The organism is Pleomorphochaeta sp. DL1XJH-081, assembly GCF_049310885.1.
Taxonomy (GTDB): domain Bacteria; phylum Spirochaetota; class Spirochaetia; order Sphaerochaetales; family Sphaerochaetaceae; genus CAYZJV01.
This window is the reverse complement of record NZ_JBMDYO010000001.1, coordinates 574,362-632,032: the sequence shown is the minus strand read 5'-3', so window position 1 is coordinate 632,032 and position 57,671 is coordinate 574,362. Positions and strand designations below refer to the sequence as shown.

Below are 57,671 nucleotides of genomic sequence, written 5' to 3'. Positions count from 1 at the left end.
CGGATCGAAGATCGATACCGAAGGAGCGTTGTTGGGGAATATGATTGTCTTACTCTTGGAGGACGCTTCATTTTCTGTTGTGGATAAGACGCAGACCGGAACGACACCGATTGTCAGATCTGCCATTATAGCTGGAGAGATCGATATCTATCCCGAGTACACCGGTAATGCCTATTATTTCTTCTCTGGTGAGACCGAAGCCGATATTTGGAAGAATTTCCAAGCTGGATATGAGAAGGCCGCTGAGTTGGACCTGCAGGCGAATAATATCGTATGGTTGACTCCATCGCCAGCAAACAATACATGGGCAATCGCTGTAAGGAGGGATCTGGCGCAATCGGAATCGCTGCAAACTTTGGATGATCTGGCGAGGTATATCAATTCTGGTGGCGAATTCAAGCTTGCAGCGAGTGAGGAATTTGTCTCCAGCGAGGCAGCTCTTCCCAGTTTCGAAGCCGGTTATGGTTTCTCTCTGACCGATGACCAGTTGTTGGTTTTTGCTGGTGGGAACACCACTTTGACCGAGCAAGCTGCTGCTTCCGGTCAGGAGGGCGTAAATGCCGCTATGGCCTATGGTACCGATGGGCAATTAGCTGCCTTGGGTCTTGCTGTCCTTACCGATACGAAGAATATCCAGCCGGTATATGCTCCTGCTCCTATCATTCGTGCCGGACTACTGGAGCGCAATCCACAAATCGCTGAGATCCTCAAGCCAGTGTTCGAGAGTTTGGATCTTGAGACTCTTCAGATGCTCAATAGTAGGATAGCTGTAGAAGGACAGTCTCCCAGACAAGTTGCTCAATCGTATCTTCAAGAGAAAGGTTTCATACAAAAATAGAATAGGTTCTTGTCTATGATGGTATAGTTACATTTCAAAATGTTGTGGGCAATCCATGCGACCGTTTCTCTGTGATAGAAGAAGACATGGGTAATCTCATTTTTGTAGTGCCATCTTGAGAATTCTATATCGTCGGGAATCAATGTTGTCCTACAATATAGTCGCCCTCCTTTAGCTAAAAGTGCTTCAAGTTGGCTGAACGTTTTCGCCGGTTCATAGAAATGCTCAATGACCTCACAGCTTACGATGAAGTCATATGATCTTTCCAATACTACCGTGTCTGGATGAAAATAGGGATCGTAGAGAGTCATGTGGAAGCCCTGAAGCTCCAGCATCTTTGAGACTACCGGTCCAGGCCCTGCGCCGAAATCGAGTCCACGATCCTCTCTCTTTTGACGTGATGTGATCAACTCTACCAAGGGTTGAACGAATTTACGGTAGTTGGGATCTTCAACATCATTGTTATGCATTTCATATTCTGCTCTTTCTTTGGACGGATCGGGATGATTCTCCTTCGAAACAAAGATTCCTTTACATGTCGGACAAAAACCGTAGGGAGCAGGTCGCTTGGCAATTGGTTGCAGCTTTATTGATGGATGACCGCAAAGCGGACAGTCTTGCATGTCTTGCATGAAGAGACCCTACCATACGAATAAAAAACAGGCCAGTAGCTTGAACTACCGACCTGTTTGCCTTTGGTGATGAAACAGCTTGTTTAGGCACCCATAAAGAGCTGGATATCTTCATCTACGCTTCCGATACCAGCAATGCCGAACTTGTCTACGAGGACATTGGCGACATTCGGTGAGAGGAAGCCTGGCAATGTGGGTCCGAGATGGATATTCTTCACTCCGAGATAGAGAAGAGCTAGCAGGACGATGACCGCCTTCTGCTCATACCATGCAATATTATAGGCAATCGGAAGCTTGTTGATGTCATCGAGTCCGAAGACCTCCTTCAACTTGAGTGCGATCACTGCAAGTGAATAGGAGTCATTGCACTGTCCTGCATCCAAGACTCTTGGGATTCCACCGATATCTCCAAGGTTAAGCTTGTTATAGCGGTACTTTGCACACCCGGCGGTAAGGATGACTGTATCCTTGGGGAGTTTCTCAGCAAACTCGGAATAGTAAGAACGGGATTTCATGCGCCCGTCACAACCACCCATGACGAAAAACTTCTTGATGGCTCCCGATTTCACCGCATCGACAACCTTGTCCGCGAGTGCCAAGACCTGGTTGTGGGCGAATCCTCCAACAATGGTACCCGTCTCGATTTCTTCTGGAGCTCCAAGTTTCTTGGCGTGTTCAATGATCTTGGAGAAATCCTTATGACCGTTCTCATCTGCAACAATATGTTCGCAACCGGGATATCCTGAAGCACCGGTAGTATAGATACGGCTTCTCACCTCCTCCGATTTGGGAGGAACGATACAGTTCGTAGTAAAGAGGATCGGTCCCTTGAAGGAGACAAATTCTGTGGTCTGCATCCACCATGAGTTTCCATAGTTACCTACGAAGTTGTCGTATTTCTTGAATGCTGGGTAGTAATTGGCGGGGAGCATCTCTCCATGGGTGTACACATCGACTCCGGTACCTTTTGTCTGTTCGAGGAGCATTTCCATATCGACCAGATCGTGGCCTGATATGAGGATGGCTGGGTTGTTGCGGACTCCGATATTCACTTCTGTAATCTCCGGATTACCGTATTTCGATGTATTTGCCTCATCAAGTAAGGCCATTGCGTTGACACCATATTCACCGGTTTTGAGAGTCAATGCTACTAGATCATCAGCCGAAAGGGTATCATCGAGCAGTGCAGCGAGTGCCTCATAAATGAAGGCGTAGATCTTGGTATCTTCTTTGCCGATATTGAGGGCATGCTCACCATAAGCGGCCATTCCCTTGAGCCCGTAGGTAACCAATTCCCGCAATGAACGGACATCCTCGTTCTCAGTAGCGAGTATTCCGACCTCGCTGCTCTCGCTCTTCTTAACCATGGCATCATGACCTTCAACAGAGAAGGTAGCGGCATCGTGCAGTCCTTTCAGGTCCTTGCCTTCAGCCAACCCGTCGCGCAACTTGATCATTTTCACAATCTGTTTTTCAATCGCGGCATCATCGAAGTTTGCATTGGTGATAGTCATGAACAGGCTGGTGAACATTTGGTGGTTAACTTCACTCAGTTTAGAGATATCCAAACCATGTTTCACGACGATCTGGGAGATTCCTTTGGTCACATAGATCAAAAGATCCTGAAGATTCGAAACCTCGGCATTCTTGCCACATACACCTTTAACGGTACATCCGCTATTGCGTGCTGTTTCTTGGCATTGGTAACAGAACATGCTCATATGAACTCCTTTGCGATTTAAAATATTCAAATCCTTTTCCTATTATATCATAGTCTCGGATAAGTCAAAAAGTTTTTATCGATTGCGTTCTTTTGCCATGGTAGCGCGATGGACGAGTATGGTCAGTTGCATTTGCAACAAAAATCAGGTTCCTCCCATTATGTTTGATTTGAAAACTCCGTTTTGTCCCTATATTCATGCATGTCAACGTGATACAATTTTCTCATGGAGGAGATATGTCGGGTTTGGGAAATGATGATACGAGAACAACCCTACTTACCTGGTTACTGAGAAGTCTTCTCGGTATATTACCTATCGTACTGATTATAATATTCATCGATAATCCAATCGGCGATCCTGCGCGAAAACTGTATGGCTGGATGGTAGGGATACTTTTCTTTATGCTTATTATTGCCTATATCCTTCTGGTTAAAGGATGGTATGTGCCTTCGGCAATAATGACTGTCCTAGTTCCCATGCTTGGAGCTTGGAGTTCGCTCTTGTTCGACTCCTCAGTGAGCCATGGAGACATATTCCCGCTTCTCTATGTAATTTTTTCCATTATGCTCTCCAGTCTTCTCTTGCCCGAATTGGTTACCATACTATTGGCGTCCATCCAGTTCCTTCTTTTGGCAGGTGTTGTGTTATGGATTCCTGCTTACCGGCCACTTAATTGTGTCAGCTTCCTTATTTTCATTTTTATTGCATCACTGTTGAGTATCATAACTAATCATATGCTCGGAAACCGTTTGAAGGAATTGCATGCATTCGCCATTACCGATGAACTAACCGGTTTGTTGAATAGACGTTATCTGGAAATCGCATTGAATCAGCAATTGCAAACCGATAGACGATTCTCTGAAAGTGATGCGACGACCTCCTTTGGTGTCATTCTTTTGGACATTGATAGGTTCAAGAGTCTCAATGATCAATACGGTCACCCTGCAGGAGATCTCGTACTGTTGGAATTCTCAAGATTGCTCCATCGGATACTTCCCATTGATGCTATTCCCTGTCGGTATGGAGGCGATGAGTTTGCCATAATCGTGCATACACATAAAGTCGGGGATACTATCAGGATTGCGGAAACCCTAAGAGAGGAAGTTAAGCATATGCACTTGTATTATCGTGGGAAAAATATTGGACCTATCTCCATCACTCTTGGTGTTGCCCAGTATCCACTGCATGGAAATAATAAGGTCTCTTTGATATTCCACGCTGATGAGAGTCTGCTGAAGGCAAAACAAGATGGTCGGGATAGAGTCGGGTGTACAGTGTTATGAAAGGATGTTTATTCTGTTGTGTTGAAGATGAGGTCAAGGTAGTTCAAAATAGTTTGGCATTCGCCATGTATGATAGTTATCCAGTTACGCCATTACACTGTCTTGTTATTCCCAAACGGCATGTGGAAGATTTTTTCCAATTGACGCAGGACGAGTTGCTTGCATGCAATGAATTATTATCAGTCATGAGGCGAAATAGCTTATCTCAAGATACGACGATCGAAGGATTCAATGTAGGAGTCAATATCGGCGATGTGGCTGGTCAGACCATTTTCCACTGCCACATCCACCTCATCCCACGGAGGAGAGGTGATGTGGAAAACCCGAAAGGTGGCATTCGCCACCTTATGCCGGGCAAGGGATATTACTAGTGGCTATTACCCACCTCATCTAAAAGTGTACAGATCACTAAAATCTTCGTGCAGCAAGAACACTATTGCCAGGGAAATCTTTGTTCGCACTACTCGTATCGCCGTTGTATACACTGAGGTAGTATGCGAATGCTCCTGACCCACTGGAATTGTCTTCCGTGCTGGACCAGTAGGAATCCGCTAGTTTGGAATCTTCACCGAAATCACCCAAAGCAGGGACCATAAGGTTTCTATAGACCAATTTAAGCTCTTCCAGTGATGGAAGGAACCAATCATCGTGGTCACCAAATACCAATCGATCACAGAGGAGAGCAGGATACGGTTTCCCCGATTTCGGATCCTTGTCACCTAAAACCGAGACGACCTGTTTGGTATTTTCCAATCCTGAACCGATTTCTGCCGATGTCTGGGCGATGACGATTCCGCCGGCGCCCCACGGCATATAACCGAATTCGGTCTCTATCGGTGCGATCTCCATATATCGCCATCCGTCGGAATATGAACCTTTATCATAGAAAACAAATCCCCCAGCAGGTCCTCGTTCTCCAAGAATATATGTTCTGGATTCTTCAACTTGTTTTGTCTCGACGTTATCTACTTCTGGAGTCTCTTGCTCCATGGACACCGATTTTTCGACCTCCGTTTGTTCAACAGGTTCTACTTTTTGTTCCTGCCGTGAGGCCACTACTTCTTCGGTACTGGTTCCCACTACAGAAAGTGGAAGACATCCCAGTAATACACCGACAACAACCATGAGTCCCAGAGTCGTAACCAGTTTTCCCATTACCTGCTCCTTCTAAGCTAATTTTACTCTCAATTCTATCAAAGAAAAGACCTGCTGAGTAAATAAATTTGTTTCTATTGACAAGAACAGTTTCCTTTTTTTATACTTCCGTTACTATTTGTAGAAACATAGTGCATGGAAAGGATGGTTTTAGATGGAAGTAAAGAGAACAGACTTGGTGATGAAGAGTCTCTCCGGGGAGCGATTCACACCGTTTTCCCTTGCCAACAAATTAGGAGCGAGCGCAATTTTGGAATCAGCGTCATTTACCCATGGAAAAGATCGGTACTCTATACTTCTTGTTAAAGAGGCGTTCCGCATTGTACAAGAACCCGATCGTGTAGTACTTCATATCGAGAAAGAGCGGATTCCAACCAACGAAACCGATATCCTTGCCACACTGGAGAAAATTGCGCTTCAGAATCCACTGCCTCCAGATGGAATTCCCTTACCAGGTGCCGGAATCGGTTATCTCGGTTATGAGTTCTGCCAACGATGTGATACGATCTCCATGAAATCCCAAGAGGATCCTCTCGGAATTCCAGAAGCTATGTTCATAGTCGGACATATCTACGTTGTCTTTGACCACTTTACGGACACTATACATTTGTTTGGGCTAAATTATGATGAACATGTCATTGATTTGGAGAGCTCAATGGAGAAAATTATCCATCGATTAGAGGATCTGGATTTCTCCTACCTCTCCCCACCAAAGACAGCAGAACAATTTTCCATAGTCACTGATATCGAATCAACCAAAAGACAATTCCTCGAGGGAGTGAAGAAAATCCAAGAAGACATCGTTGCAGGTAACCTCTTGCAAGCAGTACTTTCCAGGAGAATGGAAATAGAATCGGAAGAATCTGCTATAGCTGTATATCGGAGATTGAGATCCAGCAATCCATCACCTTATCTCTTTCTTATCGATTTCGGCGATTTCCAACTTGTTGGCGCATCACCGGAAAGCATAGTCCGTGTTCGTGATGGAGTAGCTTCCATCCGTCCCATCGCGGGAACCCGAAGGAGAGGCTCAGATAAGGAAGAGGACGAAGTTCTAAAAAAAGAGTTGCTCTCCGACCCGAAGGAACTCGCTGAACATCTTATGCTCGTGGATTTGGCCAGAAACGATCTGGGAAGAGTATGTGTACCAGGATCAGTACGCGTCTCACGTTCAATGGAAATTGAGAATTTTAGCCATGTCATGCATATCGTGAGTGATGTGGTGGGTCAGATCGATCCTCACACGGTAAAAGCTATAGATGTGCTCAAGGCTTCATTTCCTGCAGGTACAGTCAGTGGTGCACCAAAGATCGAGGCAATCAATCGATTATCCTTCCTTGAGACAGAAAGAAGAAGTTTCTATGGAGGAGCTGTCGGATATCTAGAACCAGATGGAGATCTCGATTTTTGTATTTCGATACGTTGTGCACTGAAAAAAGGTTCTCACTGGATCCTCCAGGCTGGAGCAGGTATTGTCCATGCTTCTGACGCACAGAGGGAGTGGATAGAGACGGAAGATAAATTGAAAGCACTCAGGAGTGTGCTAGGGGAGAGCTTATCATGATCGTGATTATCGACAACTACGATTCTTTTACTTACAACATCCAGCAAGCAATTGCTCGACTCTCACAGGATATGGTCAGGGTTATCCGCAACGATGTTATTGATATTGATGGTCTTAAGATTTTGCATCCTTCCCACATCATCATCTCTCCCGGACCTGGTCGTCCTGAGAATGCAGGTATAAGCGAACAAGTTATCAAAGAATTCGCAGGAGTGATTCCAATTCTCGGTGTCTGTCTCGGCATGCAGGCTATAGCGCATGTCTTTGGTGCCAAGATTGTAGGGGCGAAATACATCAAGCATGGTGTTGCCGAACCTATAGAGCTAGATGGTAGAGGGTTGTTTAGAACCATGGGTAGCCCTTCAACGTTTACCCGTTACCATAGTCTGGTAGTCGATGAAAAATCCTTGCCGGAATTATTCGAGGTTACGGCAAGGGCACCTGATGGAGAGGTCATGGGGATACGACATAGGGAGTTGATGCTCGAAGGAGTCCAATTTCATCCAGAATCGATTGCATCCATTGAGGGAGAGAAGGTATTCAAAGCTTTTCTTTCCTATCGAAGGGAACCTTTTCCCTTCAAACGAGTATTGAAAGACCTTCTCTCTGGTGTCGACATGTCCAGACAGACAGCTGAATTGTTTATGCATGATTTGACCGATGGAGTACTGGATGAGCGCCAGACCTCTGCCATGCTAACTGCTCTATCGGTAAAGGGCCCCGCTGCCGCAGAGATCGCCGGATGTGCTTCAGTCCTTGGCAAGAAAAAGATTCCAGTTCCAATATCGGGAAAACTCGTCGATATCGTTGGGACTGGAGGAGATGGTAAGGGAAGCTTCAATATTAGTTCAATGGCAGCTATCGTGATAGCAGCTTGTGGAGTTCCGGTAGCGAAACATGGAAATAGAGCTGTGTCGAGTCTCTCGGGTTCAGCCGACTTTTATGAGGCGATGGGATTGAACATCGACTTGTCGCCCGAACAGACTGCAAAGATAATCAAAGAAACCAATTTCGGGTTTCTCTACGCACCTGTTTATCATAGTGCCATGCGGTATGCTGCACCCGTACGACGATTACTGGGAGTCAAGACTATAATGAATCTTGTTGGCCCCCTTTCCAATCCGGCAGGAGCTTCGCATCTGGTCTTGGGGGTCTATGGAAAGGCGCTTATGGTACCGGTAGCCAATGCCGCTCATATGTTGGGAGCCGAGCGTGTTTTGGTTGTGTGTAGTACCGATGGATATGATGAATTCTCTCCCAATGCCCCGAACGATGTAGTGGAGATAGATGAAAATGGCCACATATCAACATATGTGGTCGATCCTCAGGAACTGGGAATTCCAGTAGCAGGTGACGACTCACTGTCGGGTGGTTCGGCGAAAGAGAATGTTCAACTGGCATATACGCTATTGGAGGGAGGCGGAAATCCAGCACTACGATATGCTGTTGCATTGAACGCTGGAGCAGCCCTCTATATATCAGGTCATGTAAAATCAATCTCTGAGGGTTACCAACGCGCATTGGTAGCGTTGACAGATGGTTCAGTTCAGCAAAAGATCTTCCAACTACGTGAGGTTACCCATGCATGATATCCTCTCCGAGATCTTGAGACAAAGGGAGGTGGATTACCGTGAAAAGGGTCCATCTTTCGGTACAGGAATCCCCTCCGAACGACAACGACCAATCAATCCTTTTCTTTTGAATCCTGGTCTGGTTCTGGAGATTAAACGCGCCAGTCCATCCAAAGGAGATATTGCCATCGATTTGGACCCCATTGGACTAGCTGGGCATTACAGGGCCTCAAAAGCGATTGGGATATCAGTTTTGACTGAACAGCGGTACTTCAAGGGATCTCTCGACGATCTAGTCTCGATAGGATCGGTTATCCAAGATGTTGCACTATTGAGAAAAGACTTCCTTTTGCATGAGGATGAGATTGGGATTTCGTATCTAGTGGGTGCCGATGCAGTGCTTCTCATAGCTAGGATTCTCCCAGAGGAGAAGCTTCGCTCGATGGCGTCCTTATGCAGAGAGTTTGGCATGACTCCTTTTGTCGAAGTCCACAATGATGCCGACTTGAAGAAGTTGGCAAAGGTATTGCGCGATGGTGATGCGATCGCTGGAGTAAATGCAAGGAATCTTAAAACATTTTTGATTGATCCATTGGTTCCTGCACAGAAGAGAGAGCTTATACCCTGCAAGGCAATCTATGAGTCGGGAGCTGTATCTCCAGGGGCTTGTAGATATGCAAGGAGCTTGGGCTATGAGGGAATGCTCATTGGTGAGGTAGTTGCTCGGAATCCGCAAAAGGCTCCCATATTTGTGGATGCATTCGCCTCTATGAAACCCAATCGAAGGGGTAGTTTTTGGAAGCAAATTGCCAAAAGGCGAGAAGATTCGAACCGACCTCTCGTGAAGATATGTGGTATCACCAATAGGGAAGATTTTCAGATGGTAGCATCATTTGGTGCCGATCTGATCGGATTTGTGTTTGCAAAGAGCCCTAGAAAGGCTAATGGTGAGGTTGTGCGGGAAGTTGTTGCCGAAAAGCGAATGATGCAAAATCCACCTCTTATGGTAGGCGTGATTACCGATTTGGATAGTAATCTTGCTTTAGAGGCTATCGATCTCGCTATGAAAGGTGAGCTGGACGCCTTGCAGTGTCATGGAAAATCTGCTCCATGTATGCTCCAGGAATTGGCTAGAAAATATGGTGACCAGGTTCCGGCTTGTTATGCCGCTATTGGGATTGGAGAGATCGGAGATGTCAAGATTGTAGAAGATTTACTAGTGGAAGGTGAACCGAGGGTTCTTTGTGATGCACAGGTTGGAAACCAGAGTGGAGGAACGGGAGTTCTGATCTCCGATCCTCTGTTGCGATCACTGGAGAAAACTGGTCCTCTGTGGATTGCTGGAGGGTTAGGCGTAGACACCATCTCAGAGGTGGTTCGAATCTACCGGCCGGAATTGGTAGATGTCTCAAGTCGGTTGGAGTCTGCTCCCGGGAAAAAGGACCCACGATTGATCAAGCGATTTTTCGAGGAGGTCAACAATGGTTATAGATGATTTTTTCAATGGTTTCGGTGGATCCTATGTAGCCGAGATTCTCCGTCGTCCAATTGAAGAGTTGAAAATAGCGTTCGAGGCCTTGGTTGATGATGCTGAATTCGATAAGGATCTTCTCCAATTGCAACAGGATTTTGTGGGTAGGCCTACTCCACTGTTATTCGCAGAACATGCTACACGTGAGCTCTCTGGACCTCCTATCTATATCAAGTTGGAAGGGTATGCCCATACCGGTGCTCATAAGATCAATAATGCTTTGGGACAAGTACTTCTGGCAAAGCGGATGGGTAAAAGAAGGATCATCGCAGAGACAGGGGCTGGACAACATGGTATTGCCACTGCCGCGGCTTGTGCCCGGTTGGGCATGGAATGTGTAGTGTACATGGGGGCTGTGGATGTCATGCGGCAGCAACCCAATGTAGCAGGAATGGAGTTGTATGGCGCGAAAGTCGTTCCGGTATATTCAGGGGCTCAAACCCTCAAGGATGCAATTAATGAAGCGATGCGTGATTGGGCTGCAAATTTTCAGGATACGCATTATCTGATTGGCTCGGCTTTGGGTCCGGCTCCCTTTCCCCATATCGTAAGGACGTTCCAATCGGTGATCGGAAGGGAATTGCGGGAACAACTCACCCGTAGATCCATTGAAGCTGGAACTCTGGTTGCGTGTGTGGGTGGAGGTTCAAATGCTATTGGTTTCTTTTCAAGTTTTCTTGATGATACATCAGTTCGATTGATCGGAGCTGAAGCAGGTGGTATGGGACCCTCCATTGGGCAACATGCTGTGAGAATGTCTTCAGAGGATGCTTCTGAAGGAATCATCCATGGATATAAGAGTAGGTTCTTGGTAGACTCCGATGGTCAGGTCTCTGCGACCCACTCAATCAGTGCAGGATTGGACTATCCCGGAATTGGGCCTCAACTCGCGGCGCTTGGAGTATCGGGAAGAATCGAATATACAAGCGCCTCCGATATCGAGGCGTTGGAGGCTGTCAGGTTCTTCGCTCGTAACGAGGGAGTTCTGTTTGCTTTGGAAAGTGCCCATGCTGGAGCTGTAGCAATGCGTTTGGCTCGAGAGTCTTCGCCTGACGAAAGACCCATAGTGATAAATATGTCGGGAAGAGGGGAGAAAGATCTCTTCATAACTTCTCCCTATTTCAGAAGAGAAGAGTGGGAACGGTTCCTCGCTTCCGAACTACATATGGTACAGAAAAGGGAGGAGTTCAAATGAATGTTCCTGTTCGTGTGATGGCCCACTTGATCGCTGGATATCCCGACGATCCATTGGCATTCGCAATTGCCGATTCACTAGTTGGAAGTGGAGTTTCCTACCTTGAGGTCCAAATACCTTTCAGTGATCCGAGTGCCGATGGGGTAGCGATCCAGAAGGCTTCGTCCGAAGTCCTCTCCCGAGGTTATACGATGAGTGACAATTTGCGATTTGTCGAAAAACTTGCTTCTTCCTTTCCGGACATACCTATTTTTGTAATGACCTATGCGAATTTGGCCTATCGACGAGGTGTCGATTCTTTTGTCACTACTATGGCTGGGGTAGGTGTAAAAGGTCTGATCATTCCCGATCTTCCATTCGACTATGACGAAGGTCTAAATGAAGCGTGTAAGAACCATGGTATGTATGCCGTTCCGGTGGCAGCGCCTTCCATGGATAGTGCTAGACGCGATAAACTTACAAGATTACAAAGGAAATTCGTATATGCTGCATTGAGAGCCGGCATTACTGGAAGTGAGACAGTCATAGATCCGTCCATGATCGAATTCTTGGATGATATTCGGGGAAATTCCCTGTTACTTGGAGGATTTGGTATACGAAGTGGTCAACAAAGTAAGTTGTTGGCACCCCATGTACATGCGGTGGTAGCGGGTTCTGTTTTTGTCAATATCATCGCACGATATGCCCCAGAGGGCGAAAAAGTATTGAAAACAATGATCAATGAGAAGGCAAGGGAGCTCACCGGTTTGGCTTGAACGGCCACTTTCCATGCTTCTTGACATTGTGGGTATGATGTGTTTAATTGATTGCGATACGTATAAGGTTCTTCAGGGTCAGGTGTAATTCCTTACCGGCGGTAGGCGACTAGTTCGTAAGCCCGCGAGCTCGTAAGAGCAGATTCGGTCAAAATCCGAAGCCGACAGTTAAAGTCTGGATGGAAGAAGAACGAGGTTATGACAATCATGGATACGACAGGATTTTCCTGTCGAGTATCATATTGTTGGCATATTCCTGATCAAACCCCTGAAGATACCTCTTTGGGGGTATTTTTTTGGAAAATCGAAAATTTATGCAAAGGGCATTGGACCTTGCACGATTGGGAATAGGGAGAACTCGTCCAAATCCATTGGTTGGTGCTGTCTTGGTAAAGGACAACAAAATCGTAGGCGAGGGGTATCATCGTCAATTCGGTGGACCGCATGCTGAGATCAATGCTTTGGACATGGCAAAAGATGCTGCGAAAGATAGCACACTCTATGTTACCTTGGAACCATGTAGCCACCATGGAAAGACTCCACCCTGTTGTGATGCGATCGTGGAATCTGGGGTAAAACGGGTTGTTTGCGCAATCCGAGATCCTAACCCATTGGTAGCAGGTAAAGGAATTGCGTACCTAAAATCCAAAGGTGTGGATGTTTCAGTTGGTATATTGGCTAATGAGGCATCTGAGCTGAATGAAATATTCCTACATTACATAAAAACCAAAAAACCTTTCGTTATCCTTAAGACTGCAATGAGTCTCGATGGCAAGATTGCCACGAGAACCGGTGAGAGCAGATGGATTTCATCACCACAATCTCGCCAACAGGTACATCAATTGCGCAATCAGGTAGCTGCTGTTGTCGTTGGAGTCAATACAGTCTTGAAAGACGATCCGGTTCTTACTACGAGGTTGGCCGAGGGCAAGGGAATCAATCCTCTTCGCATCGTATTGGATACCACAGGGCGGACTCCGCTTGATGCAAGATTGTTCAAGTCCATCGATGAGGCTCCCCTCCTGATTGTAAGCACAAACCGAATTTCTCCATCACGAGTCCAGGCATACGAACGGGCAGGAGCTGAAGTATGGATTATGGAAACCACTGGGCATACGGAAATGATCCATCGTTTTCTGACGGACCTTGGGGAACGGCAGGTCGACAGTCTGTTGGTCGAGGGAGGAGGAACTGTTGCCGAGTCTTTTGTGACAGCCAATGCAGTCGATAAATATATCGGTTACATCGCTCCTATGATTATTGGGGGAGAGCAAGCACCAACACCTGTGGAGGGTTCTGGCTTCTCCCGATTGTCGCAAGTCCTCAGGTTTTCGCATGTTGCCACCTCTGATTCCGGTGGTGATATCCGAATAGTTGCTTACCCGAATAGGGAAATAGGGGAGGCTTTGTGATGTTCACAGGATTGATAGAAGAGGTAGGGACGGTCCTTTCAGTTAAACGAAATTCGTTGGAGATCGCATGCAAAGAAATCCAAGATGATCTGAGTATAGGAGATAGTGTGGCGGTCAACGGTGTATGTCTGACGGTAACTGCATTCTCAACCAGATTTTTCAAGGCTGAGGTGATGCCGGTCACCCTCGGAGCCACGAATCTCGGTTTGTTGAAACCAGGTAGTTCTGTAAACCTAGAGCGCGCGATGATGCTTGGCAGTCGCCTCGGAGGCCATCTGGTAGCAGGTCATATCGATTCCACTGCAGTAATTTTGGGAAAGGAAGATATTGGGGAAGCTCTTTTGGTCTCTATAGGTATTCCTAAGGGGTGTGACCCACTCATCATTCGCAAAGGATCGGTTGCAATCGATGGAATCAGTTTGACTGTTGCTGAAATCGAGATGGAAAGGTTTACCGTTTCACTAGTAGGTCATAGCAGGAGATCGACGACTTTGGCACGTAGGAACGTTGGAGATCTGGTGAATATCGAATGTGACCAGATGGGAAAATATGTACAGAACATATTACTTAAAACCAATGGAGACAACACTGTTTTACAAGACAAACAAAACCATGGAGTTATGAGTTTCGGTTATTTGATGGAACAGGGTTTTACAACCTGAGTAGAAGGAGAAAAGAATGGAATTTAGTACAATAGAAGAGGCTTTGGCTGCCATACGATCAAAAAAAATTGTAGTAGTTGTCGATGACAAGGATCGGGAACATGAGGGAGATCTTATCGCCGCAGCAGAATTTGCGACACCTGAGATTATCAATTTCATGGTCACCCACGGAAAAGGATTGGTATGTGTTCCTTTGGACGAAACCATTATCGATAGACTTGAATTATCGCCTATGACTACGGTAAATAGAGACGTTATGGGGACAGCGTTCACCATTTCTGTAGACCATACCGATACGACAACCGGGATATCCGCTTTTGAGCGTTCTTTATCGATCCAAAGATTGGCAGCAGAAGATGCTACCGCTAAAGAGTTCAGAGCTCCTGGACATGTTTTTCCTTTGAAAGCTAAACATGGAGGAGTTTTGGAACGACCAGGACATACCGAGTCTGCAGTCGATCTGGCGAGATACGCAGGACTACGTCCCGCTGCGGTGATTTGTGAAATCCTTAAGGAAGATGGATCAATGGCCCGAACCGATGATTTGTTCATGTTCGCACGAAAACATGGATTACCGATAATTTCAGTCAATCAGTTAGTTGCCTGGAGATTGGAAAATGATCAATTCGTCATGTGTGATTCAGTTGTTGATCTACCAACAGAATATGGAGAATTCAAATCTTATACCTATATGGAGTATCCATCGGGAAATCATCATGTAGCCCTAGTGATGGGTGATCCAAACAGCTTTTCAAAAAAGAACGTGCCCTTGGTCCGTATGCATTCGGAGTGTTTGACCGGTGACGTATTCCATTCGCTCCGTTGTGATTGTGGTGAACAACTGAAAAAGGCGATGGATATGATCTCACAAGAGGGCGAGGGTATTTTAATCTACTTGCGTCAGGAGGGGCGTGGAATCGGATTGCCGAATAAAATGAGAGCTTACCGATTGCAGGAGGAGGGACACGATACCGTACAAGCTAATATTGCTCTGGGATTTGCCCCAGATGAGAGAAAGTATGATGTTGGTGCGAAAATCCTACATGATTTGGGAGCCACGGCTGTTCGATTGCTTACCAACAATCCTGCAAAGATCGAAGGATTGGAAAGAAGGGGTGTCGTGGTTTCCGACAGAGTCCCGGTTGTGAGTTTGCCCAATGTGAAAAACATAAGATATCTGAAAGTCAAATCTGAGAAGATGGGGCATTTATACGAAATAAAATCTAGCTAAGGAGCATAATGATGAAAACAATGAAGACGTATTCGGGAAATTTGGTAGGAAAAGGGAAGAAATTTGGTATCGTGGCGGCACGATTCAATGAATTTATTACATCGCGGCTCATCGATGGAGCCATGGATTCACTGCAGAGACACGGGGTGGATGCCCAAGATGTCGATTTAGCTTGGTGTCCTGGAGCATTTGAAATTCCACTGGTAGCAAAAAGGATGTTGATGACTGAAAAGTATGATGCGGTCATCTGTTTGGGATGCGTAATCAGAGGAAGCACGTCACACTTCGATTATGTTGCTAATGAAGTGGCAAAAGGTATTGGTAAGGTCTCCTTGGATTTTGCAAAACCGGTCATTTTTGGAGTTCTCACTACTGAAAGCATTGAACAGGCTATAGAACGTGCAGGAACTAAAGCTGGCAATAAAGGGTTCGATGCAGGAACTTCGGCGATAGAGATGGTGAACCTATTCGAAAGCCTGTAATATAGGAATCTCCCAAGGTCGTTGCATGCAATTTTTTACTACCCATTTACGAATTCATAGAGTATGATGCTAAAAAGGAATACTACATGATCTATCTAGTACAAATCTTATAAGATGGTTGGGAATACCTCTTTGAATAAAGATTTTGATAGCTCTAACGTTACAATGGAGGATTTCGTAATGGGAATAAAAATGGGGAGAAAAATTGCGATTGCTGTAGTTGTCTTCATGATAGTGGTGGCTTTTGCAGGGTGTGATTTGGCAATGGTAAGTCTTGGTACTGATGTAGATACCGATACAAGAAGCCTTGAAACCCGTACGGTGGATACTGCAAAAGTTAAAATGAATAGTTCTCCCCGGTCATTTTCGGCATCGGTCAACCTTTATCAGGATTATACAAGTGTCGTTACTCGCGATATGGGTAACAGTAACCATCATAAGACAGTACAGGAGACCCTCTATAGCTTGCCTTTGGAGATCGCGGAAGGGGTGTTCCTAGGAGGAGCGATCGAATCGGATTGGGATCTGTTGGATGGAAAGTATGTAATCATGGACAATGTCACCAACTACAACCTGGATGAACAGACTACGGCACTCAATGGTTCGAACCATAGTACCATCACCGTAGTCGACGGGGCAATGAATCCGATTCTCATTTTGGATGCCAATGGTGTGATCAAGGGTTCCTTATTTGGTGCCGAAATCTCCATGAACTGGGTTGCGAAGGAGTCTTTCGGCGCAGATGTACAGGCTAGAGGCAAAGTAGAAGGTACTTTCGTATGGTTGGAAGTTAATCCTTCCAGCGGTACTATCCAACAGATCCTACCTAATGGCACATTTTCCCTGACCGGGACCTACAATTGACTAGTGGAATCCGAATATCAGGGGAAACAGAACCACTACAACGGTAGCCCAGATTGCATAGACTGGAAGAATACGCATCTGCATTTCAACTATTGTTTGGAATGCAGATTTCCGTATGAGGTACCTAGCATAGCCGATCGAGAGCAGCAAGAGGTTTACCAGTAGGATAATGTTCTCGCCAAGTGCGGCACTCTTGTTCGGGGAGAATCCATATACCGAGAGTCGTGTTAAGATACCGGCAAGAGCGATTATATCTACGATGACGGCTGCAGCAAGGAGAGCGAAACTGAAAACATCCCAAATAGTTGGATTTGCACTACTGCGATAATCCTTTGAGCTCATACTATATAACGTGAGAGCGAGAACGAGGGCAAGGACTACATCGAACCAGATCAACAATGCCCGGTTTTCAAAAGCATCGTGTGGCTTGATGGTGAATACAACGATAAGGGCTACCATGATAATCAAAAATAATGGCGTGAATATCCGAGCGAGAACCGGTGCGATACTCTCGATGAGACTCTTTTTTTGCTGGACAAGATAGGCTGCGATTGGAAAGATGCCGAAAAACCCCAAAGGAGCCATCCAAAATTGCACAAATCGTGATGCATCGATTCCCACGAGTTCGAATGTTCCCAACGTTAGGACAATGAGAACCACTCCTCCCAAGCCTATCAGTACCGTGAATATGAACCCCTCTCCCAAAAAGCGGATGTAGTTCAACCGTGTGTTGGTGTTTTTCCAATCTCCATAGAAATAGAGAAGGAGAAGAACGGAGATGATTGGTACGTGTATTGCCGATAATATTCCGGTATGATGTGGCTCGAATGAAGGATATCCGTTGACTACCAGCGCTGCCAAACCGAAAAGGCATAGCATAGCTATACTTTGTAAGAATGGAAGACTCCTACGCCAAACATAATAGATAGCCACGGGAAAAAGAGCGAATAGCGACGCATTACGTGCATAGATTAGCCCAAAGGCATCAAAATCGCCATATCCGAATAGGGCTGGAAGCTTTCCCAGTAAACCTCCTAAAAGAGCCAATCCAATCACGACTAGGACTTCTACTCGGCCTTTCGATGCACTCGTCCTATTGGATGAAGGAATAAACAACTGTTTCCAAAAATCTTCTGTAGATACTTTGGAGAACTCTTCATTGATCATGTCCACATCCCCTAAACGACGTACTGCTATAAGGAATGCCTCTTCAGTGACAAGACCTTTTCCAACCAATTCATCGATACTATCACGAAGATGTGATTCCAACTCATCCACATCATCTTTTTGAATTGAGTCGGCCTTTTCTAAATGACGTTTCCAAAGGTCTATTTGTAATTCCAGATCAAACATCATGTGATTCTCCCTCTCTTTGGCTATCTAGTGTCAGTAGGGCATGGTTCACCACTTTCCACTGGGATAGAAGTACCGAAAGTTCTTCTCGTCCGGCTCTTGTGATTTTATAGTATTTGCGTCGTCTCCCATTGCTAGCCTTTTCCCAGTAGGATTCGATGAGTCCAGTGGAATTAAGGCGATGGAGGACCGGATAAAGCATGCCGTCAGTCCATGCGATTTCATTGTGTGAGATATCTTGTACCTTTCTAATAATCGCATACCCATATGAGTCGTTAGATTGCAGGATTGCAAGAATAATGGGAGTGGCGGAGGCTGCCACTAGTTCTTTCGATAAGTTCATGGTATGAATTGGCCTCCTCTTTTACATAGTACTGCTATGCATAATACCACTAGGTATTAAAGCGGTCAAGAGTTTGCTCTATCCATACGTATCCATTTGCCAAGTAACATCTCCACTACTCGACAGTCAGAGGAATTGCCTTGCGTATAGCTATAGTGTGTGCAAGATGGTCTGATATGCGCTGATGATATCATTTTCCGGTAGAGGGGAGTCACTATCATTCACAGTTACCGAAACGCTATAACGGTTTCCTTCTGTATCGATAAGGAATGTGGTGAGATTGAGAACTCCCGGCTCCGAGCCCCCTTTGTAGGCTACTCTTTGCCACCGTTCTACATTCGCCAAACCGGGGTTTACCGTCAACAAATCCAGATGCTCCAATCTCTCAATCAGATTGGCCAATTGCGTGGTGCTCATATACCATTCGATATCTATAGCGATTGGATTTCCTGAAAAAATGTTTGAATCCGGAAGATCAAATTTCCCAATGGTATCTAAAATGTTCTTACGCTTTATGGTAGATGCATTCCGATATGTTTCGAGAATATGTTTATTGTCTGGATTTTTCAGACGAAACAGTTCACCAGTAGAGAGCGTTACGAGGGTACTTGGGATGTAGGTTCCAATTTCTTCCCGTCCTACGAGATCGATAAGAGCATCGGTAGCGGTATTATCACTCATAGATATCATCAAAGTCGCGAGGGTCTCTATAGTAACGCGACTTCCATTCGGCCAATCTTGGAGGATCCCCGTCGGTAGACTTTTCCACTTCGGATCGAGAACTACTATTTGCTCCCAATCTAGTCTTCCCTGTTCAATTGCATCGTCCAATGCTGCGAGTATCGCCAGTTTGAAGGCTGATCCGACTGCCAGAGGAAGGTGTGGATTATGTTCATACAAGGTTTTCCCATTCTTTCTTACCAATACAGAAGTAGTCCCTTTCATGTCTATGATTTGTGCGACCGCATCCTCCAAAGTCGTTCCCTCTGGTATGATTTCGGTAATTTGGAGACCAGCGATTTTACCTTCCGGGTCAAGAGCAATGTAAAAAGTTGCATGGCCTTTCTCAAATATTATCGTATAGGGATTGGCTTCACCCTCTACAGTGAGTAATGCCCCAATCTGTGCAAAAATCTGATCGGTAATTTGTGTCATGGATGAGAGAGGAACTGCCTTTTGGAATTGAGTAGTATATTCAACTTCCTGTGGTCCACCGGTGAACAACAGTCGTAAGACTTCACGTTCATTCTGAGATGCAAAGAGATTGGTTGCGCTGGATACTAGTAGGAGTAGTAAAATGATTATAATAAGAATTTTTTTCTGTTTCATGCTAAAAATGTACAACAAGAGCATACGTATGTAAAGATTATCGAATCGATACCCTCCAAAGGGAATCCAAACGATACATAGTAGTTGGTAGAACCTAAAAGAATGCAACGGATAAAGCAATATTTTGCCATCGAATTTATAAGATTTTCATTCCAAAACGAGGGGGAGGGCTACTGTTTAAAAATTCATAGAGTGATATAATCCCCAGTAGAAGTGAGCGCTTGGAGACCAACTTGTCAGTGCCGTAAGAAAACTGCCAATTTGGCTACACAAGAGCGTAAGGAGCATATCGTGGAGCAAGTCTCTGCGCAACAGGTTTCGTCTTTCGATGACGAGCCTCCGCTTAACCATATGGGTGTGGATTCCGTTGACACCACACCCCGGGAATCAAGATCCGGATACCCTGGATCCTCCCTGTTCAGAAAGCAATTTTTTCCGAACACGAATTCTACCCAATGGAACGATTGGCATTGGCAACTGTTTCACAGGATTACCACTGCAGATCAATTGTTTCGCTACATTGAACCGACAGATTCTGAACGTCGGGCACTCGAACAGTCTGCCAAGATGTTTCCCTTTTCTGTAACTCCCTATTATCTCAGTCTGATAGACCTTTCGGATCCTGATGATCCTCTACGCAAGACATGTATTCCGCGTATGGAGGAGAGTCATATATCAACAGGCGAGGCAATCGATCCTTTGGGTGAAGATCATACAAGCCCTGTACCATCGATCGTACATCGTTATCCTGATCGGGTTCTATTTCTTGTTACCAACTTCTGTAGTGTCTACTGTCGTTACTGTACCCGTTCTAGGATTGTGGGTGGACATGAAGGAGCACAAGATTCTCATTGGGAACAAGCTTTCGCCTATCTGGAGCAGCATCCCGAGGTTCGTGATGTAGTAGTATCGGGAGGAGATCCTCTTACCCTTTCCGATGAGAGGCTGGCATATCTGTTGGGAAGACTCAAAGCGATACGTCATATTGAGATTATCCGAATCGGAACCAAAGTTCCCTTTGTTCTTCCACAACGTATCACACCGGCTCTTGTGAAGGTGTTGAAAAAATTCCAGCCGATATACCTGAATATCCATGCTACCCATCCACGGGAGATTACTCCAGCCTCAAAGATTGCCTGTAATCGATTGGCCGATGCGGGTATCGTACTCAGTAGCCAGACCGTACTGCTATCTGGAGTGAACGATTCTATCGCTACTATGATGGCGCTTTTCCATAGATTGCTTACCGTACGAATCCGCCCTTATTATCTTTTTCAATGTGATCCAATAGTAGGTTCAGCCCATTTCAGGACCTCGATTGCCCATGGCAAAGCTCTCATGGATGGCTTGCGAGGACACACCAGCGGACTTGCAATACCTCACTATGTGGTGGATACCCCGGGAGGTGGTGGCAAGGTTCCCCTACTACCCGATTATGAGGTCTCCCATAATATGGAGGGCTTATGTCTTCGCAACTATGAAGGGAAACATTTCATATATCCGGATCTACCGCAGGAGGCTTCGCTATGATTTCCCAACGAAGCGAGCGGAACGCTGCCGTAATCATGGAAGCACTCCCGAGCGAGTGCAGGGAACGAAAGCTTGCTTGCATACCTTTCATTGTCGGATTGACCTACGATCTTAAAGAACGATACTTGGCCGATGGTTATAGCATGGAAGAGGTAGCGGAACTCGATTCACCAGAAACGATCGATGCTATCGATTCTGCGCTACGTTCATGTGGGTATGAAACAGTTAGGATCGGAAACGTGAAGGACCTTGTGCATGCGCTCTCCATGGGAAAACGTTGGGATATTGTGTTCAATATTGCCGAAGGAATGCATGGGTTATGCAGGGAGGCTCAAATCCCAGCTCTTCTTGATGCTTATCGTATTCCCTACGTGTTCTCCGACTCGATCACATTGGTGGTTACCCTTCATAAAGGATTGGCAAAACAGGTAGTCCATAGCCATGGCGTACCGACAGCTGACTATGTAGTTATAACCCATATAGAGCAATTGGCAGAGGTTGAGCTTCAATTTCCCTTGTTCATTAAACCTGTAGGAGGTGGAACAGGAATCGGAATCGACGGAGATTCCATGGTCACCACTGCAGAAGCTCTGCATGATGGGGTTCTTCGACTTCTTAAGAATCATGATCAACCGGTATTGGTAGAGACGTACTTGTCAGGTAGGGAATTTACAGTGGGAGTACTTGGTACGGGGAAAGGTTCCCGCTCCATAGGTGTAATGGAAATCGTGGTCGATAACACAAGTGATCGGGGAATCTATTCATACCACACGAAAAAGCACTATCTGGAGAGTACGACTTATCGCCAGGTTGAGGGCGAACTAGCCGCCGCGTGCGAAAAAGTTGCTTTGGGGGCTTGGAGAGCCTTGGATTGTCGGGATGGAGGGAGAGTGGATGTTCGTATGGATGAGCTTGGGAATGTGAATTTCTTGGAGGTAAACCCATTGGCTGGATTGCATCCGATCGATTCCGATCTTCCTATACTCGCATCCATGCACGGACTAGACTATCGTGATTTGATACGTATGATCATGGAATTCGCTTGTGATCGTCTCGGATTGGAATATGGGAAAATACATTCTGCTATTGCATGATGCCGTTGATGTGGATGCTCCACCAGATGAGCAAGATACAATCTTACAGCTAACTCAGATTGATGAGGAATTGATTGCTGCGGGATTCCGTACCGAATGTATGGCATTTGCTGGCGATCTAGTTTCTCTTGAGATCCATTTGAAGGAACATACACCGGATGTGGTTTTTAATTTGGTTGAAACTTTCCACGGAGCCCGTTTCCTCCATATCATCCCGGCGCTTTGTGAAAAATTGGGAATCCGGATAACAGGTGCCGGTGCAACATCACTCTTCTTGACCAGCGATAAGCTGGTATCAAAACATCTCATGAAACTTGGTGGTATCCCGACTCCTGGTTGGATTGATCCACATAAGCGTGACGATTGGGAGTCATTCTTGGCTCGTCCTTTGATCTGTAAGCCTAGGATGGAAGATGCTTCAGTAGGAATTGATGACTCTTCGATCTTTACCTGTGCTTCTATTAAAGATTTGGAACTCCGAGTGGATCATGCTGAAGCGAACCAGCTGTTTATTGAAGAATATATTGAAGGGCGAGAATGCAATATATCGATAGCAACTATCGATGGAGTAGTGACAATTTTTCCCATAGCCGAGATGCTATTTCAAGATTATCCTGTCAGCAAACCGAAAATCGTGGGATACGATGCCAAATGGCTGGAGGATTCTTTCGCCTATAGGCATACCCTCCGTTCGTTTTCTATCGACCGGGAAGTTCCTTTGTCATCAAGATTGAGACAAACAGCACTCTCTTGCTGGCATGTATTTCTCTGTCATGGATATGGGCGAGTCGATATACGTATTGCAGACGATGGAACTCCCTATGTACTTGAGGTGAATATGAATCCATGCATAGCCAGAGATAGCGGATTCATTGCTGCCTGTGCCGAATCGGGACTATCCTATGTAGAGGTCATACAGGGTATTGTGAAGGAGGCTCTTTGTGGTATCTCCAACATTTCGTGAAGAACCTCAGGCCAAGGATAGTGCAAATATTGCCAGAATTGTTCGCAATACGGGGTTTTTCACATCTGATGAATTGGATATTGCGGTATCACTGGTCCGTGAGCGATTGGATAAGGGAGAAGCTTCTCTTTACTATTTTGTGTTCGCAGAGATGGGAAACCGTGTGATCGGATATACCTGTTATGGTCCCATCCCAGGAACGGTAAATGGTTTTGATCTCTACTGGATAGCTGTAGACCCGGAATTCCAAGGTTTCGGTGCAGGGCGTTCCTTGTTGGCATATACTGAAAGAAAAGTAAGGGCGAAACATGGGCTTAGGTTATATGCGGAGACTTCATCTACATTTCAATATGCATCTACGCGGTCCTTTTATGAGAATAACGGATTTCTTCTTGAGGGGAAACTGGTAGACTATTATGCTCCGGATGATGACAAGCTACTCTATGTGAAACATCTTTCTCCCTAGGCGTACGATAATCCTTGTTACCCGAAGACATAGGCATTCATGGATATACTACCCATCACGCACTCTCGATTATAGGTAGTAACTGGTTCTCCCGGTTTTACTGCCCCTAATACATACAGCAGCGGGTCGAAGTGCTCCCGTGTGGGGACTGCGAGATTGGCATCCTGATGGGTTTCAAGGCTATCTGCGACGGCGGCAAAATCACCTTTGATTATTGCGTCATGGATGAAGGCATCGAATCGGTAAGCCCACGGAAATCCATCGTATCGATCGAACGAGACCATTCCCAAATTGTGAACAATATTGCCAGAACCTACTATCAACACTCCCTGCGAACGGAGAGCAGATAAAGCCTTTCCATAAGCCATTTGTGTAGCGGGACTGGCATTGCAATCGATCGATAACTGAAAAACTGGAATACCGGCTTCTTGGGGATACATATGGCGTAGGACACTCCAAGATCCGTGGTCTAATCCCCACTGGTCATTCTCGCTAACCGTAGTTGGAAGGAGCCTAGCGGCACGTCTTGCGATTTCGGGTGCTCCGGGAACCCTGTAGGCAATCTCGTAGAGTTCTTCTGGGAACCCATAGAAGTCGTGGATGGTCCGAGGCTGTGGGGTCACAGCGACTTGTGATCCTGTGGTATACCAGTGTGCGGATACACAGAGGATAGCCTCAACCGGTCCACATTTTATGCCTATATCCTGCCAAGCTTTCGCAAATTTGTTACCTTCCAATGCGTTCATTGGCGATCCATGACCGACAAATACTACTTTTTCCATAACAGCACTCCCTTATTTCTGCCCTAGTCGTTGTGCAAGTGACCGTTGGCTCAAATTATTTACCTATCAGGCTTCCATTGCCAATCCTTAGGAAAACCTTGTGAAGCGGCTAGTGCATAAAGCGGCTCCATGGTGGTTTTCAGTCCAAGGTATAATTTTTGTCGATCGAGTAAATCTGCAGGTCTCATGTGGAGATCTGCAATGTATGGCTCTGTAATCTTATTCCATGAGATAGTACCTGGGTTATCTCGATATGTTCTCAGCCCAATATACTGGAGGTCCGCAAATCGTTTGAAATACTGGGATAATGATGGAAGGTTATTAGATTTTGCGGAATTAATACTACGACTGACTGGGATGAGATTCCACAATTGGTCATGGGCAACGAATGACCATGGGAGAAAATGATCGAGAGACATCTGCTGTTCTTGAATTGGCTCGTCCGAGAAAATACATCTGGTAGGGTGATGTTTCAGTACGGTTTTCCAAAAGATTTTCTGGTTCTCGATGGGCTTGCGGATAACTGGTGGAAATAGTTTGGTCTGCAGATTCGGTACAGAGGGGTTTCGCCTTTGCATGTAATCCAACCAGTTCCAAGCTATGAAGGCTTGTACCAGAGTATAGTTGTCGAAAAAGTAGAGCATCCAATCGGGATGCATGATGATCGAGCGTCTATCTTCCGCTATGAAGTAAAAGGGACGGGTTTCGTCAAACTCCTTACAAGCCAATCCCATAATGAGATTGTTGCTTGAGGAGTCGTTCACTCCTATCATTCTATTGGCGAAAAAAGGCCTGATTAGACGATAGGGTACAAAGCGAAGCAGATCGTTACGGAAATAATCCTTTTGTGCGATTATTGCTTTCAATCTATTCTTAGATTCCTCTCCCCATGTCATAGCATATGGAACAAGCAACTCAAGACGTTCCAATTCCTCAGCGATCCGATCGTTTGTACCGAAAGAGAGTTTGAAAAATGTGTGGGGATACCAAGCGATTGCCAACATCTCCAGGAGGATCTCATCGAGCCGTATGGAGAGCTGGTTGAAGTGGGTCTCCGCCAGGATGTTCATCAGAGCACGAAAATAGAGATATTTATAGGATGTGGCGGTATTGGAAAAGACTTGCAGAAGGATGGATATGTCGACTCGATTGGAGTAGGGTAAGCGGTTTCCTTGATCTGTAATATTCCACTTTTCAAAATAATCCATGTCCTTGTAATAGTATGGGACAGATGTCCCTCGTGCAAGGACCTTTTTTCAGATACGATTCTCCTGTGAAGAAATCGATGATATACAAAAATTTATGAAACTTGAAAAATTCCTTGTGTTCTTCCTTTTCGTGCGGTAATACTTATAAAGGCTTTGGGGAAAGAAAATAATTAATGCCTCATGCAATTTTTGCAACGACACACCTAGGATGACTCTTCTTTGTATAGTTGGCATGAGTACAAAAGAGGGTTGATATGAAGAAACTATTAATACTTATCCTTATGCTCCTACTTGCTACTTCTACAATTTTTGCAAGTAGTGCCTACTCTCCTATGGGTCAGGTTGCACAGACAACTATGATGACAGAGCAGCTCGATGCCGCGATCGGTGTCTCTACACTATTGTTCGCCGGATTCGCTGAGTTCGCATATTCGATGTATGGAGAAGTTCCTGGGATGTCTGGAACGGTAGGAGAGCCCGAACCGAATATCGATATCACTTGGAACAACTGTGACGTGGGGTTGGCTTTGGGTGATGATATGGCAGAACCTGGTGAAATAGTCATAGAAAGTGGATCTCATGTGGTATCTCTCAATGGAGAAGAACTCCATACAAAACTAGATGTGATAATTGATTTCAATACAGATGATGAGATTGATGGTACGTACCGGGTTGTGTATGAAAGCCGGACTCACCAATACGGTACCGACGAAGAGGAGGAAGAGCTCCTTGAGTTGTCCGTAGATGGTAACATGGTGAATACAGCCCTTCTATACGAATAATAGACCCTCAGGCTCCAGTTGTAGTCAGCGGTTGGAGCCTGTAAACTGATGTGATTCTGATATTCGATCCATCTATTCTTGTTCATTACCCTTCGGGATCTTCAACAGCCGAGCATTCAATGCAACGATTACCGTCGAAAGGGTCATCAGGATGGCTCCGACCTCCGGTTGTAGGATGAATCCAGTCGCATACAAGACGCCAGCAGCAAGCGGTATAGCAATTACATTGTATGCTGTTGCCCAAACCAAATTCTGAATCATCTTTCGGTAGGTTGCTTTGCCGAACTTGAGAAGAGTAACAATATCCTGTGGATTGGAATTGACCAAGACGATGTCTGCAGTAGATGCAGCGACATCGGTACCACTGCCAATGGCGATTCCAATATCGGCTTGTGCGAGGGCAGGGCTATCGTTTACTCCATCTCCCGTCATTGCTACAAAGGCTCCCTTGTTCTGCAACTCCTTGATCTTCTGTTGTTTCTCATCGGGCAATACTTCGGCGAAATAACCATCCATGCCTAATTCCTTGGAAACAGCTTTTGCCGTGGCCTCATTATCTCCAGTGAGCATCCAGCATTGGATCCCCATAGACTGAAGTGTGGAGACTGCTTGTTTGGATTCGACTCGTATCGTATCACTTAACGTGATCGACCCGACCAAGGTTTCGTCTATTAGGACGAATACACGCGTGACGGCCTTCTCATCTTCAATGGAAGGAATCTCGATACCGAGTTCTCTGACATGCGAAGGGCTGGCGATAAGGACCTTTGCAGAATCTACCGTCCCTTCGATTCCTTTCCCCTTGATTGTTTGTGCACCATCGACAGAGGCGAGTTCCAAACCCTGTTCCTTAGCGTATGCCACGATACTTTTCCCTATCGGATGCTCTGAGTGGGACTCCAATGAGGCTGCCATGGAGAGAATCTGTTCTTTCGTAAAATTCTTCCCCTCAAATGAAGTAACATCGGTTACAGAGAAAGTTCCTTCGGTCAGAGTTCCAGTTTTATCGAAAACGATGGTCTGGATATGCCGAGCTTGTTCGAATGCCGTACGATTGCGGATAAGTAGGCCATGTTGGGCCGATTTTGTCGTGGAAACCGAAACAACCAGAGGAATTGCTAATCCCAATGCATGTGGACAAGTAATGATCATGACAGTCGCCATTCGAGTAATGGCAAATTGCAGATCATACCCGACAACCAACCAAGCAACAAGCGTTACGATTCCTACCGTGATAGCGGCTAGCGTAAGATATCGTGCTGCACGGTCGCTTAATTTCTGGGTTTTTGATTTTACCTCTTGAGCCTCCCTGACCATGGATATGATTTTTGACAAATAGGCATCTTCACCGACACCATCTACTTGTAGGACGATACTCCCATCACCATTGATTGATCCTCCGATCAATTTATCTCCTTCTTCACGATGGACAGGTTTTGATTCTCCTGTAAGCATTGATTCGTCAATGTAACTCGAACCCTCTTTGATTTGACCATCGGCAGGGATTTTCTCTCCCGCTTTGATCACAAGAAGATCGCCCTTTCCAATCTGATCGATTGCGATATCTTCAATATGGTCCCCTTGCTTCCGATGGGCTTGAGATGGCATAAGACGGGCAAGTTTTTCCAAAGCAGCCGAGGCTCCTACAACACTAGCCATCTCAATCCAGTGGCCAGCGAGCATGATGGCAATCAAGGTCGCCAGCTCCCAATAGAAAGGTGTGCCTGAAAGACCGAAAGTAACGGCAGTACTATAGCCAAATGCCACGGTAATAGCCATGCCGATGAGTGTCATCATTCCAGGGTTCTTCGATTTGAGTTCGTCGTACAGCCCCTTGAGGAATGGCCATCCCCCAAAGATGTAGAGAATTGTAGCAAGAACAAATACGATATACTGCGAACCAGGGAAGATAAGGGAAAATCCGAAAAGGTCCTGGATCAGCGGGGTGAGAACCAAAATTGGTATGGTCAGTATGAGACTGAAATAGAATCGGTTTCGGAAATCTTTTATCATCATACGATGATGATCTGTATGGGAATGATGGTCGTGGTTTTGCATGGTACCTCCTTGGGTGTTCTCTTCCTAACAATAGGTCTCGATCAATCAAGAGAAGTGCATAGGAATTCTATTGCGAACTTTCGTTTCTCCGACTTGAATTTACAGAGAATTGATCTTCAGCAGCTGGCGAGTTCGTTGATTGATGTGGTCTATTCAAGTCGCAACAATCAAGTTTTTGGTCTCCAAAACTTCGTTTATTCGCTTCTGCGAGTTTTTTTAAATAATCGTTCCAGCGATTTTTGATGTTCGTCAATATAGACATGGGTGTATCCTCCTTTAATCAGCAGAATCTAGTAATGATGTCCATTACTTCTTTTATCTTAACATTCTTTTCATGGGGATCATCTTGTTGCATGGCATGGGAAACACAAGAATGCAGATGATGTTCCATCAACAACTCTTCGACTCCCTTCAAAGCCGATACCACTGCTGAAGTTTGGGTGAGTATATCGATACAGTAACGATCTGCATCTACCATTTTACTGATCCCCTTTACTTGCCCCTCAATACGGGCAAGCCGGGAGGTGATCTTCTTACGGGTTAGGTCGTCCATATGCCCTAATATACCCCACTGGGGTATAGGTGTCAAGTAACAGTCAGTTACCCCTTCTCCATACATGGTATAAAGGGTCTTCCCCAATAGAGTCGGTTCTGACTTCGTTTCTATCGAATTGGCCGTATGGGTTATTTGTGGAATAAGCCGATATCATTCCTGTGAAATATATGTTCACACCCGATTTTCGCAACATCGGCATAGCAGGATGATCGAGCATCCTCCATGGTATCTCCAGAAGAAACTACGAATACGACTCTTCCACCATTGCCTACATACGAGTTGTCCTGCCTTTCCAGAGCCATCGAATAGCATGAGATGTCGGTAGGGAGTTCGACAGAATATCCTTTTTCATAGGTTCTCGGATATCCTTTCGACGCAAGACAAACGCCAAGGGTATATCCGTCTTTCCAGCTTAGTCGATACGGTCTCTGCGCTAAGGTAGCAAGGACGGTTTCAACCAAGTCAGACTGCATAGCCTCTAACAAGACTTCGGCTTCCGGGTCTCCGAAACGGGTATTGTACTCTATCACCTTCACGCCATTCGCGGTCTTCATAAGACCAAAGTAGAGAATACCGGTAAATTCGATCCCTTCTTGTAACAATCCGGTGATTGTCGGTTTGACTATTGCTGATTCGACATAGGCCATATCCTCTGCTGTAACATAATCCACAGGGGCGTATGCTCCCATTCCTCCTGTGTTCAAGCCCTCGTCGTTATCCCCGGCACGTTTGTAGTCTCGAGCTGGAATCATCAGATTGTAATAATCCCGATTGACGAATGCGAGGAGGGAAAACTCCGGACCCTCCAGAAATTCTTCGAAAACAACAGTATCCGTTGATTCAAAGCTCTCCCGAAGAAAGACTCCTGCCTCTTCCTTATTTGCAGTCACCAGAACACCCTTGCCCAGAGCGAGACCATCTTGTTTCACTACGATCATCCCTTCACTGCTTTTAAGATACCGGTCAGCGGATGTGTAGTCTGTGAATGTTCGCCACCCTGCAGTCGGGATGTTGTGTCGATGCATGAACTGCTTCGCGAAATTCTTGCTGTATTCCAGTTTTGCCCCATCTTTTGTTGGGCCGAAGACCTTTATGCTACTGGTGGCGAAGTAATCGACGATTCCCGCTTGGAGATAAGCTTCATTACCCACGATGACCAATTCGATATCCTGTTTGCGCAGGTAGTGCTCCAAAGAGGTGAACGAACCGTCCCAGCTTGGATAGGTACAGAGATTTGCCGTCATGAGCATGCCGGAATTTCCAGGAATTACATGAGCCTGCTGTACATCGGGAGATTGTAGGCTCTTCACTGCAATCGCATGTTCTCTTCCTCCAGTTCCAATTACTGCAATTTTCATAATCTTCCTCCCCGATTGCACACCTGTGCAATGACTTTCGGGTACAATGCATATTCGGCTTGATGAACCAGTTGTTCCAGTTCTTGGAGATCTTCACCATCATAAGAAATTTTCACCTGGGCAATCACTTCGCCTTCATCCATACCTTCATTTACATAGTGAACACTCACACCATAGAGTTTTTTCCCAGCTTCAAACGCTTGTCGTATAGCCTCTTTCCCTTTATAGAGGGGAAGGAGTGAGGGATGAATATTTATGATGCGCTTGGGATACCGGTTAACGAATGGAGGACTGAGCAATCTCATATAGCCTGCAAGAACAATGAAATCGATGTGGAACTTCTCGATTTCGGTTACCATATCCTGCTCCATTTCCTCTTTGGATGCATAGTTCTTTCTCAGGAATGTTTTTGAGGGAACATCGTGAGTTCTTGCAATCTCCAACGCATTACATATCGAATCAGTTACCAGTAGTACGATCTCGATACCAGGTAATCGGCTTTCGAGAATATTCTCAAAATTGGTACCTCTTCCCGAGGCGAATACTGCTAGACGAATCATCGTATATGTACCCCTGCATTGCGGGTAATCTTGCCAATCACACACGATTCGGGGAAATACTCTTTTGCAATACGTAATGCATTGTCTTTCTCATCGGGAGGAACAACAATGACAAACCCTATTCCCATATTGAAAATATGGTACATCTCCTCGGCTGTGAGGTTGCCTTTCTCCATGAGAAATTCAAAAATTGCAGGGACATGGACATCGCGAAGATCCAATTCAATGCCAAAGGTTTGGTCTTTTACCATCCGGGGGAGATTCTCATGATACCCACCACCGGTGATGTGGGACATAGCATGGATAGTAATCTCCTTCCTCAATGCTCCGATCACATCGACATAGATACGGGTGGGTTCCATAAGGTGCTCCAAAAGAGTTGAATTGCCGAAGGGTTGTGAAACGTCGGCTTTTGCATCTTGTAAGATCTTTCGGACCAGAGAGTACCCATTCGAGTGAACCCCAGATGAGGGGATGCCGATGAGTACATCATCGACTGCCACAGCTGAACCTGTGATTTGTCTGTTCCTTTCCACGACACCTACGGCAAAGCCCGCAAGATCGAAGTGTCCATCGACATACATACCTGGCATCTCTGCTGTCTCACCTCCAATAAGTGAGAGATTGCCCATTCTACATCCAGTTGCTATTCCACTGACGATTTTCTCGATATCCTCAGGACGATTTTTTCCAACCGCAATATAGTCGAGGAAGAATAGCGGTTCGGCACCAACTGTGAGAATATCGTTCACACACATGGCAACCAGGTCTATGCCTACGGTATCGATTTTTCCGTGAGTGATCGCAAGAAGGAGTTTCGTTCCCACACCATCGGTTCCCGAGACAAGCACCGGTTCTTCGTATCCATACTTGAAGAGGTTGAAAAGACCACCGAAGCCTCCTATATCGCCATTGAACCCCAAGCTGGCCGTAGTTGCGATGTGCTTGCGGATCCTCTCTATACTCTCATAGCCGCTTTGAAGACTCACTCCGGCTGCCTTGTACGCTTCAGACATATACTCTCCTATCTTTGGGCGGAAGCCTCTTCCAATCTGGTGAAGGTCTCGGTAAGGTACTCACCGGTAAAACAACCGGTACAGAGGTGACGGTTTGGTGTGCACTGGGCTAGACTATCTAGGCTCATGAACTCCAACGATTCGACACCATAGAAATCACGTAACGCCTCTTTCGACGTGTGGGCCATCACCAGCTCCGCGAAGTTCGAGATGTCCACACCATAGAAACAGGGATGGGTAATCTGTGGAGATGCGATACGGACATGGATTTCTTTCGCCCCGGCATCTTGGAGCAGTCGGGTGATACGTTTCAGTGTCGTCCCCCGTACGATCGAATCATCTATGAGGACCAACCGTTTCCCTTTCACAACCTTGCGTATGGCTGCCAACTTGAGCAGGACAGCCCGGTCTCTCAAGTGTTTGGATGGCTCTATGAAAGTCCTACCGATGTATTTATTTTTAATCAGTCCTACCTCATAGGGTATATGTGATTCTTCGGCATATCCGATGGCTGCACTGAGTGATGAATCGGGAATACCCATAACAATGTCGGCATCTACAGGGTGCTCCTGGGCTAATTTCTTTCCACTGAGTTTTCTGAACTCATGGGCATTCACTCCTCCCATATCGCTATCGGGTCGGGCAAAATAGATGTACTCCATGGTGCAGAGCGACTCGGTACGCTCTTCGGAAAAATAATCTGAAGAGATGCCATATCGATGGATCCGTACGATCTCTCCAGGTTCTACATCGCGTATGAAAGTAGCTCCCACCGCATCCAAAGCACAAGTCTCAGAAGCGACCACATAGGAATCGTCAAGCTTTCCAATAGATAATGGCCTAAGCCCATTCTTATCACGCACCGCATATAGTTCATCGTTCACCATGATAATGAAGGCGAATGCACCTACCAATTCCACAAGCACTCGCTTCAAAGATGTGATCGGGTTGTCATAGACATCCCTACTCATCATATGGGCAATCAACTCGGAGTCAGATGAAGAGTGGAATATCGATCCATGCTCCTCCAGATCTCGTTTGAGCTCCCGATAGTTTACGATATTCCCATTATGACAAAGCCCAAAGGTCTTGTTTCGGTAGTTAAAGATGAAGGGTTGTATATTGTGTGAGTGGGTCCCTCCTGTAACCGAATAGCGAACGTGACCGATGGCAATGGAGCCTTTGAGTTTCTGTAGGATGTTATCGGTAAACACCTGGTGGACCAAGCCTGGCCCTTTGTGAATATCATATTCTCCTTGCTCTCCAGCCATGATTCCACAAGCCTCTTGACCCCGGTGTTGCAGGGCATGTAATCCATAGAAGGCCATATTGGCTGCATCATGGTGATGATGTATACCGAATACACCACATTCCTCTCTCATTCCTGTCTGTATCATATCAAACGGTTTCCTTCAGACGTTCATAGATAGTTTCGTATCCCGCAATGAGATCACCCGAATCTTCCCTAAAACGATCTTTGTCGTAACTTGTCTGGCTTTCATCCCATAGCCGGCAGTTGTCCGGACTCAATTCATCAACCAATAAGAGCGTGCCTTCTGCGTTCTTGCCGAACTCCAATTTGAAGTCGACCAATGTCATACCTATCTTGGCAAATCGGGAAATGAGCAAGTCGTTAATCCTAAGCGCTTGACCTCGGATGTACTCCAATTCCTCCCGAGTCGCCAGACCGAGTGCCACGATATGGTCATTGTTCAGCAAGGGGTCTCCCAGAGCATCATTCTTATAGCTGTACTCTACAATCGGCTGTGCGAATACCATGCCCCGTTTTGCCCCGTAACGACGAACCATGGATCCCGCTGCGATATTGCGTACGATCACCTCCAGGGGAATCACCTGGGTCTTCTGGCATCTGATGTCGCGTTCGTCGATCTGTTCCAATAGGTGTGTCTGTATCCCGTGTTTGGCAAGATAGGAGAAGAGTAGTGTCGTGATACGATTATTCAGTACACCCTTGCCCGCTATAGAGGCTTTTTTCGCACCATTTCCTGCCGTAGCGTCATCCTTGAAACGGATAATCACCTCATTCGGTGCTCCCTCATACACTATCTTGGCTTTGCCTTCATACAGTTGCTTCATTGTGGATTTCCTCCTTTTTGGAAATAGCGAATCCCGCTACTGAATATGTCTTGTCGTCGACAACCCTCTACATTGATAAAGAGTTCATCGTCTATCCGTTCATTGTGAGCCATTTTTCCCAAGATATTTCCATCCGGTGAGATTATGCCTTCGATATCAAGGGTAGAACCGTTTGGATTATCCACATAGGTGGTGGCGATCTGGTCCTGTGCAATGAGCATATCGAGCATGTGACTGTCGGCAACGAACTTACCTTCGGAATGGGATACCGGTAGGGTATAGGTTGTATCGGGGGCGAGATCCTGCAACCATGGAGATCGCTGTGAATGGATCCTTGTCCGGGTGAGTTTGGCTACATGCCGGTAAGAGTCATTGTAGAATAGGGTAGGATCATTCTCCTTCCTCTCACGGATAGACCCATAGGGTAAGAGTCCCGATTTCACCAAACCTTGGAAACCATTACAGATTCCCAATACCAGATGGTCTTCCTCAACAAAACGGTTTACGGCGATCCTGACCTTTGCATTCTTGAGAAAAGCAGCAATGAATTTTCCGCTACCGTCCGGTTCATCCGAATAACTGAAGCCACCCGGTAGCACCAGAATATGGGACTGAGCCAACTCTGTAATGAACCTATCCACACTTTGTCCAAAAGCTGCTTGTGATGTGTCATTCACAACGAATATACTGGTTTCTCCTCCAGCACGATCAAAATTCCGTTGCATGTCCAATTCAGAATTCGTCCCGCTGAATGTAAGGATGAGTACCACTGGAGTCGCGATCGCTGTATGGTAATACCGTTTCTTAGCAAGTGCAGTTGTCGGACTTTGTACGTTTGGGGAGATCTTGGCTAGGGGCGGATAGACCGAAGAGAGACCGTCAAGATGGATATCCCGATAGAGGGAGTTGAATTCATTGATCGTTTTTCCAATGGGTTTGAGACCCTCCAACCGCTCTTCACTTGAGAAGAGGAACCCTCCCGGATCCGGTTCGGATTCGTTTACGTTACTGGTATAACCGATTCCATTTCCCCATGACATGAGCTCAAGAGTATGGGACAAGCCTTCATCCAAGGTCGAGATAGCGGTTATCTTACTTCTATGGCGCTCAAGTAGTTCGATATTGTCCATGAAAGAGGCCAGATCGGGGAGACCCGAAATACTCTTCTGACGCAGCATATACAGGTAGTGCTCAGGAGCTTTGAATGCTCGGGAACGTAAGCGGTCGATGGCGACTTGACCAAACGCGAAACTGACCAAAGTGGGGACCACATCCATCTCTTCATATGAACCGGACATGGAATCCTTGCCTCCGATAGGAGCTACCGAGAGGGTATTGCAGACCTCGAAAGCCCCAAGGAGAGCTTGCAGAACCAATCCCCAACGCTCCGGCGATGTTCCGACTTTCGGGAAGTATTCTTGGAGACTCAGATGGATGTCCTCTAAGCGGGATCCTACAGCCACCTGTTTGGCAATGGACGACAGGACAGCATACATTCCCATCCGATATGGAGAGGTTTCTGCAAACCTTGGGTCGAATCCATAACTCACTACTGAGGCCTTATCGGTTTCTGGATTGAGACAGAACCGCTGTACAGAACTGAGCTCAGGGGTATCCTGGTGGATTCCTCCGTAGGGTGAGAAGAGGGTGGAATTACCGACCGATGAGTCGAACAATTCTCCCAAAGCTTTTTGCGAATAGTTGTTCAATGCGCGATACCGTTCCGAATCATAGGGAGGAACCTCATGATCGGTAATATGTACGTTCTGTGATGGTAATGGACCATTGGTATCTAAGAATGTACGATCGATATCAACCACGGTCTCTCCCCGGTATCGCATGACCAATCGGTTGTCAGCAGTAATCACGGCAACCCGCGAAGCTTCAACATTCTCCTTTGCGGCATAATCTGCAATCGTCTGGTAATCCTTCGGGTCGATCACAATAGCCATCCTCTCCTGACTTTCCGAGATGGCTATCTCAGTGGCATTCATACCTTTGGTTTTTAATGGGACCAAATCCAAATCTATGGTGATGCCGGGAGCTAATTCACCTATTGCGACACTTACTCCTCCGGCTCCGAAATCATTCGACCGTTTTATAAGGCGTTTCACTTGTGGGATCCTGAATAACCTTTGGAGTTTCCTCTCTTCTAAAGGGTTTCCTTTCTGGATCTGGGCATAGGATGAATCCAATGAATCGGACGTATGGGATACCGATGAACCACTAGCTCCTCCGATGCCATCCTTTCCCGTGCGTCCGCCTAAGAGAACGACAATATCCCCCGGTATTGGGGAGAGACGGACCACCTCATCCTTTCTTGTCATTCCTACCACAGCACCCAGTTCTAGATGTTTGGCTACATAGGAGGGATGGTAGATTTCGCGCACCAAGGTGGTCGCCATACCGATCTGGTTTCCATACGATGAAAACCCCTTCGCCGATTCCCTGGCGATGATGGATTGAGGCAATTTGTTCGCAAGAGTGTCTTCGATACGGGCGGTCGGGTCGGCACTTCCACTGATTCGTATACCTTGGTAAACGAAACTCCTTCCACTGAGGGGGTCACGTATCGCTCCTCCGAGGCAGGTTTGTGCACCTCCGAACGGCTCTATCTCTGTTGGATGGTTGTGGGTCTCATTCTTGAACATCAATAGATACTCACCCTTGTTGTCGGAGACTTGGACACTGCAGGCATTGATCTCTTCCAATTGTTCCACCTGTGTAAGTTTACCCCTTTTCTTGAGATATCGCTGTGTGTGGGTTGCGAGGTCCATGAGTGTAATCGCATCGTCTCTTCCGATCTCCTTCCTCTGCTCAACATAGGTGGTAAAACTCTTTTCGATCTGCTTTGCATACCGACCGGAGAAGGAGACATCTCTAAGACGGGTAAGGAATGTGGTATGTCTACAGTGGTCCGACCAGTAGGTATCGAAGAGAAATAATTCGGTTTTCGTCGCCTCCCGCTGGATTCGTCGGTAATAGGATTGGATATACCGGAGGGTCTCCAAGTCCATGGTCAAACCTAAGGAATCTTTCAGGTCCGAGAGTGCTTTGGTTCCCATACCTGCGAATTTCACAATCGTCTGCATCGGTTTTTCGATGGGTTTGGATGGCTTCTCATAATTCAATGATCGCTCTCGAGTATCTACCGGATTTATGAGGAAGGACTTTATTTTTCCCATGGTAAGCTGGTCCAGCATGGTATCGAATACCACCACTGTGCTGGAGCGGACTGCGAAGGAATCGCTATGGTCGATTACAAGGCTACCTGCTTGGCGAGCATAATAAGCTCTCTGGTCGAAATGACCCGCAAGGTATGTGTAAGCGAGTGTGCTTTTTTCTTTGGTATCGATACTGTTGGATATGATGTCGGTAACAGGATCACCTAGGATTTCCTGCTGGAAATAGTGTAGGGCTTGCTCACCCAATCCTTCGACCTCGTAGAGATGGTATACAGTGCACCGAAGATACAGATGGAGACTTTGCTCCATTCGTTTGGCCAAGGTTCTACTCTCGATATCGAAGGGTTCTTTCTTACTGATAAATACCTGGTGTCCCATCACTCCTCCCTTGCTTTCTTCAGTAGATCCAAGTACTGCAATTTCCCATTTATGTGTCCCACCTTCCGGTTTTTGGTAGTGCTGTGCTTTCCGTAGTCGTAGAATTTTCCCGGCAGAGATTTTTCCCTCACCGCCATATAATGCTGACCTAACACATTTACCATGCACCAATCGGGATCTATGGTGATCTCTGGATAGGTGATTCCCAACAGGCTATAGAGATGGAGGTCGAACTGACTGATATTCGCTGCATCTAGCGTGATGTGACCCGAGTTGTGTACTCGTGGAGCGACTTCGTTTACATATAGCTTGCCGTCAGCGAAAAAATACTCCACGGTCAAAACACCGATATAGTCGAGTGCTAGTGCGATGTTCTTCGCTTTTTCGAACAACTGCTCTTCCAATCCTTTATCGATAGTGGCAAAGCGGGTGGTATCGAGTATCTGGTTGACATGCACATTTTCGAATGTCGGATAGTGGGTTGTCGTACCATCGACGTTCCTGGCGATAACCATGGAATACTCTGTCAGTGTGGGGAAATACCGTTCTGCGACCATACCGGTTTTCACATGGGCAAGATCGTTTACATCGTTGATGAGATACTGACCTTTACCGTCATAACCGAACTGCACCGTCTTGACGATGAAAGGGTAGTCCATGGAGAATCCGAGGCCGACCTGAGCGTGGGGGACACAAGGAATTCCCGGAAGCGAATCAACGAACTCTTTCTCCAACAATCTATTTTGGAGGATACGCAAGGCTTCAGATCCTTGGATTGCATGGGAAAGGGAAGCAACGACTGCTACGGGAATATTCTCAAATTCATAGGTAATGATATCGAGGTCCTCTGCAAAGCGTTGGATCGCCTCTATATCCTCGAACGATCCCCTATGGAACCTATCGGCATCTTCCCGTGCACAAGCGTAATCAGAGGTATCGTAGATAGACACTTCAACAGGAAACTCGAGTTTTCTTGCGGCTTGGGAAAGCATCTTTCCCAGTTGTCCTCCTCCGAGGATACCTAGTCTACACATGGTATTCCCCGAGTCCTTCAGAGAGGACACGCGATGAAACCTCCGAACGTTGGCTTTCCAGACGCTCTGCCAGCTGGGAATCTGAGATTGCTAGGATTCTCAATGCATACAGGGCTGCATTCCTACTTCCCCCTGATCCGATGCCCATGGTACCTACCGGTACTCCCCCAGGCATCTGCACTATGGACAATAGGGAGTCGATACCATTGAGTGTGCTCGTTTTTATCGGAACACCGATTACAGGAAGGGTCGTCATACTAGCAACCATTCCCGGTAGATGGGCAGCTCCTCCTGCTCCAGCTATAATGACAGTATATCCATTTGATCTGGCGTTTTTTGCGAACTCCATCATATATTCGGGGGTCCGATGAGCTGAAACCACTTTCACGTCGACATCTATAGTGTATTCTTTCAAGATATCGACTGCCTCCTTCATTTGGGGGTAGTCGGACTTTGATCCCATGATTACTGCTACTTTCATGTGCCTCTCCTTTTCCTCAATAGGTCTGTTCCTTGAGGATGACGTCATGGGCTTTGCCCTCATTCAGACTCATCTCCGAAACCACGGTGAGTACCGCGTTCTTTTGGAAATCCTTGATATCGAGCGAACCTGAATTGACCATCGCAGCCTTCACTTTTGCCAGGGTTATCAACAGATTTTCCTTCAGCGGTCCTGCATACGGTACATAGGAATCAACTCCTTCCTCGAATTGCAGGGGTTTGTTGTCCAATTTGTCGTAGCGAGCCCAGTTCTTTGCCCGATTCGATCCTTCACCCCAATATTCCTTCACATAGTTGCCATTGATCCGATATTTCCGTCCGGGAGCCTCCTCAAAGCGGGCAAAGTACCTTCCGAGCATCACGAAATCGGCTCCCATTGCAAGAGCGAGCGTTACATGGTAGTCCTGAACGATTCCTCCATCGGAGGCCAATGGAATATAGATTCCTGTCTCTTCGCAATAGCGATCCCGTTCTTTCGCCACCTCCAGTACGGCTGTTGCCTGTCCACGACCGATTCCCTTCTGTTCACGGGTTATGCAGATGGATCCACCGCCGACACCTATCTTTATGAAGTCGGCCCCAGCTTCTGCCAGGAAACGGAAAGCATCGGCATCGACCACATTACCGGCGCCGATTTTCACCTGTTCTCCATAGCGATCACGGACGAATGCGATTACATCTTTTTGGTACTCGCTGTATCCGTCGGAGGAGTCAATGCAGAGGATATCGGCACCACTATCGATAAGTGCGGGAATACGTTCTTCATAGTCATGGGTATTTACCCCTGCACCGACCATGTATGACTTCTTATGATCCATGAGTGCATCGGGGTTCTCTTCATCAGAATCATAATCCTTACGGAACACTAGGGCTACCAATCGATTTCCATTCACGATAGGCAGGACACTCCGCTTATGTTCCCATAATGTGTCGTATGCCTGGTCTAGTGATATGCCATCCTGTCCACAGATGAGCTTTGAGAATGGCGTCATGAACTCTTTTATCGGGGTATCCAAAGCCATCTGGGGTACGCGCCAGTCCCGGCTGGTGATGATACCCAATAGTTCGCCATGTGGACTGCCGTCTGATGTCACTGTTATAGTCGAATGGTCTGTCTCCTCCTTGATCCGCACGACATCCTTGAGTGTCGCTCCGATGGTGAGATTGTATCGGCTTTCCACGAACCCAAGTTTGAATTGTTTTACCCGGCGGATCATCTGTGCTTGGGCTTCGATGGATTGGGAGGAGTAGATGAAAGAAAGTCCACCTTGGAGTGCGAGAGCTATGGCGAGCCGGTCGTCACTCACTGCCTGCATGATTGCACTGGTGATGGGGATGTTGAGTTGCATAGCAGGTTCCTCGCCCTTTCTGAACTTTGTCAGAGGGATGGTCAAAGATACCTTGTGGGGAAGGTGTGCCTTCTTGGTAAGTCTGGGAATGAGCAGGTATTCGTTGAATGTCCGTGATACCTCTGCGTAGATGTTTGCCATGTCGTCCTCCAAAGAAATAAAAAAAGTAGACTCCCAACAAGTCTACTTACCCGACAACGACAAAGCACCGAACAAATCGGTTTGGGCCTTGTGTTGTATCATAGTCCCCGTATTTACGGTTGGGGGTAGAAACTTGCTAACCATATCTTAGCGATTATACGATACGTACTTATGTTACTGCTGTTTCCAGGTTCTACTCGCTATAATGCCTCCATGCAATCGTGCCACAAAAACAAGAAAGGCAACCAGTTCGCACGTGTCAAACCAGTTGCCCTTGGGACGGAATCCATCCAGAAGCTATCTCTTCTGCTGTATGCATACCGAATATATCCATTTGGTATCTTATCCGCCTTCATCCTAAGATGGGCACACCTTAGTCCGAATCCATGATGAGAGTCAATAAGGAAGGAGCCTGGCACGCAATATCAGTTTAGGGTGCCGAAGAGAGAGGTGAAAATCGGGGTTTCCATGTTGGGAGGTCCCAAACATGTGAAGTTAGGTCGCTTTATAAGCATTGTTTCACATCATAACAAGAGTGGTAATAATCTCGTTGAGACCATAGGATTTATGGAATATCGATGGAATTGGAATTAAAAAGAGGAGACCTTCCGATTCCCCGGTTGGTCTCCCCCAAAATTTTTACATGTTTTGGTCGTTGGTAGCGTATGAACGAAAAGCTCAACAGGCACCTATCCGGCCATGTGTACTATCAAGCAGCCTTGTTACGTCCTTTTGCCACCAGACCGAGGACGAATAGGACAATACCTCCGACAAGGAATACAATCGGCATCGTGTTCATCTGGGAAAAAGTGAACTCCACAATATTCTCTATGACCGAAGAATCAACCGGAAGAGAAGACAAATCGGCTCCAGCCAAACCCTCTATCCTGGACAGATTCGAGAAGTATCCTATGACGATCAAGAAGATGCCACCGGACAACGCAGTAGTAATGCCGAACCATTGGAGGCCTCCTCCGATCTTAAGGAAGAGGACACAACACACCAAGAATACGATAGTTACCACGAGTAAGAGAAGGATCCCGAATACCGATCCCATGGTTCCCAGATATCCACTGATCATTTCGAGTGTTCCTGGAGCCATGTCGTTGACCAGGTCTGCGATCACCAATTCCTGGGGCAATCCCAACTGACCGACGATTTGCTCGGCGATGGTGGGAATATACGCGCGAGGTGCCCCGAACATCGCCATCAGTTCGGCATCCGAGTATACATCCAATCCTTCAGCGATATTCTGCTCTATCGTATCGAGTTTTCCTGTGAGATCGACGACTGCGGAAAGCGATGGTTTTTCACCGGAAAGTACATTGGCGACATCGTCGGTAACCATCACGGTCTGCTCACCGATCCATTGTTCATCCAATGCATCGATGATAGCAGTAGAGATGAGATCTACTTGGGCATCCACAGCAGCCTTCTTGTTGGGGTCGGTTACCGGAGATCCTCCTGTTATGCCATCGCGGACAACTTCAGGAATCATCTTCCCGATCTCCCCATGCACGATCGCAGGGATGCCTTGATCATCCACTACACTGCGATAGTACTGTTGGTCGAGTACCGTCTTGTCGACACCGCGATATACCATGAAACCCATGCCATAGGCGATGAACACGACCGAGAGTAGTATGAGTACGATAATCTTGATTGCTTTCACCATTTCCTCCTTCTTTTGTACATATAAAGCACTCGTAAGCAGGTTTGCCGAGGATTGTAGGGTTGAGTGCATATACCAAATCAAGTACATGGTGCTGCAATTGGAGTCATAAGTCAAGAAAAAGAACCTGGTACGCAATATCAGTTGTGGGTAGCCAATATGAGTGTGGAATTACAGGATTTCATGTTTAGGACTTCTAAATATATGCAATTTGGTTTATATAGACGCTCTCGTTCACATAAACCTTCAATCCTGTGGAATCCATCAAAAGCGACTTCACAATGAGCGAGCATGGACTCTATAAAATTTGAAACAAAGGTAAATTTGTATATAACGTGTTATAGTTTAATTCGTAAAATTCAGATTTAGAGCGAGATTCACAGATTCCCTACAGGCAAACCCGCCTGCATTAAGCGTTTGTTGCGGAGCATGAGGAATGCCTCTCCAGCCAGAAGAGCCCCGGTGATAAGAAGCATCCATTCGATTTGGATGATGTCTGCCAATGGGCCAAAGGCTAACATGGCAAGCGGCATAGCAGAACTGGAGATCATGGTGAACACACTGAAGACCCGTCCCAAGTACTGTTCATCGACCTTCTGCTGTAGCAAAACGGTGAACGGAGTATTGAACAAAGGCATGGTTATTCCCATAAGCGCCATACCTGCCAGATAGAGCCAAAATGGGGGAGTAAGGCCAAGAGCGACAATGCAAACACCGCTGACGATAAGACTGAACACCATGGTATGGAGTTTGTTGGAGAACCCCTGCCAGGTGGCGATCAAAAGTCCACCCAACATCATACCTCCCGAGAATGCCACCTCGATTGCAGTGAGCCGCCAGACATCGGGACCATAGCTACGTGTCGTCTGTAGCGGAGTCAGAAAAGCCACCGGTGCAAAGAAAACGAAGAAGAGGGCGCAATAGGCGAATAGGATATGGATGAAATCATGTTTTTGGATGTAATGGATCCCATCACGAAGATCGTTGAGGTAACTGATCGGTCCCTCAGGAATCGTTCGTTCGGGAGATTGCACATGAAGGAACAACAGCAATATACCAATCGCGACAGCAGCTGTGGAGACATCGACAAGAAAGATATGTTGGATAGGAGAGACCACGAGAAGGGCTCCGCTGAGCATGGGTGAAGCTATGGTAACTACCGACATGATGCTGTTTTGGATCCCATTCACACGGGTAAGCTGTTCGGGTGGTACAATCTGGGGAAGCAGGGCACTTACCGCAGGAGTCTGCACTCCTGTACCGAATGATCGGATCACCAAGACAGCGAAGAGTTGCCACATCGCATCGAATCCGAGAGCGAAAGAGATAGCCATGCCGAGTGTGGCGATAGCTATGATTGCATCGGAGATGACTATTACCCGTTTTCGATTGAAACGGTCTGCCCATACCCCTGCGAAGGGACTGATTATGAGGGTAGGAATGAAACCACAGAGGATAGATATTGTCATCATGACACCCGATTGTGTAGTCAAGGTGATATGCCACATAATAGCGTATTGGACCAACATGGAGCCGAAGAGGCTGATATTCTGGCTAACGAGGAATAGTGCTGCCTGTTTTTTCCAGGATTGTTCCGATTTCACCCCAATGGACCCTCCGTAGTAGGACAAAAAGATAACAAAAAGGAGTCCCTGTGGCTAGCATTCGTCTCTCTCATGGGCAAAATCAAAGGGAAGGTTACGTTAAAGAGTGTCCAAGAGTCGCTGGAGCTCTAGCTTGTAAGAGCTGAATTCCAGTCCCTGTTGGGCAAGATAGTCCCTTACCGTGAGTCCCGTTGCAGGCATCGCATTCCCCAATACCACCTCTATCTGTGCTTTTGTGAGCCCCCAATCCAACAAATCTTCAAAAGTGGTGTTCCCTTTCACCAGTGCCGCCTCTGCCGAGGTACCCTCGGACACGACTGGCGGTGGTGCAATCACTGGTTCGACAGTGGAAACAAGGAATATCCTGTCTGCGAAGGCATCAGCTTCGCCGGTAGAAATCCTTCCTTCATCGAGAAGCACATCCATAGCGGAAGAGGGCAGAAATGTATCCTCTTCAGGTTCATAAGGAAGGCCTGCGTAGAGTGCTACAAACAATCTGACAGAATCGGTTCCGATATCACCAACAAGTCCTTCGGCTTCAGCATACCGCTCCTCGATACTTTTCGCCTGGAAGGTCGAAACATCTTGCGAACTGGTATCGATCGCATAAGCTCGGGCAATTGTCTCTGCAGGTACAAGGAAATGAGTCTGTATATCTCCAAAGGTATATGATCCCTTGATGGCGGCTGGATCAGACATCCCGGCAGCCTCCCCACTTTCTATCTTCGTAGGGACTTTCTTTCCTTCGGTGTTCCACAACCCAACCAATTGCAGTAGGAGAACTCCACCCAAGATGAGACCAATTACCAGAATAGCTATGGATCGTGCACGAATGGTCATTCTACCAGCCCTCCTTCTACAGTTGGGCGACTACCTAACTTTTTCGTGGAGAGTTCCAATGTAGTGTCTACCGGGCAAGCAGCTTCGCTCGTGCACTCTAGGCAAGAGATACATTGGTGGTCCCGAACGATCTTCTTATTCGCGATGGATAGGTTCATAGGACACACCTTATCGCACTTGTTGCAGGAGATACAGGTATCTGTATTCCTTCTGAGGCCGAATATTCTGAATAGATTAGACAATCCAAGCACAGCCCCATACGGACAAGCGTATTTGCAAAAAGGACGTTCGACGAAGAGGGAAAGCACGATTACCATACCCAGGGATATGAAAGCTCCTATACCTACCTCCCCAGTCCAGAAATTGAACAACGCATAGTAGGGATCGTAATCCGAGAACACCAATTTGGCACTGGTCGCAGTAACGATCACAACCCAGACAAGCACGACATAGCGGAGGTAGCGAAGGAGGGAATCCACACTCTTAGGAATCATTCTGTTGTATTTTCTACCGAAGATCCGTCTTCCGATTTTCGCTATCCACTCTTGGAAGGTTCCAAAAGGACAAGCCCACCCACAGAATACCGGTCCTGCGAGGATCGCTGTCACCAGAACGAGAAGCATCAGATACAGCGAAGACTCATGAATTTTCTGCACAAATGTTCCCGAGGAGAAGAATTGGTACAGGGTAACCACGCCGCCAAAGGGACAGATAGCATGCAATGATGCCCCCTGTATCAAGGGAACGACGATACCAGCCTCTTCCAAGGAGTGGGCGATCACTACAAGAAGTACAATAATAAAGAATATCAGTTGGACAATCTTCCGTGTACCACTGACAGGACGTAGGAATTTCATAGCATCCTTCCCTTTGGGACCATCGTTTGGGTCCCTTCTCAATATGTACAGATATAACCAGAGATTTGCACCGAATCCAAAAATTATCAAGTAGAGAGAGGTGCCTGTCGATGAGAAATATTCTCGTTTTTAGGACTTGTCATCTTGCCTTTCTCTTTCTTTCGGCAGATAGTACTATCGTACGATATACTCAATCCCTTAGGGGGTAAAGGAATGCGACTATGAAAAGAGATGCTTTTCCCTTGATGGTCATGGTAATCATCGGCATGCTGTTTCTGTCGGTCTCCTGCTCCACTACCACTACATTGGATCCGGTCGGACAAATTCAACCCGAGTTGGTCCAGAAGCCCGCAGTAATAACGCAAGATGAACCAGAAATTTATGAGAATGCTCCTAAGACGGCAGAGCCTACTCCTGTGGATGGATTCTCCCAACAGAGTGCGATTGCCAAACCGGTGAAACCCAAACGAGTCTTTCGGATAGGCTACGTCACACCATTTAGTGATTCTATCGTAGTGAGTAATGAAACCGGATATACCTTGGTACAACTCGATATCTTTAGCGAGCGCATGTATCAGGAAAACGATGATATGGAAAATCTCTTGCCGTCAGAAAAACTGATCCACCATGGGCAACAGAGGCTCATGCTATCTGCAACACCTTCACTTCAAGAGGCTCTAGTGCGGGACAGGACAGAGACCTTCACGATAAATGCTATCGATACGGATGGGGATCGCTATATACTCTCGTGGCAACCGGAACGGGATTCCTGGAACATTGTCCTGAGTCCCGAGGAACTCGACTTTTCTTCCCAAACTCTTTTAGCTGTGCCTCCCCAGGGTGGGAATTTTTTCATAACAAATAACACCGGATACCCTCTGAATGCTCTCTATGTCATACATCCCGAATTCCAAGAGGGAGCCGAACATCTGAACAACGGTGAACATACCAATCTGTTGGGTTCTTCGACTTTCCTTCCAGGTAGTATAGTCCAGATAGCTACGGAGGATACTCCCTGGATTGCCGACCAACTGCCATTCGATGCGTATGGGAGCGTTGTGGTCCGCTCACAAGATATCGAAGGGGACTTCTACCAGAAGATGTGGTACCCGACTTCCGATATCTGGAATGTCGAGTTGACCATCGATGACCTTCAGTATGATGATCTTGCACCCATATATGGTGATAGTGTGCTATACATTCAGAATGCTACAGGCTTTGAGATTTGGTACCTGTATCTCGTAAGTGGCGAAATGTTCGCAGAACATGACTATGGTGATGATCTGTTGGAAGACAGTACACTCGATGTAGGGGAGGGAATATTCATCGATCTCTCCCGATTCCCATACTTGGATGAACTCTTGGCTTCGGGACAGACCGAACCGTGGTATCTCGTCGGTCTCGATATCGATGACAGGGAGTACTATCGGCCATGGTCGCCCATGGAGGATGGATGGGAGCTCGAGTTGAACGATGAAAATTTCCAGCCAATACCCCTACCTGAAGCAACTTACGACTACACCACGCTTTTGCTGGAGAATACGACCGGTGAGGATATCTGGTTCCTCTATCTGGTCACCGATGCTATGGCTGAAAACGATGATACTGGTAAGGATGTTCTGGGAGATGTCATATGGCGGGCAGATGCCATGCATAAGCTGGTTCCCGAATCATTTCCCCACGTGGCTTCCTGGTTACGTAGCCACCCCGATATTCCCCTGACTTTGCTAGCACAAACTTATGGGGACGTTATCTATCGCCGTACATGGAGTCCCCTTGTCGACGGTTGGCTTATCACCCTGTCGGAGGAACACAAGCAAGAGTAGACTGTGACTTATTCGTAATCACGCTTTACGGTCGATCGTGAAATTGGCGGGATTGAAGGCATCGCTTCCCAGCCAGAGGTCTATCTGTACTCCGCTGTCGGTATTTCCCACACTTGCATGTTTGATCTGCCAACCGATCAATTTAAGTCTCGCATCCCATGCCATATCATGACCAGCCATCATCCCATAGTACTCTGCCAGCTCGGGCCTTCGCGCTTTTGGGTTCAGTGATTCCCTTATGCGTTGCAGTTCCTCTTCCGGACGTGGTTTGTCGTCGAAAATGCTGATATGGGCTCCATCGTCCTCCTGGTGGAGCGAGATTACCATCCGAAGCGGATTGCCTTCCAAGATGAAATGGGTCAGCTCACCAATCAAACGACCGAGTATCTCTTTCCGTTTCATCGTTCAAAATCCTCCATAGGTCGATTAGTCTTATACCATTGCAAGACAGCGATTATAAGGCTTGCGGTAAGGCCTCCTGCGAAACCATTGTTGTATAGGTCGAGTCCTCCATGCCATGCAGCAGTTGTTTCTACCATAAATAGATGGACAAACCCAGCAATAACACCTGCGATGATCCCGAATTGTCCGGCGATTGGAGCTAATGTCGTGCAAAAGAGGGCTGCTAGGACAGGTCCTGGTGCTGAGAGCTCTTTGCCGAATACCATTGTCGCCAACACGACGCCACCGACCACAGGCCATGAATTCCTAAGGGATTTTCCGAAACAGCCAAACCCCATGACAGTGAAGATGCCTCCAAGGACTGGCCCGTTTAGAGGAGCTCCCACAGCGAGTACATAGAGCCATGAACCCAATCCGAGCAGCCCTATATTGAGCAGGGTTCCCCCCATGGTACCATTGTCGAAGAAGTCGGTTGGCAATCGTCCGGAGAGTTTCTGTATATTGAGGAACCCCGACCAGACCGATTTCGTGTCAGTAAATCCCTGCAGAAGAAAAGCCGAAACGATGAAAAAAAGTGAGAGTGCCGGGATGAGGAGTTTCAAGACCAGCGAAGGTGAGGTGTTCCATACCAACGATAGAGGAGCCATCGAATCGCTCGCTCTCAAAAAGCTTGATATGAATAGACCGATGAACCCACAGGTGAATCCGATATTATAGAGGTTGTACCCCTGATGCAGTTGTAGCATCGAACCGGCTACCGCAGGGAGGATTCCTCCTGCCATGATGCCGGCAAAGATGCCTAGGGGAATGGAAATTGTAAGCGGTAAGCCGATCTCGAACATTACATAGGTGACCAGAGGCCCGAGGGCTGTACCGAACAATGCAATGAGGCTATAGGAACCGAGACTCTTATGGGCAATTTTCGCTGCAATCCAGACGCCCGCCATGATGGGAAGCATGTTCAGCGGTGTCTTTCCAAAGAGACCGAACCCTATGATAGTAAAAATCGCAGCTATAGTTGGTCCTGACAAACTGACTTCAGCAAAGTAGACTATCAAAAGTCCGATTAAGCCTACCAACGCACTGTTGAGCAACGCTGCTCCTACTCCCACGGTAGTAAAATCGTTTATTAGTCGTCCTCCATGGATTTGTAGCGATAAGAACCCGCGCACGGTATCAATAGGACCATCGGCAAACAAGCCGGCGAGAGCGAGGGATCCGAGAAGGACAATCATGATCTTGTATAAGCCTTTTTCTGTAGCTTCCACAGTCTCTCCATCTTCCATAGGGTGTGCCGCATTATACACGATACTCGAATGATGGCGATAGGAAAAAACGAAAATATCCGATTGATTTTCAATCCAGTAGCGAGTGCAAACCTTTGTGACTTAATCACATGTTCGGTTGACCTCAATGAGCGCTTTCCGTATATATACGGACGAACACTACGAAGGAGAATTTGATGAAGAATCTTTTGATCATTGGAGGAGTCGCTGCCGGTGCAACTGCAGCAGCCAGAGCCAGACGACTCGATAACGACGTTAATATCACATTACTCGAAGCCGGAGCGGACGTCTCATTCGCCAACTGCGGACTTCCCTACTATATCGGTGGAGATATCGAATATCGTTCCTCCCTCATCTTGGCTAGCCCCGAGACATTCCATGACCAGTATCGTGTGACTGTCCATACCAATACAGAGGCGATCAGCATTGACCGCAAAGCAAAACAGGTGAAGGGACGTAACACGAAAACCGGTGAAGAGCGACAGTATGACTACGATACTCTTATCCTTGCCCAGGGTGGTAAACCGATAGTGCCACCACTTCCTGGAGTTGAGAAGAATCACGTATTCCAGCTTTGGACCCTCGATGATATGGATAGGATCGACCAGTACATCAAGGACGAGGAGCCTAAGAAGGCTGTTGTCGTTGGTGGTGGTTTCATTGGTTTGGAGATGGTCGAAGCTTTGGTGAAACGGGGTATGGCTGTCACTTTGGTTGAGATGGCACCACAAGTCATGCCCAATCTTGAAGGTGAGTTCGCCGGTTTCGTTACCAAGGAGTTGCTCGATTATGGGGTCGATCTCAAATTGGGTAAGTCGCTACAAGCGATCGAAGATAAAAAAGTTCTTCTTAACGATGGTTCGACAGTCGATACCGATTTCGTCCTCCTTTCGGTAGGAGTACGCCCGACCTTGCAGTTGGCCAAGGATGCCGGCTTGGAGCTCGGTTCATCCGGTGGTTTGAAAGTCGATGCAACCATGCATACGAGCGATCCCTCTATTCTTGCCGCTGGTGATATGGTTGAAATTCCCCATTCCGTTCAAGGTAAGACGGTACGGATGCCGCTTGCTGGTCCTGCCAACCGTCAGGGTAGGATTGTAGGAGAAAATGCCGTGGGAGGTAATCGCACTTATGCCGGAGCTATGGGGACATCGGTCGTGAAAGTCTTTGGCGCAGTAGCCGGATCGACTGGTATGAGCCTCAGGGCTGCCAAGGCTGCTGGTGTTGATGCCGATGCGGTCGTCGTACACAAGGCCAGCCATACAGCCTATTATCCCGGATCCGAAAAGGTGAGTCTCATGCTTATTTGGGATCGTACCAACAAGAAGGTGCTCGGGGCACAAGCTGCTGGTCGTGTAGGTATCGACAAGAGACTCGATGTCATGGCAACCGCAATAGCCGGTGGACTGACTATCGATGATCTTGAGGAACTCGATTTGGCTTATGCTCCACCTTTCAACTCTCCCAATGGTCCGGTAAATATGGCAGCGTTCGCTGCTGTGAACAAACACAGTGGTTTCAGTTCCGCTATCTTGGCACAGGATCTTGAGCAGTTTGTCACAGAGCATGAAGCTATTGTTATCGATCTTCGTGATCCTATAACTTACGCCAAAGCAAACGTACCGGGAACGAACAATCTGAGTCAGAATGTGTTGAGAGATAACCTTGATCGTATTCCCAAAGGCAATCCTATCCTTCTGATCAGCGATGATGGCCAAAAGGGACATGTAGCCTTGAGGATGCTCAAAGGAGCTGGCTTTGATCAGGTATTCAACCTCAGTGGTGGATATATCAGCCTAGAACGTTATGAAAGGGCTATTGGCTTCGAGCGACTGCAGGTTGGGCTTTTCCCTGTAGAACGAAAATCGGTTGAAGATTTGGAAAAGGGTGGTGTGGATGCCTCGGCTATCGAGGATTCTGGAGAAACGGCTGAAGTTAGTTCAGATGGACCGATCATCCTCGATGTGCGTACCCCTATGGAATTCTCTATGGGTGCGTATCCTGATGCCATCAATGTGGGATTGGACGGTTTGCAACAATGGGCTCAAACGATTGATAATAAGGATCGCAAGATTATCATCTACTGTGCCTCGGGTGCACGTAGCAGCTATGGTATGCGTATCCTCAGCCAGTTGGGTTTCACCAATGTGGAAAACGGCGGTGGCTTACACGATATGATGTCTAGAGGGTAAATTACATAGGAGTTGAGGGTATGCAGCGGCATATCCTCAATACTGCTGCACATAGGGAATGAAGAATGAGTATACTAATGATTTTCAACAGACAGCCGTATGATTCCACAGATGTTACTTGGAATGCCTTACGTCTGGCACAAACGCTGGTCAAGCAGGGGGAAACAGTCAGGATATTTCTCATGAATGATTCGGTTGATCTCGCACGTGAAAGTTGTATACCTCCGGAAGGCTATGATCAGGATCTGAAGGCTATGCTTAAGGCTCTGATTGCTTCCCATGTCGAGGTCGAGGTTTGTGGAACATGTATGGCTCGGTGTGGTATCCATAGGAATGAGCCCTACTATGAAGGGGCCAATACTTCTACAATGGCCAAACTGGGGCAATGGGTAGCGCAAAGCGATAAGGTGCTTACTTTTTAGCTCGGCCTTCAGTGCCTTAGAATTTTCTCCATAGTCTTGCCTTTGGCAAGTTCATCTATGAGTTTGTCCAGGTGGCGAATCTCGCGCATGGTTGGATCTTCTATCTCTTCAACGCGAACGCCACAGACGACTCCTTTGATCAGATCACGGTTAGGATTAAGGCATGGACTCTCTTCGATGAAGGTCTCGAAATCGATCTCACGATCCAACTGTATTTCCAGTTCATGTTGACTGTAGCCGAACAACCAACAGATGATTTCATCAACCTCAGTCTTTGTGCGCCCCTTTTTCTCCGCCTTAGCAACATACATGGGGTATATCTTCGCAAAACTCATGCTGAATATCCGATGTTTCTCCATGTGCCCCTCCTTATTACCCTGGGAAAAACCCCACCTCACCACGTTACCCTTAAGTTTTGGGTACTGCAGAGGCTATTGGATGTAATTATAAGACAACATACTCCCACGTAACCTTGCAATTCAAGACATTTTTATGGAGAAAGCCTCCACCTCGGTCCTACTAGCTCTTCGCTCCCAAATAGTTACTTAAACCACTGGAAATGCAGGGCTACGTGGGATTACGAAACACAGCGAAACACACAAAACCCCTCTGTAGTACCCAATTTTGCAGCTCTGCGTGGTGAAGTGGGGATTTTCCCAGGAAGATATGATAAGATGGTAACCGTTCATGATCAGGAGGTAAGCCGTGGGACATCATCACGACCATACCGAGAAGACCCAAGGCAATATAAAAATTGCGTTCTTATTAAACCTGGGTTTCACTATCTTAGAAATCATCGGTGGTTTTTGGACCAATAGCATGGCGATTATCTCCGATGCATTGCATGATCTAGGCGACTCTGTTTCCCTAGGATTCGCATGGTATTTGGATAGGTATGCAAAAAAAGGCCCGGATGAAAAATTCACATTCGGTTACGCAAGATTTTCACTCCTGTCAGCATTGGTAAATAGCCTGATCTTAGTTGGCGGCTCGGTTTTGGTCCTTTCCCGTGCCGTTCCCAGAATTCTCAATCCTGAAGCAGTGAATCCCACCGGAATGATGATACTCTCGCTCTTCGGAATCGTGTTCAACGGTTTGGCAGTCCTTCGTTTGCGGAAAGGGACCTCGCTCAATGAAAAAGTCGTTTCATGGCATCTCATGGAAGACGTCTTAGGCTGGGCTGTCGTTCTTGTGGTCAGTATCGTGCTCATATTCGTCGATATTCCCATTTTGGATCCCATTCTCTCCATCGCAATCACCATCTATATCCTATTCAACGTAGTGAAGAACTTGAAGGAGATCCTGAATGTATTCCTGCAGGGAGTCCCGAAGCATCTCACTATAGGGGATATAGAAGAGGAGATACGTTTAGCGCCCAACCTCTTGGATGTCCATCACACCCACATCTGGACCCTGGAAGGTGAGAGGAACATCCTCAGCACCCATATTCTCGTGGAGGACAATCTTGAACAAACCTCCATTGTCGCTCTTAAAGAAGACATAAGGGAGAGGATGCGGGGAAAAGGAATCGACCATGTCACTATCGAAATCGAATATGAAAGTGAAGATTGTAAAAACCAGAAATGTTGATATTTCCTTGTTGACCTTAACGTAACGTAAAGGTGTAGACTCTCCCCATGAGCAGTGAAGATAGAAGTATGACTATACAAGAAGTCGCTCGATTGACAGGAATTACGACGCGGACGTTGCGTTGGTATGATGAACTTGGTTTGGTTGTCCCCGATAGGAGTGGACCCGCCAACTACCGACTATACCGAACAGAGCACTTGAAGAAATTGCAGCAGGTGTTGTTCTTCCGGGAGTTGCAATTCCCTCTGGACCAGATCAGGAACATCCTGACTAATCCTCGTTTCAATCGTAAGAAGGCTTTGGAAAGACAACTCGGCTTGCTGAGAGAGAGAAGACAAACTATGGACGAACTGCTCTCTACCCTTGAGCTAGCCCTCAAAGAAGAAAAAGGAGAGTACACGATGAGACATGAAGAACGATTCAAAGGATTCGATTTTTCCCACAACCCGTATGAAGATGATGCCCGAAAGATCTGGGGAGACGAACCTGTGGATGAAGCGAATGAAAAACTTGCAGCCATGGGCGCACAACAAAAAAACGATCTATCCGATTCCATGAATACCGTATTCGCAAAATTGGCAGAAGTTCGCCATCTGGATCCAGATTCCCCTCCAGCCCAGAAGGTTATCGGACAGTGGTACGACTTGCTGAATACCATGGGAACTTACACACCCGAGATGTTTGCGAATCTCGGACGCATGTATGTCGACGATCAAAGGTTCACCAAGAATATCGATCGTTTTGGGGATGGCTTGGCTCGCTTCATGATGGATGCGATGCTTGCCTATGCAAAGAAGAAGGGGTAGATTGCCTGTATGGATCTGTTGAAGAAACTAAACCATAAAGCGCAAATGGATATCTGTATCCTCAATGCACCGACAGCCTTTGGTGGTGCTATGCAGGAAATGACGAATGAGGCACAGGTTTCAGCATCGTTGACTGCAGGTACAGCCCAATTTCTCTTGGTTTTTGTCGTTGATAGGAAGGCGCTTGATACAGCTGTAGAAGAAATACGTTCCCACATTGATGGATCGACAGTACTCTGGTTCGCATATCCCAAGAAATCCTCAAAACGCTACCGATCCGATATCAACCGTGACGAAGGATGGTCGATCCTTGGTAGAATGGGATACGAACCGGTTAGGCAGGTTTCGATTGATGAAGATTGGTCGGCACTTCGATTCAAACCGGTCAAGGAAATAAAGAAACTCACCAGAAGGAAGAACATGGCATTGAGTGATGAGGCTATAATACGGCTGGAGAACTCTTAGTCCTTGGACTGATCGCTGATGAGAGGTATATCATGTCCATTTGTCGTGTCAGCAGCCGGTGTCTCTGACAACAAAAGAGGTTCCTCGATCTTTGTTTCGATCTTAACAAGTTTTTCATTAAGCAATCCTGCAATGAACACCAGCAAACCCGCTTGTCCGAAAATATACCCAATGACGAACCAGACCACCGCGGTAGCAATGCCATTTACATCGACGATGAGCTTTTTCTGGGTAGGAAACATAATTGCTCCTACGATGAGACAGACTACGCTACAAGCGAGCAGTATCAAACCGATTCTTTTCATGCAATCCTCCCATACATCTAATAGTAATAGGACAATTCGGCTTTCCTAGGATTCATGGAATGGTAGCACGGCACGCTTTGGAAATAAAGGGTGTCTTCTCCTTCGTTATCCGACATTTTTTCTTCATGGAAGTCGAGTAAAAGTAGTGATCGGGTGGTATGATGGCAATCGATCGTGGAGGAATTTGATGCTATACCAATTGAACCATATCGTTGCATATATCGAGAACCATCTGACAGAGGATCTATCTGCCGAGACTCTTGCGCTCAATATCAGAGGATCCGTATACCATTTCTCCAAAGTGTTCTTCTACCTGTCTGGATACTCGATGAGTGAATACATAAAAAACAGACGATTGTCCGAAGCAAACAAGGATCTGCTCTCTGGCAAAAGTGTTACCGATGTAGCGTTTATGTATGGGTACCAATCGGTGGATGGCTTTTCCCGGGCTTTCAAACAATGGAGTGGTATCTTGCCGTCTGAAGTAAAAAGGACCGGCTTTAGCAAAATCATTCCAATATTGTCATTTTCCTTACAGGTAAAAGGAGGAACAAGCATGGAATGCAGGATCAGGCAGATGCCAGCTTTCAATCTGGTGGGGGTCTCAAAGCGGGTGCCGATACAATTCGAGGGAGTGAACCAGGAGATTGTGAAGCTTGCGCAAAGCATCACTGAAGAGCAGCGTGCACAGATGCATGCATTACAGGATATGGCACCATTCGAAGTGGTGAATGCCTCCTATGATGCTGATGCGAATTTTTTGAGGGAGGAAGGCGAGCTGACTCATCTTATCGGAATCCTTACCACAAAAGATGAGGTAATTTCCCACTTGGAGAAGATCAGGGTCGAATCCATGACTTGGGCGGTATTTCCCAGTGAAGGGCCTTTTCCCACTACTTTGCAGGATACCATGGCCAGAGTCTATTCTGAGTGGCTTCCCAGCAGCGGATACGAAGTTGTCGATGCACCAACATTTTCATTTACCAAGATGGATGCGGAGAGGGAAGGGTATGCCTATAGCGAGGTATGGACGCCAATACGGAAAATCGTTAATCCATAGTTGCCTCTCCAAAAGATTGTGTCATTGCCCGAATATTGCTGTAGTATTAAAGATTCTTAAAGGAAAAGAGTAGAATCTCACAAGCATCCATCCGGTCTCTCCAGAAAGGACGACATACAATGAAAGTTTTGACTTTGGAATCGGCACGACGAAAACAATCTACTTGTTTATAATACCGCACAAGGCGAACTGAACATAACAGTTATTTTTTTGATGTTTTAACGATACGTTTTCAAGTGCTGATCACCCGTATTCTCCTAAGGGGATTGACTTTCTCCCAGAATAGGGTATTCTGTGGGAGAAAAATAAATCAGGTGGGACAATGGTGCGCGAATTCGATTACAGCAAATTGAGGGAAAGCTCATGGGACGCCGAGGTTCTCTCACTCGTCGCTCAGATACGCGAGCATAAGGGTAGACAAGATCTATACATTAGGCAGAAGCCGGTCGTGCTGGAGCGATTGGTCGAAGTTGCGAAGATCCAGAGCACCGACAGTTCGAACAAGATTGAGGGTATCGGCACCTCGAACGCACGGTTGAAACAACTAGTGGAGGATCGAACCACACCCAGGACTCGTGATGAACAGGAGATAGTTGGCTACCGTGATGTGCTGGACACGATCCACGAGAGCTACGAGCATATCCCGCTCAAGAGTGATATCATCCTGCAGTTGCACCGGGACCTGCTTTCCTATACCGACAAGACGTTCGGGGGAAATTTCAAGAATACCCAGAATTACATCAACGAGACCCATGCGGACGGTAGTTCTTTCACCCGATTAACTCCGCTCGAACCATTTGAGACGCCGGAGGCAGTGGATGCGATCTGCACAAGCTATCGGGATGCGCTTGCCAAGCAAGTGGTGGATCCGTTGATCTTGATCCCAATCTTCATCTGCGACTTCTTATGCATCCATCCGTTCAATGACGGCAACGGACGCATCAGCCGACTGCTCACCACACTACTGTTGTACCAAAGCGGTTTCATGGTGGGCAAGTACATCAGCACCGAGCAAAAGATCGAGAAGTCTAAAGATATGTACTACGATGTGTTGGGAAATGTCTCCAGTGGATGGCATGAGGGTAAGAATGATTACACTTCCTTCATCAAGTATTTTCTTGGCATCGTCCTAAACTGCTATCGGGATCTCGAGGAAAGGCTCGGCTCAGTGGATCGCAAGAGTACCCCGTATGAGATCGTACGCAAAGCTGTGGACAGCACCTTGGGAGTTTTCACCAAGGCACAGATCCTTTACCGCTGCCCGAGTATCGGAAGTTCTTCGGTGGAGGCTGCGCTCAAACACCTCAAGGAAGAGGGATATATTCTCAGCCAAGGTAGAGGCAGGAGCACCACCTACGTGAAGA

General features: G+C 46.7%; 54 protein-coding genes and 2 riboswitches (2 of these 56 cut by a window edge). Of the genes, 26 read left to right on the top strand and 28 right to left on the bottom strand.

The features are described from left to right. Positions 1–838: the 3' portion of a glycine betaine ABC transporter substrate-binding protein OsmF gene (gene osmF, locus ACODJP_RS02920; protein ID WP_422478282.1), read on the top strand. It extends 113 nt beyond the left edge of the window; the window shows 838 of its 951 coding nt (coding positions 114–951); the start codon falls outside the window, past its left edge; it ends in the stop codon at positions 836–838. Here osmF and ACODJP_RS02915 read toward each other — a convergent pair. Continuing rightward, a complete protein-coding gene (locus ACODJP_RS02915) occupies positions 811–1,308 on the bottom strand; it encodes a class I SAM-dependent methyltransferase (protein WP_422478280.1) in 498 nt (165 codons plus the stop codon). The genes osmF and ACODJP_RS02915 overlap by 28 nt on opposite strands. A 245-nt stretch (positions 1,309–1,553) precedes the next feature. After that, positions 1,554–3,191: a hydroxylamine reductase gene (gene hcp / locus ACODJP_RS02910; protein WP_422478278.1), complete on the bottom strand. Its 1,638-nt coding sequence runs from the start codon at positions 3,189–3,191 to the stop codon at positions 1,554–1,556. A gap of 236 nt (positions 3,192–3,427) precedes the next feature. Between hcp and ACODJP_RS02905 the strand changes: the two genes are divergently transcribed. Further along, the gene (locus ACODJP_RS02905) at positions 3,428–4,474 is read left to right on the top strand and encodes a GGDEF domain-containing protein (protein WP_422478276.1); all 1,047 of its coding nucleotides are present in this window, start codon (positions 3,428–3,430) and stop codon (positions 4,472–4,474) included. Beyond that, complete coding sequence (locus ACODJP_RS02900) at positions 4,471–4,845, top strand: HIT family protein (protein WP_422478274.1); 375 nt, start codon at positions 4,471–4,473, stop codon at positions 4,843–4,845. The genes ACODJP_RS02905 and ACODJP_RS02900 overlap by 4 nt, the downstream gene beginning before the upstream one ends. 37 nt (positions 4,846–4,882) lie before the next feature. Here the strand turns inward: ACODJP_RS02900 and ACODJP_RS02895 are convergent, their stop codons facing one another. Continuing rightward, entirely contained in the window at positions 4,883–5,629 is a 747-nt protein-coding gene (locus ACODJP_RS02895; protein ID WP_422478272.1) for a hypothetical protein, read from the bottom strand. 154 nt (positions 5,630–5,783) lie between these two features. Between ACODJP_RS02895 and ACODJP_RS02890 the strand changes: the two genes are divergently transcribed. From ACODJP_RS02890 to ACODJP_RS02845, 10 genes are all read left to right on the top strand, one after another. Continuing rightward, positions 5,784–7,193 (top strand): anthranilate synthase component I family protein, encoded by a 1,410-nt coding sequence (locus tag ACODJP_RS02890; protein WP_422478270.1) that lies wholly within the window; start codon positions 5,784–5,786, stop codon positions 7,191–7,193. Then, positions 7,190–8,782, top strand: coding sequence for a bifunctional anthranilate synthase component II/anthranilate phosphoribosyltransferase (locus ACODJP_RS02885; RefSeq protein WP_422478268.1), 1,593 nt, complete (start codon positions 7,190–7,192; stop codon positions 8,780–8,782). Before ACODJP_RS02890 ends, ACODJP_RS02885 begins: the two co-directional genes overlap by 4 nt. After that, a complete protein-coding gene (locus ACODJP_RS02880) occupies positions 8,775–10,259 on the top strand; it encodes a bifunctional indole-3-glycerol phosphate synthase/phosphoribosylanthranilate isomerase (RefSeq protein ID WP_422478266.1) in 1,485 nt (494 codons plus the stop codon). Before ACODJP_RS02885 ends, ACODJP_RS02880 begins: the two co-directional genes overlap by 8 nt. Further along, positions 10,246–11,490 carry a tryptophan synthase subunit beta gene (gene trpB / locus ACODJP_RS02875; protein ID WP_422478264.1) on the top strand — a complete coding sequence of 415 codons (1,245 nt, stop codon included), beginning with the start codon at positions 10,246–10,248 and terminating at the stop codon, positions 11,488–11,490. The genes ACODJP_RS02880 and trpB overlap by 14 nt, the downstream gene beginning before the upstream one ends. Beyond that, positions 11,487–12,245, top strand: coding sequence for a tryptophan synthase subunit alpha (gene trpA / locus ACODJP_RS02870; RefSeq protein WP_422478262.1), 759 nt, complete (start codon positions 11,487–11,489; stop codon positions 12,243–12,245). Before trpB ends, trpA begins: the two co-directional genes overlap by 4 nt. A gap of 64 nt (positions 12,246–12,309) precedes the next feature. Beyond that, positions 12,310–12,440: riboswitch (FMN riboswitch) on the top strand. 101 nt (positions 12,441–12,541) lie between these two features. Further along, positions 12,542–13,657 carry a bifunctional diaminohydroxyphosphoribosylaminopyrimidine deaminase/5-amino-6-(5-phosphoribosylamino)uracil reductase RibD gene (gene ribD, locus ACODJP_RS02865; protein WP_422478260.1) on the top strand — a complete coding sequence of 372 codons (1,116 nt, stop codon included), beginning with the start codon at positions 12,542–12,544 and terminating at the stop codon, positions 13,655–13,657. After that, entirely contained in the window at positions 13,657–14,319 is a 663-nt protein-coding gene (locus ACODJP_RS02860) for a riboflavin synthase (RefSeq protein ID WP_422478258.1), read from the top strand. Before ribD ends, ACODJP_RS02860 begins: the two co-directional genes overlap by 1 nt. Positions 14,320–14,335: 16 nt before the next feature. Then, positions 14,336–15,550, top strand: a complete 1,215-nt coding sequence (ribA, locus tag ACODJP_RS02855; protein WP_422478256.1) for a GTP cyclohydrolase II — start codon at positions 14,336–14,338, stop codon at positions 15,548–15,550. A gap of 20 nt (positions 15,551–15,570) precedes the next feature. Beyond that, positions 15,571–16,032 (top strand): 6,7-dimethyl-8-ribityllumazine synthase, encoded by a 462-nt coding sequence (gene ribE, locus ACODJP_RS02850; protein ID WP_422478843.1) that lies wholly within the window; start codon positions 15,571–15,573, stop codon positions 16,030–16,032. A gap of 180 nt (positions 16,033–16,212) precedes the next feature. Further along, on the top strand, positions 16,213–16,896 hold the full coding sequence (locus ACODJP_RS02845; protein WP_422478254.1) for a hypothetical protein: 684 nt from the start codon (positions 16,213–16,215) through the stop codon (positions 16,894–16,896). On the opposite strand, the gene ACODJP_RS02840 is transcribed toward ACODJP_RS02845, so the two are convergent. From ACODJP_RS02840 to ACODJP_RS02830, 3 genes are all read right to left on the bottom strand, one after another. Beyond that, complete coding sequence (locus ACODJP_RS02840; protein WP_422478252.1) at positions 16,897–18,252, bottom strand: permease prefix domain 1-containing protein; 1,356 nt, start codon at positions 18,250–18,252, stop codon at positions 16,897–16,899. Beyond that, positions 18,242–18,592: a PadR family transcriptional regulator gene (locus tag ACODJP_RS02835; RefSeq protein WP_422478250.1), complete on the bottom strand. Its 351-nt coding sequence runs from the start codon at positions 18,590–18,592 to the stop codon at positions 18,242–18,244. Before ACODJP_RS02835 ends, ACODJP_RS02840 begins: the two co-directional genes overlap by 11 nt. A gap of 150 nt (positions 18,593–18,742) precedes the next feature. Continuing rightward, positions 18,743–19,921, bottom strand: a complete 1,179-nt coding sequence (locus ACODJP_RS02830; RefSeq protein ID WP_422478248.1) for a serine hydrolase — start codon at positions 19,919–19,921, stop codon at positions 18,743–18,745. 261 nt (positions 19,922–20,182) lie between these two features. On the opposite strand from ACODJP_RS02830, the gene ACODJP_RS02825 reads away from it, so the two are divergent. Genes ACODJP_RS02825 through ACODJP_RS02810 form a run of 4 tightly spaced genes read left to right on the top strand, consistent with a single transcriptional unit; the run spans position 20,183 to position 23,975 of the window. Continuing rightward, positions 20,183–21,451, top strand: coding sequence for a KamA family radical SAM protein (locus ACODJP_RS02825; RefSeq protein WP_422478246.1), 1,269 nt, complete (start codon positions 20,183–20,185; stop codon positions 21,449–21,451). Then, on the top strand, positions 21,448–22,545 hold the full coding sequence (locus ACODJP_RS02820) for a D-alanine--D-alanine ligase family protein (protein WP_422478244.1): 1,098 nt from the start codon (positions 21,448–21,450) through the stop codon (positions 22,543–22,545). Before ACODJP_RS02825 ends, ACODJP_RS02820 begins: the two co-directional genes overlap by 4 nt. Continuing rightward, a complete protein-coding gene (locus ACODJP_RS02815; RefSeq protein WP_422478242.1) occupies positions 22,517–23,509 on the top strand; it encodes a D-alanine--D-alanine ligase family protein in 993 nt (330 codons plus the stop codon). The genes ACODJP_RS02820 and ACODJP_RS02815 overlap by 29 nt, the downstream gene beginning before the upstream one ends. After that, positions 23,487–23,975, top strand: coding sequence for a GNAT family N-acetyltransferase (locus tag ACODJP_RS02810; protein WP_422478240.1), 489 nt, complete (start codon positions 23,487–23,489; stop codon positions 23,973–23,975). Before ACODJP_RS02815 ends, ACODJP_RS02810 begins: the two co-directional genes overlap by 23 nt. A gap of 17 nt (positions 23,976–23,992) precedes the next feature. On the opposite strand, the gene ygiD is transcribed toward ACODJP_RS02810, so the two are convergent. Both ygiD and ACODJP_RS02800 read right to left on the bottom strand, forming a co-directional pair. Next, positions 23,993–24,757 (bottom strand): 4,5-DOPA dioxygenase extradiol, encoded by a 765-nt coding sequence (gene ygiD, locus ACODJP_RS02805; protein WP_422478238.1) that lies wholly within the window; start codon positions 24,755–24,757, stop codon positions 23,993–23,995. 59 nt (positions 24,758–24,816) lie between these two features. Beyond that, positions 24,817–25,965 (bottom strand): HNH endonuclease domain-containing protein, encoded by a 1,149-nt coding sequence (locus ACODJP_RS02800; RefSeq protein WP_422478236.1) that lies wholly within the window; start codon positions 25,963–25,965, stop codon positions 24,817–24,819. Between the two features lie 254 nt (positions 25,966–26,219). On the opposite strand from ACODJP_RS02800, the gene ACODJP_RS02795 reads away from it, so the two are divergent. Continuing rightward, a complete protein-coding gene (locus ACODJP_RS02795; RefSeq protein WP_422478234.1) occupies positions 26,220–26,747 on the top strand; it encodes a hypothetical protein in 528 nt (175 codons plus the stop codon). 72 nt (positions 26,748–26,819) lie between these two features. Here the strand turns inward: ACODJP_RS02795 and ACODJP_RS02790 are convergent, their stop codons facing one another. The 16 genes from ACODJP_RS02790 to ACODJP_RS02715 all read right to left on the bottom strand — a co-directional run bounded on the left by ACODJP_RS02790 (position 26,820) and on the right by ACODJP_RS02715 (position 45,953). Beyond that, a complete protein-coding gene (locus ACODJP_RS02790) occupies positions 26,820–28,805 on the bottom strand; it encodes a copper-translocating P-type ATPase (protein WP_422478232.1) in 1,986 nt (661 codons plus the stop codon). A 67-nt stretch (positions 28,806–28,872) separates the two neighbouring features. Beyond that, positions 28,873–29,067: an LDCC motif putative metal-binding protein gene (locus ACODJP_RS02785; protein WP_422478230.1), complete on the bottom strand. Its 195-nt coding sequence runs from the start codon at positions 29,065–29,067 to the stop codon at positions 28,873–28,875. Between the two features lie 18 nt (positions 29,068–29,085). Further along, on the bottom strand, positions 29,086–29,358 hold the full coding sequence (locus ACODJP_RS02780; protein WP_422478228.1) for a metal-sensitive transcriptional regulator: 273 nt from the start codon (positions 29,356–29,358) through the stop codon (positions 29,086–29,088). A gap of 131 nt (positions 29,359–29,489) precedes the next feature. Continuing rightward, positions 29,490–30,719, bottom strand: a complete 1,230-nt coding sequence (gene purD / locus ACODJP_RS02775) for a phosphoribosylamine--glycine ligase (protein WP_422478226.1) — start codon at positions 30,717–30,719, stop codon at positions 29,490–29,492. After that, on the bottom strand, positions 30,716–31,279 hold the full coding sequence (purN, locus tag ACODJP_RS02770; protein WP_422478224.1) for a phosphoribosylglycinamide formyltransferase: 564 nt from the start codon (positions 31,277–31,279) through the stop codon (positions 30,716–30,718). The genes purD and purN overlap by 4 nt, the downstream gene beginning before the upstream one ends. Then, positions 31,276–32,295 carry a phosphoribosylformylglycinamidine cyclo-ligase gene (purM, locus tag ACODJP_RS02765; RefSeq protein ID WP_422478222.1) on the bottom strand — a complete coding sequence of 340 codons (1,020 nt, stop codon included), beginning with the start codon at positions 32,293–32,295 and terminating at the stop codon, positions 31,276–31,278. The genes purN and purM overlap by 4 nt, the downstream gene beginning before the upstream one ends. Positions 32,296–32,303: 8 nt before the next feature. Further along, on the bottom strand, positions 32,304–33,692 hold the full coding sequence (gene purF, locus ACODJP_RS02760; protein WP_422478220.1) for an amidophosphoribosyltransferase: 1,389 nt from the start codon (positions 33,690–33,692) through the stop codon (positions 32,304–32,306). Position 33,693: 1 nt separating this feature from the next. Next, positions 33,694–34,392, bottom strand: coding sequence for a phosphoribosylaminoimidazolesuccinocarboxamide synthase (gene purC, locus ACODJP_RS02755; protein WP_422478218.1), 699 nt, complete (start codon positions 34,390–34,392; stop codon positions 33,694–33,696). Then, a complete protein-coding gene (locus ACODJP_RS02750) occupies positions 34,389–37,955 on the bottom strand; it encodes a phosphoribosylformylglycinamidine synthase (RefSeq protein WP_422478216.1) in 3,567 nt (1,188 codons plus the stop codon). The genes purC and ACODJP_RS02750 overlap by 4 nt, the downstream gene beginning before the upstream one ends. Further along, positions 37,955–38,989 (bottom strand): 5-(carboxyamino)imidazole ribonucleotide synthase, encoded by a 1,035-nt coding sequence (locus ACODJP_RS02745; protein WP_422478214.1) that lies wholly within the window; start codon positions 38,987–38,989, stop codon positions 37,955–37,957. The genes ACODJP_RS02750 and ACODJP_RS02745 overlap by 1 nt, the downstream gene beginning before the upstream one ends. Beyond that, positions 38,982–39,470 (bottom strand): 5-(carboxyamino)imidazole ribonucleotide mutase, encoded by a 489-nt coding sequence (gene purE, locus ACODJP_RS02740; protein WP_422478212.1) that lies wholly within the window; start codon positions 39,468–39,470, stop codon positions 38,982–38,984. Before purE ends, ACODJP_RS02745 begins: the two co-directional genes overlap by 8 nt. Before the next feature lie 16 nt (positions 39,471–39,486). Then, positions 39,487–40,980 (bottom strand): IMP dehydrogenase, encoded by a 1,494-nt coding sequence (locus ACODJP_RS02735; protein ID WP_422478210.1) that lies wholly within the window; start codon positions 40,978–40,980, stop codon positions 39,487–39,489. Between the two features lie 81 nt (positions 40,981–41,061). Then, positions 41,062–41,162: riboswitch (purine riboswitch) on the bottom strand. 527 nt (positions 41,163–41,689) lie between these two features. Next, complete coding sequence (locus ACODJP_RS02730; RefSeq protein ID WP_422478208.1) at positions 41,690–42,652, bottom strand: hypothetical protein; 963 nt, start codon at positions 42,650–42,652, stop codon at positions 41,690–41,692. A gap of 377 nt (positions 42,653–43,029) precedes the next feature. Beyond that, positions 43,030–44,256: an MFS transporter gene (locus ACODJP_RS02725; RefSeq protein ID WP_422478206.1), complete on the bottom strand. Its 1,227-nt coding sequence runs from the start codon at positions 44,254–44,256 to the stop codon at positions 43,030–43,032. Positions 44,257–44,355: 99 nt separating this feature from the next. Next, positions 44,356–45,096 (bottom strand): hypothetical protein, encoded by a 741-nt coding sequence (locus ACODJP_RS02720; RefSeq protein WP_422478204.1) that lies wholly within the window; start codon positions 45,094–45,096, stop codon positions 44,356–44,358. Next, positions 45,093–45,953: a 4Fe-4S binding protein gene (locus ACODJP_RS02715; protein ID WP_422478202.1), complete on the bottom strand. Its 861-nt coding sequence runs from the start codon at positions 45,951–45,953 to the stop codon at positions 45,093–45,095. Before ACODJP_RS02715 ends, ACODJP_RS02720 begins: the two co-directional genes overlap by 4 nt. A 221-nt stretch (positions 45,954–46,174) precedes the next feature. Here ACODJP_RS02715 and ACODJP_RS02710 point away from each other — a divergent pair, with 221 nt between their 5' ends. Further along, positions 46,175–47,779 carry a hypothetical protein gene (locus tag ACODJP_RS02710; protein WP_422478200.1) on the top strand — a complete coding sequence of 535 codons (1,605 nt, stop codon included), beginning with the start codon at positions 46,175–46,177 and terminating at the stop codon, positions 47,777–47,779. Between the two features lie 18 nt (positions 47,780–47,797). On the opposite strand, the gene ACODJP_RS02705 is transcribed toward ACODJP_RS02710, so the two are convergent. Together ACODJP_RS02705 and ACODJP_RS02700 are read right to left on the bottom strand one after the other, a co-directional pair. Next, entirely contained in the window at positions 47,798–48,181 is a 384-nt protein-coding gene (locus ACODJP_RS02705) for a hypothetical protein (protein WP_422478198.1), read from the bottom strand. Then, positions 48,178–49,467, bottom strand: coding sequence for a DUF1576 domain-containing protein (locus tag ACODJP_RS02700; RefSeq protein WP_422478196.1), 1,290 nt, complete (start codon positions 49,465–49,467; stop codon positions 48,178–48,180). The genes ACODJP_RS02705 and ACODJP_RS02700 overlap by 4 nt, the downstream gene beginning before the upstream one ends. Before the next feature lie 176 nt (positions 49,468–49,643). Here ACODJP_RS02700 and ACODJP_RS02695 point away from each other — a divergent pair, with 176 nt between their 5' ends. Together ACODJP_RS02695 and ACODJP_RS02690 are read left to right on the top strand one after the other, a co-directional pair. Next, positions 49,644–51,659 (top strand): FAD-dependent oxidoreductase, encoded by a 2,016-nt coding sequence (locus ACODJP_RS02695; RefSeq protein WP_422478194.1) that lies wholly within the window; start codon positions 49,644–49,646, stop codon positions 51,657–51,659. Positions 51,660–51,724: 65 nt separating this feature from the next. Then, the gene (locus ACODJP_RS02690; RefSeq protein WP_422478192.1) at positions 51,725–52,081 is read left to right on the top strand and encodes a DsrE/DsrF/TusD sulfur relay family protein; all 357 of its coding nucleotides are present in this window, start codon (positions 51,725–51,727) and stop codon (positions 52,079–52,081) included. A gap of 8 nt (positions 52,082–52,089) precedes the next feature. Here the strand turns inward: ACODJP_RS02690 and ACODJP_RS02685 are convergent, their stop codons facing one another. Next, entirely contained in the window at positions 52,090–52,440 is a 351-nt protein-coding gene (locus ACODJP_RS02685) for a DUF2200 domain-containing protein (protein ID WP_422478190.1), read from the bottom strand. Between the two features lie 346 nt (positions 52,441–52,786). Between ACODJP_RS02685 and ACODJP_RS02680 the strand changes: the two genes are divergently transcribed. The 3 genes from ACODJP_RS02680 to ACODJP_RS02670 are packed head-to-tail and all read left to right on the top strand — an operon-like array spanning position 52,787 to position 54,942. Next, complete coding sequence (locus tag ACODJP_RS02680; protein ID WP_422478188.1) at positions 52,787–53,671, top strand: cation diffusion facilitator family transporter; 885 nt, start codon at positions 52,787–52,789, stop codon at positions 53,669–53,671. A gap of 47 nt (positions 53,672–53,718) precedes the next feature. Beyond that, positions 53,719–54,477 (top strand): MerR family transcriptional regulator, encoded by a 759-nt coding sequence (locus tag ACODJP_RS02675; protein ID WP_422478186.1) that lies wholly within the window; start codon positions 53,719–53,721, stop codon positions 54,475–54,477. A 9-nt stretch (positions 54,478–54,486) separates the two neighbouring features. Further along, complete coding sequence (locus ACODJP_RS02670) at positions 54,487–54,942, top strand: hypothetical protein (RefSeq protein WP_422478184.1); 456 nt, start codon at positions 54,487–54,489, stop codon at positions 54,940–54,942. Here ACODJP_RS02670 and ACODJP_RS02665 read toward each other — a convergent pair. Beyond that, positions 54,939–55,247: a hypothetical protein gene (locus ACODJP_RS02665; RefSeq protein WP_422478182.1), complete on the bottom strand. Its 309-nt coding sequence runs from the start codon at positions 55,245–55,247 to the stop codon at positions 54,939–54,941. The two genes, ACODJP_RS02670 and ACODJP_RS02665, sit on opposite strands and share 4 nt — an antisense overlap. 187 nt (positions 55,248–55,434) lie before the next feature. Here ACODJP_RS02665 and ACODJP_RS02660 point away from each other — a divergent pair, with 187 nt between their 5' ends. Beyond that, positions 55,435–56,307: an AraC family transcriptional regulator gene (locus ACODJP_RS02660; protein ID WP_422478180.1), complete on the top strand. Its 873-nt coding sequence runs from the start codon at positions 55,435–55,437 to the stop codon at positions 56,305–56,307. A gap of 322 nt (positions 56,308–56,629) precedes the next feature. Continuing rightward, positions 56,630–57,671 carry the 5' portion of a Fic family protein gene (locus tag ACODJP_RS02655; RefSeq protein ID WP_422478178.1) on the top strand. It continues 17 nt past the right edge of the window, so only the first 1,042 of its 1,059 coding nucleotides appear in the window; its start codon is at positions 56,630–56,632; the stop codon falls past the right edge of the window.

Excerpts from the sequence above, each read along its gene's own strand:
- ACODJP_RS02915 (WP_422478280.1), bottom strand. The coding sequence starts at position 1,308 with ATGCATAACAATGATGTTGAAGATCCCAACTACCGTAAATTCGTTCAA.
- hcp (WP_422478278.1), bottom strand. The coding sequence starts at position 3,191 with ATGAGCATGTTCTGTTACCAATGCCAAGAAACAGCACGCAATAGCGGA.
- ACODJP_RS02905 (WP_422478276.1), top strand. The coding sequence starts at position 3,428 with ATGTCGGGTTTGGGAAATGATGATACGAGAACAACCCTACTTACCTGG.
- ACODJP_RS02900 (WP_422478274.1), top strand. The coding sequence starts at position 4,471 with ATGAAAGGATGTTTATTCTGTTGTGTTGAAGATGAGGTCAAGGTAGTT.
- ACODJP_RS02895 (WP_422478272.1), bottom strand. The coding sequence starts at position 5,629 with ATGGGAAAACTGGTTACGACTCTGGGACTCATGGTTGTTGTCGGTGTA.
- ACODJP_RS02890 (WP_422478270.1), top strand. The coding sequence starts at position 5,784 with ATGGAAGTAAAGAGAACAGACTTGGTGATGAAGAGTCTCTCCGGGGAG.
- ACODJP_RS02885 (WP_422478268.1), top strand. The coding sequence starts at position 7,190 with ATGATCGTGATTATCGACAACTACGATTCTTTTACTTACAACATCCAG.
- ACODJP_RS02880 (WP_422478266.1), top strand. The coding sequence starts at position 8,775 with ATGCATGATATCCTCTCCGAGATCTTGAGACAAAGGGAGGTGGATTAC.
- trpB (WP_422478264.1), top strand. The coding sequence starts at position 10,246 with ATGGTTATAGATGATTTTTTCAATGGTTTCGGTGGATCCTATGTAGCC.
- trpA (WP_422478262.1), top strand. The coding sequence starts at position 11,487 with ATGAATGTTCCTGTTCGTGTGATGGCCCACTTGATCGCTGGATATCCC.
- ACODJP_RS02860 (WP_422478258.1), top strand. The coding sequence starts at position 13,657 with ATGTTCACAGGATTGATAGAAGAGGTAGGGACGGTCCTTTCAGTTAAA.
- ribA (WP_422478256.1), top strand. The coding sequence starts at position 14,336 with ATGGAATTTAGTACAATAGAAGAGGCTTTGGCTGCCATACGATCAAAA.
- ribE (WP_422478843.1), top strand. The coding sequence starts at position 15,571 with ATGAAGACGTATTCGGGAAATTTGGTAGGAAAAGGGAAGAAATTTGGT.
- ACODJP_RS02845 (WP_422478254.1), top strand. The coding sequence starts at position 16,213 with ATGGGAATAAAAATGGGGAGAAAAATTGCGATTGCTGTAGTTGTCTTC.
- ACODJP_RS02840 (WP_422478252.1), bottom strand. The coding sequence starts at position 18,252 with ATGATGTTTGATCTGGAATTACAAATAGACCTTTGGAAACGTCATTTA.
- ACODJP_RS02835 (WP_422478250.1), bottom strand. The coding sequence starts at position 18,592 with ATGAACTTATCGAAAGAACTAGTGGCAGCCTCCGCCACTCCCATTATT.
- ACODJP_RS02830 (WP_422478248.1), bottom strand. The coding sequence starts at position 19,921 with ATGAAACAGAAAAAAATTCTTATTATAATCATTTTACTACTCCTACTA.
- ACODJP_RS02820 (WP_422478244.1), top strand. The coding sequence starts at position 21,448 with ATGATTTCCCAACGAAGCGAGCGGAACGCTGCCGTAATCATGGAAGCA.
- ACODJP_RS02815 (WP_422478242.1), top strand. The coding sequence starts at position 22,517 with ATGGGAAAATACATTCTGCTATTGCATGATGCCGTTGATGTGGATGCT.
- ygiD (WP_422478238.1), bottom strand. The coding sequence starts at position 24,757 with ATGGAAAAAGTAGTATTTGTCGGTCATGGATCGCCAATGAACGCATTG.
- ACODJP_RS02800 (WP_422478236.1), bottom strand. The coding sequence starts at position 25,965 with ATGGATTATTTTGAAAAGTGGAATATTACAGATCAAGGAAACCGCTTA.
- ACODJP_RS02795 (WP_422478234.1), top strand. The coding sequence starts at position 26,220 with ATGAAGAAACTATTAATACTTATCCTTATGCTCCTACTTGCTACTTCT.
- ACODJP_RS02790 (WP_422478232.1), bottom strand. The coding sequence starts at position 28,805 with ATGCAAAACCACGACCATCATTCCCATACAGATCATCATCGTATGATG.
- ACODJP_RS02785 (WP_422478230.1), bottom strand. The coding sequence starts at position 29,067 with ATGTCTATATTGACGAACATCAAAAATCGCTGGAACGATTATTTAAAA.
- ACODJP_RS02780 (WP_422478228.1), bottom strand. The coding sequence starts at position 29,358 with ATGGACGACCTAACCCGTAAGAAGATCACCTCCCGGCTTGCCCGTATT.
- purD (WP_422478226.1), bottom strand. The coding sequence starts at position 30,719 with ATGAAAATTGCAGTAATTGGAACTGGAGGAAGAGAACATGCGATTGCA.
- purN (WP_422478224.1), bottom strand. The coding sequence starts at position 31,279 with ATGATTCGTCTAGCAGTATTCGCCTCGGGAAGAGGTACCAATTTTGAG.
- purM (WP_422478222.1), bottom strand. The coding sequence starts at position 32,295 with ATGTCTGAAGCGTACAAGGCAGCCGGAGTGAGTCTTCAAAGCGGCTAT.
- purF (WP_422478220.1), bottom strand. The coding sequence starts at position 33,692 with ATGATACAGACAGGAATGAGAGAGGAATGTGGTGTATTCGGTATACAT.
- purC (WP_422478218.1), bottom strand. The coding sequence starts at position 34,392 with ATGAAGCAACTGTATGAAGGCAAAGCCAAGATAGTGTATGAGGGAGCA.
- ACODJP_RS02750 (WP_422478216.1), bottom strand. The coding sequence starts at position 37,955 with ATGGGACACCAGGTATTTATCAGTAAGAAAGAACCCTTCGATATCGAG.
- ACODJP_RS02745 (WP_422478214.1), bottom strand. The coding sequence starts at position 38,989 with ATGTGTAGACTAGGTATCCTCGGAGGAGGACAACTGGGAAAGATGCTT.
- purE (WP_422478212.1), bottom strand. The coding sequence starts at position 39,470 with ATGAAAGTAGCAGTAATCATGGGATCAAAGTCCGACTACCCCCAAATG.
- ACODJP_RS02735 (WP_422478210.1), bottom strand. The coding sequence starts at position 40,980 with ATGGCAAACATCTACGCAGAGGTATCACGGACATTCAACGAATACCTG.
- ACODJP_RS02720 (WP_422478204.1), bottom strand. The coding sequence starts at position 45,096 with ATGACCATTCGTGCACGATCCATAGCTATTCTGGTAATTGGTCTCATC.
- ACODJP_RS02715 (WP_422478202.1), bottom strand. The coding sequence starts at position 45,953 with ATGAAATTCCTACGTCCTGTCAGTGGTACACGGAAGATTGTCCAACTG.
- ACODJP_RS02710 (WP_422478200.1), top strand. The coding sequence starts at position 46,175 with ATGAAAAGAGATGCTTTTCCCTTGATGGTCATGGTAATCATCGGCATG.
- ACODJP_RS02705 (WP_422478198.1), bottom strand. The coding sequence starts at position 48,181 with ATGAAACGGAAAGAGATACTCGGTCGTTTGATTGGTGAGCTGACCCAT.
- ACODJP_RS02700 (WP_422478196.1), bottom strand. The coding sequence starts at position 49,467 with ATGGAAGATGGAGAGACTGTGGAAGCTACAGAAAAAGGCTTATACAAG.
- ACODJP_RS02695 (WP_422478194.1), top strand. The coding sequence starts at position 49,644 with ATGAAGAATCTTTTGATCATTGGAGGAGTCGCTGCCGGTGCAACTGCA.
- ACODJP_RS02690 (WP_422478192.1), top strand. The coding sequence starts at position 51,725 with ATGAGTATACTAATGATTTTCAACAGACAGCCGTATGATTCCACAGAT.
- ACODJP_RS02685 (WP_422478190.1), bottom strand. The coding sequence starts at position 52,440 with ATGGAGAAACATCGGATATTCAGCATGAGTTTTGCGAAGATATACCCC.
- ACODJP_RS02675 (WP_422478186.1), top strand. The coding sequence starts at position 53,719 with ATGAGCAGTGAAGATAGAAGTATGACTATACAAGAAGTCGCTCGATTG.
- ACODJP_RS02670 (WP_422478184.1), top strand. The coding sequence starts at position 54,487 with ATGGATCTGTTGAAGAAACTAAACCATAAAGCGCAAATGGATATCTGT.
- ACODJP_RS02665 (WP_422478182.1), bottom strand. The coding sequence starts at position 55,247 with ATGAAAAGAATCGGTTTGATACTGCTCGCTTGTAGCGTAGTCTGTCTC.
- ACODJP_RS02660 (WP_422478180.1), top strand. The coding sequence starts at position 55,435 with ATGCTATACCAATTGAACCATATCGTTGCATATATCGAGAACCATCTG.